Here is a 51,620-nt window from a genome sequence, read left to right as displayed (position 1 = left end):
GCCGAGGCCGAGCGCGTCGACGCGCTCCTGGCCACGGCGACCAGCGCGGTGCGCGACGCCCGCAACGGCGCGGCGGTCATCGCCCGCATCGAGGCCGCTCTGGGGCAACCCCTGCAGGTGCTCGACGGCGAGACCGAAGCGGAGCTGACCTTCCTCGCCGTGCGGCGCTGGTTCGGCTGGTCGGCCGGACAGCTGCTGCTGCTCGACATCGGCGGCGGCTCTCTGGAGATCGCGGCCGGCGCGGAGGAGATGCCCGATGCCGCAGCTTCCGTGCCCCTCGGGGCCGGGCGCATGACGGTGCAATACCTCCCGAACGATCCGCCCGGCGAGGCGGACGTCGAGAGACTGCGCGCGCACGCGGAGGCGACCATCGCGACCGTCCTGCCCCGCTTCGTCGCGCTCCCCCGCCCCGATCACGTGGTCGGCTCCTCGAAGGCGATCCGCTCGCTCGCCCGCTTGGTCGGATACCCGGCGCCGGGATGGTCGGGGAGCGAACGCATGCTGCTGCCGCGGGCGTCGCTCGGCGCGTGGATCCCCCGACTCGCCCGCCTGCCCGCATCGGCCAGACAGGAGTTGCCGGGGATCACCCCCGACCGTACCTTCCAGATCGTGGCCGCAGCCGTGTCCCTGCACGTGGCGATGACCGCGCTCGAACTGGACGAGCTCGAGGTGTCGCCGTGGGCGCTGCGCGAGGGGGTGCTGCTCCGCTACATCGAGCATCTGAACGGGACCCCGATCGAGACTGAGAGCATCGAGGAGCCGCCGCGACTACCATGACGGCATGCCTTCCCCCCGCCTCGCCCCCGTCCCCGGCGGAGTGCTGATCGCACGGGTGGCGCTCGTCGGCTACCTCCTCTTCGTCGGGTTCACCGTCTGGCTGCCGGCGACGGTCTCCGAGAAGGTCACCGGTCTGGTCGGCATCATGGCCCGATGGGTCGCCGACGCGGGCATCGCCCCGTACCGCCCGAGTGCCGTGGTGCTGGAGGTGCTCGCGAACGTCGCACTGTTCGTGCCCGTGGGTCTGCTGCTCGCCTTCGCGCTGCCGCGTCTGCGACTCTGGCAGGTCGTCGTCATCGGCGCACTGATGAGTGCGGTGATCGAGTCGGTGCAGGGCTTCATGCCCTCCCGCTTCCCCACGCTCAGCGACGTGATCGCGAACACCACGGGCACGCTGCTCGGCGGCGTGCTCGCCGTTCTCCTCGTGCGCCTGGGCGCGAGCGCTCGTCGCGGCGCGGATACGAGGACGGCGTCGTGAGCGGGCGAGGCGAGGAGAACCCGCCCACTGCGATGAGTCGCCGGAGCTGGCGCCGGCAGCAGTCCGCCGCCGCTCCCCTCCCCTTCGGTGCCGCCCCTCTCCTCGGCGGCTCACTCGGCGGCGAGGGCGACCAGGAGGGACCGCTCACGATCCTCACGGTGTGCACGGGAAACATCTGCCGGTCCCCGTTGGCCGAAGTGCTGCTGCGCGCCCGCCTCGAGCCTCTGGGAGTGCGCGTGCACAGCGCCGGAACGCACGCCCTCGTCGATCATGCGATGACCGAACCCGCGCAGGCCCTCGCGGTGAAAGCCGGGGCGCGCGCGGAGGACGCCGCAGCTCACCGCGCCCGGTATCTCCGGGAGCCGCTGCTGCGCGACGCCGACCTGGTGCTCACCATGGCCAGGAAGCATTCCGCCCACGCCGTGCGGATGATGCCCAGCCGCGTGCGTCGCACCTTCACCGCGCGGGAGCTCGCCCGATGGAGCAGGATCGTGGACCCGGAGCAGGCCCGGGCGGCCGCGGAGTCCGCCGGCGAGACACCCCGCGCCCGCTTCGCCGCGGTGCTCAGCCTGCTGTCCACGGAGCGCGGACCCCTGACGGCGGGCACGGAGGACGACGATGTGATCGATCCCTATCGCCGCTCCGCCGAGACCTACGCGCGGTCGAGCGCGCAGCTCCTGCCCGGGATCGACGAGGTCGAACGGCTCGTGCGCATCGCGATCGGCTGAGCGTGCCCTCCGCACGGGACCGTGCGGCCCCGTATGCTCTTTCTCATATGTGCATCCCGCCTTCCCCACGGGATGTGTGAGGGGATCAAGAGTTGGAACTGAGCGACTACATCCGGATTCTGCGCGCCCACTGGATCGTGATCCTGATCGCGACCGTCGTCGGAGCCGGAGCGGCCTTCGGCTGGAGTGCCCTGCAACCGAAGGTGTACTCCGCCGACACGACCGGCATCGTCACGTCGGTCGGCGGCGACGGCACCAGCGGCGCGGCGCTCGTGGGCAACCAGCTCGCCCAGAGCAGGGTGAAGTCCTACCTCAACCTGGGTTCCTGGCGGGCCGTCGCGGAGCACGCGATCGATGAGCTCTCGCTCGAAGAGTCGCCGGAAGAGCTCGTGGACCGGGTCTCGGTCACCAACCCGCTCGACACCACGGCACTGATGGTCACCGCGACCGGCCCGACTCCGGAGGAGGCGCAAGCTCTCGCCGAGGCCTGGATGCGCGGCATGGCTGCGGAGATCGAGACGCTCGAGGGTGGGACGGCGTCCACACCGGCAGCGGTCACGCTCATCGTGGGCGACTCGGCGCGCCTGCCCACCGCTCCGTCATCCCCGAACACCCGGCTGACCGTGATCATCGGCGCGTTCGTCGGCCTCGCCGCCGGCCTCATCTACGCCTTCATCCGGCACACGGTCGATCGCCGCGTGCGGCACCCGCGCGACATCGAACGCGAGACCGGGGTGTCGGTGATCGGAACGCTTCCGCTCGAGAAGACGATGTCGGACGAACGTCAGGTGATCGATTTCTCCCTGGACGCCCAGCACGGAGTCTCGCACCACACGATCGAGTCGATGCGCGAGCTGCGCACGAATCTGCAGTTCATCGACGTCGACAACCCCCCGCGGTTGATCGTGGTCACCAGCTCGGTGCCCGGAGACGGCAAGTCGACGGTCGCCGTCAACCTCGCCTCGAGCCTGGCCGCCGCCGGTGAGTGGGCCATCCTCATCGACTGCGACCTCCGCCGGCCCGTCATCGCCGACATCTTCGGGATGTCCCCCGACCTCGGCCTCACCGACATCCTCGCGGGACGCGCGGAGCTGCAGGACGTCGCCCACCGACCGAGCCGCGACATGCCGCTCGCGGTCGTCGGAGCCGGGCGGGTACCCCCGAACCCCAGCGAGCTGCTCGGCTCCCACCGCATGCGCGACTTCCTCGCCGAGATCAGCAAGACCGCGATCGTCATCCTCGACTCCCCGCCGGTGCTCCCGGTGACGGATGCGGCGGTGCTGGCGGCCGGCGCCGATGGTGTGCTGATCGTCGTGTCGTCCGGCAAGACCACCTTCGACATGCTGCAGCGCGCGATCGCCAACATCACCCGCACCACGGGCCGGGTGCTGGGCGTGGTGCTGAACAAGGTGCCGCGCAAGGGAGCGGAGTCCGCGTACTACGGCCGCGAGTACTACGGCGCGTACGAGCGCTACGGTCGCGACGACGACACCATGGCGGAGGCCGTCGCGACCCCCGAACCCGGTGTGCGCCGCCGGGGGTCCGGGGACTGATCCGGCCCCGGAACGGATCCACCCTCAGAGCCGCGGTGCGTCGACCGCTCTGAGCACCCCGTCGGCGAGCAGTCGTCGCACCGCGCGCTCCACGATCGTGTGCGCGTCCTCGCCTGCGGGCTCCCCGTGCGCAGCCACGACGGCCCGCACGATGCCTTCGAGCGGGCGTCCGTCCGCAGCCGCCCAGATGTCCGGTCCGATGCCGTCGAGCACGTGGACCTGCCCCCCGGTCGGCGTTCGTCGCAGCAGCACCGTCCGACCGTCGAGGGCGAGCGCGTCGACGGTCTCCGCACGCACGAGACCGCCGGGCTCCGGGGCGCCGATGACCGGCGATGTCGTTTCCTCGGTGACAGCATCGACGGGCCGCGATGGAGTGCGCATGAGGTCGTCGATGACCGCATCGATGCGGTCGACCTCGCGGTAGCGCACGCGCACGGCACCACCGGTCGCCGCGAGCAGCGCGGCGATCCGTCGGAGCGGCGCCGGGCCGTCGGCGAGATAGCTGGTCTGCGGCCCCAACAGAGCCAGTGCTTCCGAGATGTCGAGCGGGTCCACCTCGGGCTCTTCGGGTCCGTCGTCCGAGCGATCGATGACGACGATCTTCGCCACGCGGAGGTCGTCGGGCAGCGCCCGGCCCCGGTCCGTGCTCGAGAGCGCGATCTGAGCCTTGGGAGCGTCGCGACGCTCGATGATCGACAGCGGCTTCCGGTAGGGGACGACACGGCCGGCATCGTCGATGCCGATGGTCTCGTCACTGACGTACGCATAGCGCCGTGCCAGATGGCGGGCAGCCGTCGTCTTTCCGGTCCCCGATGCTGCGCTGAGCACGACGACCCGACCGTCACGCGCAGCGAGCCCGGCGGCGTGCAGCATCCAGACGTGATCGTGCCGCCGGTGCGCCAGGGCTTTCATCGTCACGTCGGTCGAGAGCGCGGACAGCGCTTCGGCGTCGCCGCTGCCCGCGGGGACGACGGCGGTGGCATCGGGGGCGTCGGGGGCGTCATACCGCGCGTCGACCCAGGCGTCGAAGGCCACGGCACGGAAGTCCGCGGAGCGTCGGGAGACGTCGATCTCGACGACGGCGCCGACCGCAGTGACGAGGAAGCGATCGGGCATGACCGCCAGCCTATCCACGATCTCGCCCGTGAGTCGTCTCGGCACATCCGGTCCCGAAAAAGCACAGAACGCGCAGGAATAACGCGCAGTGCGCGCTTTTGCTCCATTCGCCGAACAAGCTGCGGCGCGGCCTCTACGGTGGCTCGCAAGGTGAGGCTCCTGGGGGATGCAGACGAGCTTCGTGTCGTCTCGCCACACGAATTCGCAGTCCGTGTTGACAGGAGGCCGATGATGATTGAACCTGTATTCAATTCACCACTGTATCGACGCGCTGGAAAGGAATCCGTCGCACGACGAGGTGGTCGGCGGCGTAGGAAAACCACGATCACAGAGGCACTGCTGCCACACGCTGACACCCCGAGGACGGACGTCTCGTGACACGCTCTTCCGCTCAGGTCATCGACGATCGAGCGCTCGCCGCGCACGGGGTGCGGCGGATCGGAGACCGGCCGGGTCTGCGTTCCCGGGAGCGCGCCTCCGGCGAGATCATCCTGCTCAGCACGAACGGCGGGACCTCCGAACTCCACGTCGACACCGTGTCCGCGTACCCCGACCACGCGGTCTTCGCGTTCGTCCAGGCACACGCGCTCTGGTCGCGACTCGACGGCGAACCCTGGGTGGAGACGGCGGGCGGTCTGGTCGTCGCCGCACAGGGCATCACTCGCCGTCTGCGCTGGGCGGGCGCCTGGCGGTTCGTCGCGGCACTCGTGCCCCGGTCGGCGATCGCGTCCTTCGTGCCTTCGCTGCCTCCCGACGCCACCGTGTACACCGAACGTCGGCTGCTGGACACGTCGATGCAGCAGTTCATCGACTGCCTCCTGGACACGGACGACAAGGCATCCGCGATCGAGCAGTACGCCATCGAGCAACTCGTGATGGAGATGAGCGGCGCCGTGCTCCTGGATCGGATCGGCGGTGTGAGCGGCCAAGGTTCGCCGCATGCCGTGCTGCGCGAGAGGGCGATCGCGGTGATCGCTCAGCAGTGCGGTGATCCTGCGCTCAATCCGGCCCAGGTCGCGCACGAGGTGCAGTCGTCACTCCGGCAGCTCCAGCTCGTGTTCTCGGAGTCCGGGAACAGCGTCGCGGCCGAGATCCGCCGGCAGCGCGCCCGTCTCGCGCACTCCTTGCTGGTGGACAGCCGCTACGACGTCCTGAGCATCGATCAGATCGCCCAGCGCGCCGGATTCCACTCGCCGATGAGCATGCGGCGAGCGCTCGACGAGGCGTACCAGGCGACTCCTCGGGCGCTTCGAGCCACGCGCCGGGCATAGCTGCGCGCAATCGAAAAGCACACGTCGCGCAGGTTGCGCGCACGGTGCGCGAAGTTCGCCGAAACCCCCTTCGCTCCGCTCTCCACCGCCCTAGCTTGAGGTCCACGACGGGGCTCCTGGGGGATGCAGACGATCGTGTCGCCTCGTCACGACACCGCGGGAAACCGCATCTGCATCGAACAGGGAGGGCACTCACGTGACCGAGGAAATCCAGAAGAACAAGGGCGTCTCGCGCCGCACGCTCGTCAAGGGCGCGGCATGGTCGGTACCCGTCATCGCGGCCGCCGTCGCCACGCCGCTCGCCGCCGCCTCCGTCGCGGACAACGACCTCGTCCCGGCGCTCAGCGGCCCCATCGCACTGAGCCTCACCGCGGTCGGCATCCCGGTCGCGACCGTCAACACGGTCAACACCCTGACGATCACGAACAACGGCCCGGACGCCTCCACGGCCGGGGCCACAGCCGTGATCCAGTACACGCCGTCGCTGCTCACGCTGAACATCGGTCCGGTCGCCGGCGTGACCGTCGCGGGCGCCGACGGAAACTACACGCTGACGCTCCCGTCGATCCCGTCGGGCGGCAACATCGTCATCAACCTCGGCACGACGCTCGACACGCTGCTCGACCTCAGCCTCCTCACCACGCTCCTGGGCGGCCCGCAGCAGACCATGACCGTCACCGTGTCGGGTGACACGGTGACCGGCAACAACACGACCGCGCAGAACGTCGGCATCACGCTCCTCTGAGCCGCACGCCGCGAGGAAGGGCGCCACGCCGGTCGTGGCGCCCTTTTCGTGCGTCCGGCGGCTGCGGGTCAGGCCGACCGGTCGCGCGCCCGGAGGAGCGGCTTACGGCGACCGGTGAGCCACCCCATGACCCATTCGACCGGGCCGGTGCCGATGAACCTCCACCAGAGCCATCCGGCCAGGATCATCCCGGGCACGATCACCAGCCAGCCCGGCCAGAAGTTGTCGACGGGCCGCCCGTGATCTCCGCTCCACAGGGCGATGAGCCCGACGTGGAGGAGATACAGCGACAGCGCGACCTGACCGCAGGCGATCAGCGGCACGAACAGTCGTGTCCAGAAACGCCGAGCACCGTCGCCACGGACGGTCGCCGCGAGGACCACCACGACGACGGTCACGAACGTAAGAGCGAGATCCCGGAGGGTGTCGAGGTAGTCGCCCGTGCGCACCCCGGTCACGCCCAGCCGTTCCGCGACAGGCCAGGCCAGATACGCGAGGGGCGCCACCGCCGCGAGGACCCAGAGCAGAGGTCCGCGTCGAAGACCGTGCCTGATCAGCAGGGCTCCGATCAGGAACATCGGGAGCAGCGTGATCACGCGGTAGTTCTGCCCGAGAACGGTCCACGTCATCAGGTCGCGGATCGGCGCCGTGTCGAGCCCCTCCATGTTCCGCGCGGCATCGGCGACCGGCTGACTGATCACCAGGAGCACGGCGGTGATCCCGACGAGCACAGGGGTCCGGGCGAGCAGGAGCGGTGCGCCGATGATGAGGAGCACACCCAGGTACCCGAGGATCACATCGACCCACGAGCCCCACGTCGCCATCCAGACGCCGAGGAGGATCAGGAACAGGCCGCGCACGCCCTGCTGGAGCAGCGTCGTCGCGGCCCTCGCCTCGCGCCGACGCAGGAGCTCGGCCGACATCCCCATGACCAGGGCGAACAGCGGCGAGGCCAAGGCGTTCAGCGTGGCCTGGGCGAACAGCGCCGCCCACGGCAGATGGGGAATGAACGGCGCGGCGTGCGCGACGAGCATCGCGATGATCGCGATCCCGCGAAGCACGTCCGGAACGATGAGGCGTTTCGGGCCGGCGCCCGCCGATCCCGACGTGGCGGCTGCGGTCGCGGCGTCTCCCCCGGCGTGTGGAACCATTCCCTGACAGTATTGGGTCAGCCCCCGACCACGCGAGCTGGAGAGCGATGACGACCGTTGAAGCCCCCCGTCGCCGGCGCCGCCTGCGGAGCAGCGTGTGGTTCCACGTCGCGCTCGCGCTCGCGCTCGCCCTGGTCATCGTGGCCTTCGTCGGACAGCCCTCGTCGGGGTCGATGTCGCCCACACTCGAGCCGGGCGACCGCATCCTCGTCAACCGTCTCGCCTACGTCGCGGCCGACCCCGCGGCCGGGGACATCATCGTGTTCCGCCCTGGGGAGGGCTGGGACGCCGCTGCCACCTCCGCACGGGGCTGGTTCTCGGAGTCCCTGCACTGGATCGGCGAGACGACGGGTATCCGTCCCGAGGTCCTCGTCAAACGCGTGATCGCCGAAGCGGGTCAGACGGTCGAGTGCTGCGACGCCGACGGTGCGGTCCTCATCGACGGGCAGCCGCTCGACGAGCCCTACGTGGTCGACGATCTGCCGTTCTCCCCCGGGGAGCTCGACTGCGGGACGACACCGATGTCGACGCGCTGCTTCGCCGAGGTCACCGTCCCCGAGTCCGGATACCTCGTGCTCGGCGACAACCGCGGGAACTCCGCGGACTCCGCGTACCGCTGCCGGGGTGACGCGACCGCCGGCCCGGAGTGCTGGCGATGGGTGGACCGAGCGTCCGTCGTCGGGAAGGCGACGGCCGTGCTCTGGCCGCTGTCCCGCTGGAACGGCCTCTAGGGCTACGAAGCCGCCGCGTCGACCCGCTCGCGTTCCCGCTCGCGCCGGAAGTACCGCAGGAGCGCTCGCCCGCCCCGCGCCCACCGCGATCGCTGGTAGCGCCAGGCCTCGGCACGCGTCGGGAGCACGTTCGGGTCGTTGCGCGGCACGTCCGCGCGCGGCACCCAGAGCGCCCGGGCCAGGAGCCGCGCCCGCTGCGACAGCGGGGCTCCGCGCAGCTGCACCCACCAGCTGACGGCCGAACCGTCTTCCACGTACGCCTGGAAGAGCGTCCACCGGCGCTTCTCGTTGTCGCTGGCATCGGAGACGACCTCGCCGAGCCCCGCTCGGGTGATCACGTCGCGGAGTACCCAGACCGCGCCGCCGCGCCGGGCGATCCGCGAGAACTCCGCCCGGTCCGACGCGGAGAACCGCTCGATGAGCATCGTGGTGAGGAGGTCGCGCTCCTGTCGGTGCCGGGCATCCTGCGTGTTGCGCAGCGCATGCAGCATCCCGATCACGGCGGATCCGGCGAGGGACGGCACGGCCACCGCGGTGTGCGCCACCTCGATCGACGAACGCGTCTCCCAGACCGCGTCGAACGCCACGGAGGCATCGGCGAAGAACCCGGGGAACATCCAGTGCAGATCGATGTCGCAGGGCCAGGAGTCGTGGATGAACGTGCGGGAATGCTGTGGCAGGAGCGCGGGGGTCTCGCGGCCGACACGAAGGTGCCAGCCCCGCGCCTCGAGCCGCTCGCACATCTCCGAGAACCGCGACGGCTCCACCCAGACGTCGGAGTCGGCAGGGACGCGCGGTGCCCGCAGCCCGTAGTGGTCGGCCACGGGGCCCTTGATCGACAGCAGACGGATGCCGGCCTCACGAGCGATGTGCGCCGTCATCGCGTGGGCGAGAGCGGTCGCCTCCGCCGCGCGCAGAGCCACTTCGGTCACCGGTCACCCCCTCGGACGAGGATAGTCAGTCGCACGACGCCGCCCGCCGAGAGCGGAGTTCGGTCAGCAGCGACACGACATCGGGCTGCACCTGTTCTGCGTCGAGCTCGAACTCTTCGGAGATCATCGTGACGAGGTCGTCCTCGCCCACGGGGCCGTGTTCGACCAGCAGCGACCAGATGACACCGGCCGACCCGGCCAGAGCCATCGGCGGGGAATCCGGTGCGGTGAGCGGGAGGACCACGACCCGGCCCTCGGATTCGGTCCACGCGACGTGTTCGTCGACCCTCCACCGCGGTTCTCGTCCGCGCACAGGAGGATCCATCGTCACGGTCCCCACCCTATCGATCACGGTCTTCCGTCCGGCCCGTGTCAGCGGCAGGAGTCGGTCAGCTCGACGGGGGTGTCCCGCGTCATCGGCGTGTGCCAGAGGCTCAGCGGACCGGACTCCGGATCCGTCGACGAGAAGGAGAAGTCGACCACGTGCGTGCTCAGGGTGTCGTTGAGCACCTCGACCTTCACCGCCGGACGGCCGAGGTGGGTGCCCTGGCTCAGGATCGTCGCCGGGACACCGTCGAGGTCGACCGAGTCCAGAGTCCCGCCGACGGGCCCGTAGAGCACGACGTAGGTGCTGATGAGCGGCGGCTCGAAGTAGGGGCCGGTGATGTAGTAGGGCAGGGTGGCGGCGGTCTCGGGGCTGAGCGTCGAAGTCAACCCGACCGACCCCCGGTAGACGGAGCCCGTCTCCCCTGCGTCGCACGACGCGTCGATCGCCATGTCGAGGTAGTAGCTCTTCTTCGACCCGGTGTTGTCGTTCGCGTAGACGCCGAGCACGGTTTCGTCGACGTTGTCGTCCGGCATCGAGCCCGACATGCGCGTCCCGTCGATCACTGCTGCTTCCTCCTCGCTCACGGGGACATAGAGCAGCCGCCCTTCGTCTCCCGCCCGCTGCAGCGCGCCGATCAGGGCCACGGGGTTGCCCTGGCCCGCGGTCAGCGCCTCGAACACCCTGGCCGTCGCGTCGGCGAAGAAGGCGTTCTGCACCATCGGATCCTCGTAGCGGAAGTACACCTCGTTCAACAGCAGCGGCACCGCCTTCTCGGCGTTGAGCATGTCACCGGTCGCGAGCTCGATCGGCCCGGTCGCCGAGAGGATGTAGGAGAGCGCGACGGGATCGACGGACAGCACGCCGTCGACCGGTGTGCCGACCGATTCCGCCCAGAACGCGCGCACGAGTTCCGCGGATGAGGGGAAGTCCGGCGGCATGGTGACATCCGGCGACCAACGCCCGATCTTGTCGCCGAAGATCGCGACCGCTTCGGGGTCGAGATCGATGATCGGCTTCGGTCGGTCGCTGTGGAAGTCCGAGCTGTTCGCGAAGCCGGCGATCGTGATCTTGCCGCCTTCGACGTGCAGCTGCAGGAACACCGCCGGGTTGCCGCCGAGGCTGCGGGCCTCCGAGTTTCCCTGGAACATCAGCAGATAGTCTCTGGGGCCGTCTGCTCCGAGCGCGGCCGGGAGGAGACCGAGAAGCCGCCCGCCGTCCTCGAGGACCGGTGTCACCGTCGCCATCATCGAATCCAGCCCGGCGATTCCGTCCTGCACGGGGCCCAGCAGCGCCGCACGATCGATGTCGGCAAGATCACGGGAATGCTGCTCGACGACCGGACCGGCGGTCTCGACGAGCGCGGTGAGCTGCCGGATCGCCTCGACGTCGAAGGCGCCGTCCGACGGGCGGAGGCCGCTGAGCACGAGAGGCATCGCCGGGCGTGCGAGGTCGGCGATGAGCGAGCGCCCGGTCGACGTGGCCACCCGGATCGCGTCGACGTTCGGGCCCACGCTCGGCACCCAGTCGACCATCGACCAGGTCCAGTCGTCGACCTCGTCCTGGGCGGCGCCGAGTCGGGCTTCCATGGCGGAGAGCTCGGCGTCCGCGGCTGCCGCGTCACCGGCTGTGACGGCAGCGGTCAGCGGCGCCACACGGTCCATCGCCGCTGCGACGTGGTCCCTGGTGGAGAGGGCGCTGGATGCGAGCTTCCCCGCGAGCAGGGCGAGCGCAGCGAGGACGACGAGGATCACGAGGACGATGGTCCAGATGATTCGCCGCCGCCGTGCCCGACGCCCCTCGGCCCGCACACGAACAGACCGGTCGCGCAGTTCACTCACGCTGAAATCCTAGGTGACCGTTCCCGCAGATCATGCCCGTGTGTGCATGCGCGCGCGCAACCATCGCACCATCGGGGTCGGCAGCACCCCGCTCACGACGGACTTGACGATACGCAGGTACTCGGCCGGACGGGCGCCGAGCCTCGGGTAGTAGTGCAACCGGACGCGGATCTCGTCCCCCCGGTTGCGGAGCCGGCGCTTCGCGAAGTCCGCCGCCTCGACCCGGTAGTGGTAGACGACCTCCGGGACGATGTACATGCGCTCACCGGCGAGCAGCATCTCGCACCACAGGGCCAGGTCTTCCGCACGGCGGTACTCGGGGTACCCGCCGACCGCGGCGAGCGCCTCCGTGCGCATCATCGACGCCGCGTGGATGGGCGCGCCCCCGCGCATGAGCGAACGCCGTGTGACCTCCCCCGGTCGCCCGTGCACCAGTGCGGGTCCGTCCGTGGAGAACTCCACGGCCTGCCCCGACACCACCGCGTACTCGGGGTGCTCGGCGAGGAAGGAGTGGATGGTCTCGAGGTAGGTCGGCTCCACCGTGTCATCGGTGTCCATCCGTGCGATGAAAAGACCCCGTGCCTGCGGCCAGCCGGCATTGAGCGCGGCGACGAACCCCCGGTTCTCCCCATAGCCGACGACACGGATCCGATCGTCCGCGAACTCGACGGCGATCGCCGGGACGTCGTTCCGGCCGCCGTCGTCCACGATGAGGAGCTCGAACCGCGTCTCCGTCTGCGCCAGGATCGATGCGATCGCGCCCCGTAAGAGGTCAGGGTCCGTGTTGTATTCGGCCATGAGAACCGTGATGAGAGGGGATTCGGACTCGTGCGGCACAGTGCGAGACTACCCGGGCGCGACGGGGCACACCCCGCGGGATTGGTATCGTGAACGACGCGTAGCGCATCCACGCGCACGACCCGCCTCGACCACGGTCACCGGCGGTCCGATCGGTGCAGGGGGTGGAGATGGCGACGGCCGTCAACGTGCCGCGTGCGGCGACGATCCCGCCACACACCCGCAGGCGTACGGAACCGCGCTTGGGGCTGCTGCCACGCATCCTCGTCTTCCTTCTTCCGCTCGTCGCCGCGATGAACCCGGTGCTGCCGATCGTCGGGCCGGTCTCCCCGTTCCCCCTCGTCGCGGCGATGCTGTTCGTCGTCGGGGTCATGCACGTCCGCCCGGGGATGCCGGTCGGACCGGTGCGCACCGCTGCCTGGTTGTTCTCCGTCCCCCTGCTGCTCGTCAGCCTCCTCACCCTCCTGACCCGGTTCGGGGCCGCGTGGGCCCACAACGAGGCCGTGTCCGTGCTCTCCGGGCTGCTGGCCGTGCTCGGACTGTGCATGATCCGCCTCACCCGCGGAGTGCTCCGGCTCCTGATGAACGGGTGGCTCCTCACGTTCATCGTGACGGGAGCACTCGCCGTGCTGGAGTTCTTCACCGGTTTCCGCCTCGGCGTGAGCTATCTGGATGTGAATCCGCTCGCCTCCGACGTCGGCATCGTCTCGGTGTTCTTCAACCCGAACAACTATGCGGCGTTCCTCGCCCTGTCCCTTCCCATCCTGATCGTCGGACACGCACTCGCCCGCTCAAAGGGGCTGCGATCGGCCTACGTGCTCGCCCTCGTCGGCTCCGTCCCGCTCATGGTGGTGACGAACAGCCGATTCGGCTACGCGGCGATGCTCGTCTTCATCGCGGTGTGGCTGGTGCTGCGCTGGCGGAGGTTCGTCACCCGGGTGGTGGTCGCGCTGCTCGGATTCGGTGCCGTCCTCACGGTCTCGGTGTTCGCGAATCGCGTGGTCAGCGGCTACTGGGGCGACATCCAGTACTCCATCCCGGTCCTCGGGCTCACCATCCCCGTCGACGCCTCGCTCTACGCGCGCTGGAACCTCGCGCTGAACGGTCTGGACACCCTGGCCGTCGACCCGCTCTTCGGGGCCGGACCCGGTGGGTTTGAGATCCACGCGCAGGGGACCCCCGCGGTGCGTCAGACGTTCCGCATCATCAACCCGCACAACGGCGTGATCGAGCTCCTCTCCCAGTACGGCATCCTGATGCTCGTGCTCGCCGTCGTGCTGACGCTCTCACTCTTCGTCGTCGGGTCCCGTCATCTCCGTCGCAGCGAGGCGGGGACGCCGGAGCGCGCGATGTCGTTCGCCCTCGTCTGCGGAGTGTTGATGCTGCCGCTGATCCTGCTGATGAACAGCTCGTACCTCGAGATCCTGCACACCTGGGCGGCCCTGGCCGTGTTCGTCGCGATCGGTGCGTATCTGAGCACCACATCACCGACGGAACGGGATGCCACAGGGTCGCTTCCCGCAGACGCCGACGGGGCGCGCGCGTGACGCGGACGCTCCTGCTGCTCACCCACCAGTTCCCCCATGCCTGGGGCGACACGGCGTTCGTGCGCAATGAGATCGACGCCCTCGCCGCGCACTTCGACGAGGTGCGGATAGTGAGCTTCTGGGGCGACGGCATCCCGCCGACGACGCTCCCCGCCGACACCGCCTACCTGGGGAGCATCGGGCGCATCACTTTCGGTCGCGCGCTACGCGGCGCCCTCAGCCTGCGCCGCCTGGGTCGCCTGGTCACCGTCACCCGACAGGCGATCCGGGCTGACCGATTCCGGGCCAGGGCCGACGTGCGTGCGATGCTCACGGGGATGGCGATCGCCCGACGACTCGACGAGCTCGGTGCACGCACACACCCGTCGGAACCGCTCACCGTGTACGCCTTCTGGGGCGTCGACATCGCGTACGCCCTCCCCTGGTTCACGACGGCGGAAGACACGGTCGCCGTGCGGGTGCACCGCTACGACCTCGATGATACGAGTGAGGGCTACCGCCCGCTGCGACCGGCCGTGCTCGCCGAGGCGGATCTGCTGCTGACGATCTCGGAAGCGGCCCGCGGGTATGCACGCGAGCACTATCGCGGCCTGATGGACCCCGCGCGCATCGAAGTGCGACGGCTGGGCGTCCCCGGCCCTTCGGCGCCTCCCGCCCGGCCCCGCACGCGATCGACGGTGCGGGTCGTGAGCGCTTCCTCCGTCATCCCCCTGAAGCGCGCCGAACTGATCCTCGACTCCGTGGCCGAACTCGCACGGCGGGGCCGGCGGGTGTCCTGGACCCACTTCGGCGACGGTCCGGGGTCGGCGGCGCTGCGCGCACGCGCCACCGACCTGGAGGATGAGCTCCCCGACCTCGAGGTCGTGCTCGCGGGGCGGGTCCCGGTCCAGCGGATCCTCGACCACCATCGCGACGCCGCCCCCGATGTGTTCCTGAACCTGAGCACCATCGAGGGGGTCCCGGTGAGCATCATGGAAGCAGCGGCGTACGGCATCCCCGCTGTGGCGACCGATGTCGGTGCCACGGGCGAGATCGTCGGACGGGAGCGGGGCTCCGGCGTCCTGGTTCCATCGGACGCGACGGCCTCCGACGTCGCCGATGCCGTCGAACAGGTGCTCGCCGATCCGCAGGACTTCGATCCCCACCGGGTGTGGGCGGAACGGTTCGATGCGGAGCGCAACGCCGAGGAGACCGCGACCGCGATCGGCGCTCTCACGCCGGCGGCGCCTCGGAGCGCTTCGCGTCGAAACGCGTCGCCACGCTGAACGACAGTGCGATCAGCACCAGGAGCAGCACGCTCATCGCGCCGCTCATCCACCACACCGCGCTGACCAGGTCGGCGCCGAGGAACCAGAGGATGGTCAGCGGCACCAGCATGTACACGATCCCGAACACGAGCATGGTCCCCTGTCGCCCCGTCACGATGAACAGGTTCGACAGGGGAGCGGTGGCGACGTTGAGATACAGCCACGGCGTCAGCGCCTGCACGATCGCACCCGCCTCCTGCCACTGCGGGCCCAGGAACCACGGGACGATCGTGGGGGCGAGGAGCGCGAGCGCGGCGAACGGGACCGCGCCGATCAGCAGGGCGTTGCGCGTGACCGAGACGACGACACGACGGAGTTCGCCGGGCAGGGCGCTCGCCATCCGCTGGTAGTACACCTGCGACACGGCACCCGCGATGAGTGCCATGGGCGACTGCGTGAGTTTCCAGGCCATCGAGAACTGTCCCAGCGCCGAGACGGAACCGGCTCCGATGATCAGGTTGATGCCGTTGAGGCGTACCGCGTCGATGAGCGCGTTCGGCGCGTTGAGCAGGGGAAGCTTCCGGTAGCGGTGCAGCAGGCTCAGCGTGCGCGCGCGATCGGCCGGGACGTTCCGGCGCCGTGAATCGTCGAACACGAGGAGGATGGTGACGCCCGCGACCTGTCCGGCGAGGAAACCGACGATGAGCCCTTCCGCCCCCGGCAGAACGGTCACCCCGAGGGCGATCTGCACACCGGCGGCGACGACCGCCTGTACCACCCGCGACACGCTCTGCACGCGGTAGCGCCGGGTTCGTGTGAACCAGAAGTAGAGGATGGCGCTCTCTCCCGCCAGGAAGACGCTGCCACCGAGCAGCAGGATCCACCACGGGGCTTCTCCCGATCGCACCAACATCACGGCGATGACCACGGTGATGAGGAAGGTCACCGCGGACAGGGCGAGCGCGATCCGCGTCGAGGCCCGCTTCAGATGCACCGCGTCGTCGTCGCCCTCGGGGAGCACGATCGCGAACTCGTACCGCAGCGCGACGATCAGTCCGACCAGCGAGCTCACCGAGAGGAACAACGCGAGGATGCCGAACGCCTCCGGTGTGAAGATCCGGCTGATCACCGGCATCGTGGCGAGTCCGATCAGCTGGGCGAGGACACTGCCCGTGAGCAGCGTTCCGATGCTGCGGACCGTGCCCGACCGAGTCTGTGCGCTCACGCCCTCCATTGTGGTGTATCCGGTCGTTCCGGACGTGCGCCGCTACGCTGTGAAGGTGACGGAACCCGCGGCGACACCTCCCCGGGTCGTCCTCGTCTACCTGCTCGACCTCCGATCACACCGGCAGATCCTCGAGCGCACCGCCGCCCAGCTGACCGCGTTCCAGGATTCGGGTCTCGATGCCGTCGCCGTCTGCCTCGACCGCGGCCTCCCCGGCGAGTTCCCCTCCGCTGTCGAGGCGCTGCCCTCGCGGGGACCCCGGCTGCTGCGGGCGTTTCTCGACGCCCGCCGGCTGCGCACGCACCTTGAGAAGGAGCACCCCGCCGCCGTCGTCGTGCGCTACGGGTTCGCCTCACACACACTGGTGCGCATCGCCCGCAGATTCCCGATGATCCTCGAGATCCATTCCGACGATACCCGCGAGCTCCCCTCCGGCCGCCTCGTGCGCGCCTACGCCGCCGTGAGCAACCGGCTGTACCGCTCTCGTCTCCTCCACGCGGTGCGAGGAGCGATGTTCGTCACCAGAGCGCTCGTCAGCCTGCCCGTCTTCGCGGAGATCACCGGCCCGCGAGCCGTGATCCCGAACGGCGTCGTGCTTCCGGCCCACGCCCTCCCCGTGCCGCAGAACGATCGCCCGGTCGTCGGGTACTCCGTGGGCTACGCCGCCCCCTGGCAGGGCCTCGACCGTTTGGCCGCCCTCGCCGACGCCCTCCCGGAGTTCACGTTCCGACTCGTGGCTCCGGCGCCGGTGATCGCAGAGGCAGTGCGCGACAGCAGGGTCGAGATCATCATCGCCGGAGACATCGCGAGCTACCGCGCAGCCGTCGCCGGATTCGACGTCGCCCTGGGCGGCCTCGCGCTCGACCGCAAGGGGATCGAGGTGGCATCGGCGCTCAAGGTGCGCGAGAGCGTCTCGCTCGGCATCCCCACGCTGCTCTTCTCCCGCGACGAGGACCTGGAGGGGATCGACTCGGCGACGCTGACGACGGTCGCCCGTGGTTCGTGGACCGCCACGGAGGTCGCCCCGACGGTACGGGAGTTCGTGCGCGGTGCGGTCGGCGCGCGCATCCCGGACACGGTACGGCAGCTGGTCGATGTCCGGACCAAGGCGGAGCGATACGCGGCCCTGGTGCACGAGGTCCTCGCCGACGGTGAGAGGACTCAGCCCGCCCATCGCTGAGAGTGCTGTGCCCACACGGTCTCGGGGGCGAACTCCGCGACGGCGCGATCCCGTGCGGCCGCACCGAGCTGCGTCCGCCGCTCGCCGTCCTGCAGCAGCGTGATCAAGGCGTCGGCGAGCGCGCCCGCATCCCCGACCGGGGTGATCATCCCGGTGACGTCATCGATCACCGCATCCACGCAGCCGGTCGCATCCGAGACGATCGCCGGGACCTCCATCGCCGCCGCTTCGAGCACCACGTTCGGGAACCCCTCGCGTCGGCTCGGCAGCACGAGCACATCCATCGCCCGCAGAAGTGGGCGCACGTCGGCGGCGAAGCCGGTGGTGTGCACCGGGATACGCGTGTCGGCGGCGGCGGCGAGCGCGTCCGGAGCCGCTCCCTCGTCCCCGCCCACGAGGAGCAGCGGAGCCGCCAGGCCCCTGTCCGCACAGACCCGCAACGCGGCGAGCAGTGTGTCGATCCCCTTGTCCGGGTGCAGGCGACCCACGAAGCCGACCACCGGTCCCGGCGAGCTCCCCACCCACTCGGCGACGTCCCGATCGAGCGCGGGGACATCTGCTCGGGGCGAGAAGTGCACGGCGTCGACGCCGTGCGACGACCCCGCTCCGAGGACGGTGACCTCGCGTGCACCGTTCAGTCCCAGTTCGCCCACCCGGTCGGCCAGACTTCGGCTGTTGGCGATCACCTCGGTGGAGAGGCGCATCGTGAGCGATTCGAGCGCTGCGAAGACCCGACGCCCCAGACCGGACGCCGTCTCCATCCGCAGCCCCCACACCTCGTAGACCCGGCGCGGTACCCCCGCGGCGCGGCCGCCGAGCGCTCCGAGGAGCGCGGCCTTCGGCGTCGCGTACACGAGCACGTCTGGACGCAACCGCCGGAGCAGACGCCGCACCTGCCGCAGGGCGCGAAGGTCTGCGAGCGGTGAGGGTTCGCGCGTCATCTCGAGTGGCTCGAACGCGACACCGGCCTCGTGCGCCAGCTCGACCGCACCGGGGCCGTCGCTGCACACGAGCGTCACTTCCCACCCCGCCTCCCGCAGGAACCGGAGGTACCCCCGGAGGAAGGTGGTCGCGGTCAACGAGCTCGTGACCATCACGCACAGGCGCTGAGCTGTCATCGAGCGGGCACACCTTTGACGACCACACCGTCGGCCACGTCGCGGGTGACGCATGCCGCCGCCCCGATCACCGCGTCCGCACCGACGCGAAGCCCCTGAAGCACGACCGCACCGGCGCCGACGAGCGTGCGCTCGGACACCCGTACCTCCCCGGAGAGCACGGCACCGGGATTGACCGAGACGTCGTCCCCGAGCACGGTGTCATGCCCGACGATCGCCCCGGGATTGAGATGCACCCGCCGGCCGAGACGGACGTTCGTGGAGACCTGCACGCCCGCGCACACGACGGATCCGACGCCCACCGTCACCTCCGAGCCCAGGACGGCACGAGGATGCACCAGGGTCGCGGATGTCGCGCCCGTCGCCTCGAGGTGCGCGGCGATGCGGGCGCGCACGGCGGGGGCTCCGATCGCGACGACGACGAAGGCCGTCGACAGCACGCGCTCTGCGGCGTCGACACCGCCGAGGTGGCGATAGCCGCGCGCGGCGAGTCGTTCGAGGTGGATCGCGGCGGGGGCGTCGTCCACCACTCCGAGAACTCGCCAGCGGGGTGCGCCCGCGTCGGCGTTGACGGCTTCGATCACGTCGAGCGTCTCGCGCCCGAATCCTCCTGCGCCGATCACGACGATGTCGTCAGCCACCGTCTTCACCGAACCTCGACATCGTCGCGTGTCCTTCCGCGGAGATCCCGTCCCGCCTGACCACCGATCCGATCGTCGCGATCACGATCCGCAGATCCAGGCCCAGGCTGCGCCGGTCGACGTAGCGGACGTCCAGTGCGAACTTATCGTCCCAGGAGATCGTGTTGCGACCGTTGACCTGGGCGAGGCCCGTGATGCCCGGACGCACCTCGTGCCTTCTGGCCTGCTCGGGGGTGTACCGGTCGAGGTACTCCACCAGGAGCGGGCGCGGACCGACCACGCTCATGTCGCCGCGCAGGACGTTCCACAGGCTCGGAAGCTCGTCCAGGCTCGTCGCACGCAGCCGGACGCCGAACGGAGTGAGCCGGTCGGCGTCGCTGACCCGTCCGCTGCGCGCATCGACCGCGCGCATCGACCGGAACTTGTACAGCGTGAAGACCCTCCCGTCGCGGCCGGGGCGCGGCTGGGCGAAGAGGACCGGACTCCCCAGCCGGAGCACGACGAGGATCGCGATCACGAGGATCACGGGCGACAGCACCACCAGTGCGATCGCGGAGGCGACGATGTCGAGTCCGCGCTTCACCAGGTCGTACGGCCGTCGGCGAGGGCTCATGCGGCGACGAAGCGACGGATCGCGTCCAGCACACGCGTCCGCTGCGCGGAGGTCAGGGCCGAGCCGCTCGGCAGCGTCAGCCCGCGGGCGAAAAGCGACTCCGAGGCTCCCGAGATCGCGCCTCTCGCCCCGGCGAAGACCGGCTGGAGATGCATGGGCTTCCACAGGGGTCGGCTCTCGATGTCGTCGGCCGCGAGTGCCGCGGAGAGCTCCGACGGCTGCCACCCCGTCGAGGCGGGGTCGATGAGGATCGAGGTGAGCCAGACGTTGTCGTCTTCGTCCCCCTCCGCTCCGAAGACCTCGATGCCGTCCACCTCGGCGAAAAGCGACGCATAGAGCGCACGCATCTCACGGCGGCGGGCGATCATCTCGTCCAGTCGTCGCAACTGGGCGCGTCCGAGGGCCGCGAGCAGATTGCTCATGCGGTAGTTGTAGCCGATGTCGGTGTGCTCGTAATGGACGACCGGCTGGCGCGCCTGCGTGGCGAGGTAGCGCGTGTGGGCGGCGATGGCCGGGTCGTCGGTGAGGAGCATGCCTCCGCCCGAGGTGGTCATGATCTTGTTGCCGTTGAACGACACGATCGACGCACGACCGAAGCTCCCCGCCGCACGGCCCCGATGTCGGGCCCCGAGCGACTCGGCCGCATCGGCGAGCACCGGCACGTCGAACTCGTCGGCAGCGTCGAGGATCGCCGTATAGTCGACGGTCTTGCCCAACAGGTCGACGGGAACGATCGCGACGACCCGTTCACCCGCGGCGTGCAGACTCCGCAACGCCTCGCGCAGCAGCGCGACGTCCATGTTCCCGGTGGCCGGGTCCGCGTCGATGAAATACGGCTCCGCGCCCGTGTAGACGATCGCGTTGGTCGTCGCGGCGAAGGTCATGGTCGAGGTCACGACGACGTCACCGGGGCCCGCTCCGAGCGCGAGCAGCCCGAGGTGAAGCGCCGCCGTCCCCGAGCTGAGGGCGACACCGTGCGCGACGCCGACGCGTTCGGCCATCTCGACCTCGAAGGCATCGACATCGGGACCCAGCGGGGCGATCCATCCCGAGCGCAGCGCTGCGAGGACCGCTGCTTCCTCCGCCTCGCCGACGTCGGGCGACGACATGTGGATGCGATCGCTCATGTGTCGAGGACCTTCCCCAGGCTCCCGGGATGCACGGTCACCCTGTCGTCGTCGCGCGGCTGCGCGGACATCCGACTCAGCCAGCCCTCCTTGTCGAGGTCATCGGGAGCGACCGCATCCGCACGCGTGTGGGCGACCTTCTCGTGGAAGGGGCGCTCGAGATCCTCGCGCACGCCCACGAGCTCCTCGTGCAGCTTCTCGCCGCGGCGGAGGCCGGTGAACACGATCTCGATCGCCTTTCCCGACATCGCGATCATCCGCTTGGCGACATCGAGGATCCGGACCGGTTCCCCCATGTCGAGGATGAGGACCTCGCCGGGGCGTCCGATGCCACCCGCTTGGATCACGAGCTGACAGGCCTCAGGGATCGTCATGAAGTAGCGCGTGGCGTCCGGGTGGGTGACCGTGACGGGGCCTCCGGCATCGATCAAGGACCGGAATGTGGGCAGCATCGAGCCACGGCTGCCGATCACATTGCCGAACCGCACCGAGAGGTACCGCATCCCGGTCTGCTCGCCGGCCCACGCGGTGAGCTTCTCGGCCACGCGCTTGGAGTGCCCGAGCACGCTGGTCGGGTTCGCCGCCTTGTCGGTCGAGATGTTGATGAAGGTGCTCACTCCCGCCTCGCGTGCGGCGTCGAGCACGTTGAGCGTGCCGATGACGTTGGTCTTCCAGGCTTCGTCCGGATACTGCTCGAGCATGGGCAGATGCTTGAGCGCGGCGGCGTGGAAGATCACCTCGGGCTGGCGGTCGCGGAAGATCTCGAAGAGGGCCGCGCTGTCGCGGATGTCGGCGAGCACCACGTCTCTGGTGTCGAGCAGGCCGTGGCCCGCCGTTCCGAGCTGCGCCATCTGCAGGCCGGTCTCGTCGCGGTCGAGCATCATCAGCTCGCTCGGTCCGTACTTGGCGAGCTGGCGGCACAGCTCCGAGCCGATCGATCCGCCGGCGCCGGTGACCAGCACACGGCGCCCTGTGATGTACCCGGCGATCAACTCGACATTCGTGTCGACGGGATGGCGCCCGATCAGGTCCTCGATGCTGATGTCGCGCACGTCCCCGGGCGATTCCTCGCCGCTCACCATGCTGCTCAGCGTCGGTGTGACGACGACTCTGAGGCCCGCCGCCTCCGCATCGTCCGTCAGTCGGCGCAGCAGCGCCGCATCCGCGCGTCCGATCGCGATGACGAGGACCTTCGCTCCCGTGCGTGCCGCGATCTCCGCGATCTGATCGGTGCGGCCGAGCACCGGGACCCCCCGTAGCCGGAGGTGCCGTTTGCCCGGATCGTCGTCGAGGATCCCAACCGGCCGGATGGGCGAGGACGGGTCGGTGGTGACGTTGTGCAAAAGTGTGTCCGCGACGTGGCCGGCACCGATGACGACCGCAGGATCCGCGGCGTCGTCCGGCTTGCGCGACCGTTCGATGAACAGGCGGGCCGCGTAACGGACGCCGAACATCAGCAGGAGCACGAAGGGGAAGGCGAGCAGGACGGTCCCCCGAGGGACACCGACGAAGGGCCCCAGGATGATGACCGCCACCGCGAGCACCAGCGCCAGCACGCTCACCGCGGCGGCGAGATTGCGCACCTCCTCGAACGACCCGTAGGTGAATCGCCCGAGGTAGAAACGCAGGGAGAACCCGATGCCCACCTGGATCGCCGCCGCCGTCAACGCGAGGACGACCGTGGATGCCCATCCCGCCAGCGTCGGCTCGAACTCGAATCGCAGCACGACGGCGGCGAGGATGCCCACGATCCAGGCTCCTGCGTCGACCGTCGCGGCCAGTGCACGTCGGCGCCGTGGCGCGAGTGCGATCGTCTTCTCCGACATCCCCCTGTGTCAGCCCTCCCTGAAATAGGTCTCTCGGACGTCGGCCTCCCCGCCTCCGCCCGAGTGATCGTCCTCATCCTGGCATATCGACGACGTCATCGCCGTCGCGCGCACGCCGGCGCCGCGGTCACGGAGTGATCGTCACGGCTTCGGGGACGCCCGGAAAACGATGCCGTGATAAAGCACGAAGCGCAGCAGAACCACGATCACGATGCTCGTCAGGTTCACGAGGTTGACCGCGACAGCGCCCGGCTCTCGTCCGAGAATCGCCTCCACGCCTTCGACCCCCACCCAGACGAGAACAGCGCCCAGGGCGGTGCAGACGGCGTTCGTGGCGAGGAACAACACGACCTCCGCGGTCCTCCCCCGCCGATCACGGTGCCGGAAGGTCCACTCCCGGTTGCCGATGTAGGCGTTGACGAGCGCGACCAGTGAAGCCACGATCTTCGCGGCGACGACATCCCAGCCCCACACGAACACCAGGAGGTTGAAGACCCCCACCTCGATGAGAGTGCTCAGCGCGCCCACGACCAGGAACCGGCTGCCGACGCCGGCGAGCCGACGCAGTCGGGTGGGAAGATCCATAGCTCAACTAGGCTACTTCCTGATCCCCGCGCACCTCGCCACCCCAAGGACCCCGTGACCCTCCGCCACCTCGCCGTCGTCATGCCCGCCTACAACGAGGCCGAAGGCATCCGCGACTTCATCGACGAGATCCGCGACTCCGTGTCTCCGGTGGTCGACCGCGTGACGTTCCATATCGCGGACGACCGCTCGACCGATGGGACCGCCACCGTGTTCGACGACGTCGAGGACGTCGCGGTCGAGGTGCAGCCCCTCAACCGCGGGCACGGTCCGACCGCACTCGCGGCCTATCGCGCCGGGCTTGCAGTGGAGCCCGATGTGCTCGTGCACGTGGACGGCGACGGGCAGTTCCACGGCCGCGATTTCCCCCGGCTGCTCGCCGCGCTCGACGCCGAGAACGCCGATGTCGTCCACGGCGTCCGCGACGGGCGCACGGACCCCTGGTACCGCAAGGTGCTCACGGGAGCCGTCGGTCTTCTGATCGCGCTGGCCGCCGGGCGCCGGATCCCGGATGTGAACACCCCGCTGCGGGCGTACCGCACGCCAGCCCTGCGGGCCCTGGTCGAGGCCACCCCAGCGGATGCATCGGTGCCGCACGTGCACTTCTCTCTGGCCGAGGCCCGCGCGGGGTTCACGGTGCGCTACCTTCGGGTCGACAGCATCCCCCGCCGCGGCGCTTCCGCCACCGGCACGATGTGGGGACGCGGGAGCACCGTCGCCCTCCCCCCGAAGCGCCTGCGCCGTTTCGTCCGCACCGCCCTCGTCGAAGCGTGGGAACTCTCCCTGCGGCCGTCCGCTCCGCTGCGCAGTATTCACCGACCGGAGACCGTCGCGCGATGACCCGCGCACGCACGATCGTGTTCTGGGTGGCCGCGGCCGCCTTGCTGATCGGGCACGTCATCGTCGCCTGGCACAGCCTCGTGGTGTGGCCGTTCTGGGAAGATGAGGCCTTCAACCTCACCGTCCCCCGCAATCTGCTCGACGGACTCGGATACGCGAGCGACGGAGCGCTCTCCGGCTCGACGATCACACCGTTCGACCCGCGCATCTCCACGGGACCCGTCGTGCTCCTCCCGGTCGCCGCGCTGCTCGCGACCGGGATCGATCCGGTGCTGGCCTCCCGGCTCGTCCCACTGGGCTTCTGGATCGCGCTGCTCTTCGGTCTCGTGGCGCTCGGACGACGCATCGGCGGCCGCTGGGCCGCGCTGCTCGCCGTCGCCGTGCCCCTCGCCTTCACCGCCGACGCGGGCATCTCCCCCATCCAGGGCCCGGCCGACCTCCTCGGCGAGATCCCCGCGGCGGCCCTCATCGTTTGGGCACTCCTCGTGCTCCCCCGCCGGGCGTGGCTGGCCGGTCTCTTCATCGGGCTGGCGATCCAGACGAAGCTCATCGCGATCCTCGTCCTCCCGGCCTTCGCCGTCGCCCTGTGGGTGCTCTCGGACGGCGCAGGGTGGGCACGGGTTCGCGAGACGCTGCGGCGATCGTGGCTGCCGCTGCTGCTGGTCGCCGTACCGACACTGCTCGTCGAACTGGCGGCCCTGGTCTCGCTCGGCTTCTCGGGTTACGTGAAGCACCTGCGCGACCTCGCCTACTTCATCCGGAGCGGCGGCCAGGACGACGCGGCGACCACGGTGCTGCAGAAGCTCGACACCCTCGCCGGCTCCTGGTCCCTGCCTCCGGCACTCGCCGTGCTCGGTGCCCTCCTGGCCGTCGCCCTCGCCGTGGTCGGCATCGTGCGGCGGTGGCGCACCGCGACGGAGACCGAGCGGCTGGTGATCGCGTACGCCCTCGCGGCACTCGTCGGCACACTCGCCTTCATCGGCTGGTGGGCGACGGCCTCGCGGCTGCCGCTGTGGGTGCGGCACCCCGCCCCCGCCGTCTATGCGTTCTTCCCGGTCATCGCCGCCGTCGCCGTCTGGTCTGTCGCGCGACTTCCCCGACGCGGTGTCCTGCGCATCATCGGTGTCGTCGCCGCGTCACTCCTCGCCGCCGTCGTCGCCGGAGGCGCTGCCGTGCACGTCGCGTCGTCGTTCGAGCCTCGGGCGCTCACCCTGGAGCGTCAGCGAGCCGCCGTCGTGCCGCTGACCGCCTGGGTCACGGAGAACGACGTCGAGTGGCTCGCCGCGGATCCGTGGGGCGCGGCCGTCCCGCCCATCGTGCTCACCGGCGCGCATGTCGGCCTCTTCGATGCACCGGCGATGGCGGGCATTCCCCGGCTCACGAGTCTCGCGTGCACGACCGAGACGCTCGTCTACAGCGGCCTCTACCGAATCTGCGCGGCCCCCTAGAGAAGGAGTCCTCGCGGTGAACGAAGAACCGGCCGGACGCTGTATCAGCGACCGACCGGTTCCGAAGGACAACGGGCCTCAGAGCGCGAGACGCTCCTGGACGACCTCAGCGAGGCGTCCTGCGTAGGCGTGCACCGACTCGGCGTCGGCCGCCTCCACCATGACGCGGACGAGCGGCTCGGTGCCGGACTTGCGCAGCAGCACGCGACCGGTGTCTCCCAGCTCGGTCTCGATGTCGCGCACGGCCTGCTGCACGACCTCGTCTTCGGAGACGCGATCCTTGTCGACGTCGCGCACGTTGATGAGCACCTGCGGGTAGACGGTCATCACCGAGGCGAGCTCGGCAATCGTCTTCTTCTGCCGCGCCATCTCCGCGACGAGGTGAAGACCCGTGAGGATGCCGTCCCCCGTGGTCGCATACTCGCTCATGATGACATGACCCGACTGCTCGCCACCGAGGGCGTACCCGCCCTCGTTCATGTCCTCGAGCACATACCGGTCGCCGACAGCGGTCTGCCGGATCGTGATCCCGTGCTCGCGCATCGCGACGTGGAGTCCGAGGTTGCTCATCACGGTCGCGACGAGGGTGTCGTCGGTGAGGTGGCCGCGCTCCTTCATCGACACCGCGAGGATCGCCATGATCTGGTCTCCGTCGATGACCTTGCCCTCGGCGTCGACGGCCAGGCATCGGTCGGCGTCGCCGTCGTGGGCGATGCCGATGTCGGCTCCCAGACGCACGACGGCCTCGGCGAGGTTGTCGAGGTGGGTCGAACCGACCCCGTCGTTGATGTTCCAGCCGTCAGGGTCCGCCCCGATGACGGTGACTTCGGCACCCGCATCGCGGAACGTCTCCGGTGAGACACCGGAGGCCGCGCCATGGGCGCAGTCGAGCACGACGTGGATGCCGTTCAGACGGTTCGGCAGTGAGCCGAGAAGGTGCACGACGTAGCGATCCTCGGCATCGGAGAACCGGTCGATTCGACCGACGCCGGCACCGGTGGGACGCAGCATCTCCCCGTGCATGGCCTCTTCGATGCGCTGCTCGACCACGTCGGGGAGCTTGCGACCACCCCTGGCGAAGATCTTGATGCCGTTGTCGGGGGCCGCGTTGTGCGAGGCCGAGATCATGACGCCGAAGTCGGCATCGCGGTCGGCCACCAGGAACGCGAGTGCGGGCGTGGGGATGACCCCGGCCTCGAGCACATCGACGCCCGAGGAGGCGAGACCTGCGGAGACGGCCGCGGTCAGAAAGTGTCCGGAGACCCGGGGGTCCCGCGCGACCACTGCGGTGAGTCGCTTGCCCTCGGCCTTGCGGGCCTCCGCAGTACGGCCCTGGCCCAGGACGACAGCAGTCGCCTGGGCCAGGGTGAGCGCCAGGTCGGCGGTGAGGATGCCATTGGCCAGTCCTCGCACGCCGTCCGTGCCAAAGATCGGCATCGGAGCAGTGGACCTTAACGCTTCGAGTACTGAGGCGCCTTGCGGGCCTTCTTGAGTCCAGCCTTCTTGCGCTCCTTGACGCGAGCGTCACGGGAGAGGAAGCCGGCCTTCTTCAGGGTCGGACGGTTGTTCTCCTCGTCGATGCCGTTCAGCGAACGGGCGATGCCGAGGCGGAGTGCGCCGGCCTGACCCGAGGGGCCACCACCGGAGATACGAGCGATGACGTCGTATGCGCCGGCGAGGTTCAGCACCGTGAACGGGTCGTTGATCAGCTGCTGGTGCAGCTTGTTCGGGAAGTAGTCCTCGATCGTGCGGCCGTTGACCGTGATCGTGCCCGAGCCGGGGACGATGCGCACGCGGGCGATGGCCTGCTTGCGACGGCCGACAGCGGCACCGGGGACACTGAGGACGGGGCGGGGAGCCGCCTCGACCACGTCGGTCTCCGGAGTCGACGTCGAGAAGTTCTGGGGGGTTTCGGTGGTGTCCTGGATGTCAGCCACGAGTATGTCCTTAAGTCTTTACGGCGCTTACTGGGCGACCTGGTCGAGGGTGTACGGCGTCGGCTGCTGCGCGGCGTGCGGGTGCTCTGCACCGACGTACACCTTGAGCTTGGACAGCTGCTGGCGGCCGATGCTGTTCTTCGGGAGCATGCCACGGATGGCCTTCTCCACGGCACGGACCGGGTTCTTCTCGAGGAGCTCGGCGTAGGTGACCGACTTCAGACCACCCGGGTAGCCGGAGTGACGGTAAGCCAGCTTCTTCTGGAGCTTCTGACCGGTGAGCGCGACCTTCTCTGCGTTCACGATGATGACGAAGTCACCCGAGTCGATGTGGTTGGCGAAGGTCGGCTTGTGCTTGCCACGGAGGAGAGTGGCGGCGTGCGAGGCGAGGCGGCCGAGAACGACGTCGGTGGCGTCGATGACGACCCAATCGCGCTGGACTTCGCCAGCCTTGGGAGTGTAAGTGCGCGTCACGATAGTGCTGCTTTCTTGTGTCGAACGGAGAAGTTCGTGAATCCCACTCCGGGGTGGTTCGTCCTCTCAGGCTCATCGAGCGGGGAGAGAGGGGAACACGCCAGTGGAGGGCTCACGTTCGGACGATGCCCTCTCCCGCACGCGGGCAAAGGCACCAAAGGGAAATCATACGCCACGTGGTGCGGTATACCCAAACCGCACTGCTCAGTCGGGCTTGACCGTCACCAGGATCGGCCGGTGGTCGCTCGCACCTTGGGGCAGTGTGGTGATGCGCTCGATCTCGAACCCGGCCGACGTCGCGAAGTCGTAGTGCCCGCGGAACACCCGATAGCGGGTGTAGGTGTGGTCGTCGCTGAGCGACAGGGCATAGCCGTGGTTGCGGACGGCCTGGCCGAGGTTCTCCTTGAAGATCGGGTAGTTGTAGTCGCCGACCATCAGCTGGGGCAGCCCTTCACCGAGCGCCGCGAGCTCGGTGAGCGCGGCACGGATCTGGTGACGACGCAACGAGTTCAACGCGGTCAACGGTGCCGCGTGGAAGGAGGCCACGATGAAATCCCGGCCGTCGTCGATGTCGCGCAGTCGCGCACCGAGCACGCGTTCGTGGGCGGGCTTGGCGATCCGGTCATGCAGCGACTTCTTCAGCCCGAGCGTGCGGATGGACTGCAGGTGGTACGAACTCGACCGATAGAACAGGGCGAGGCCGAGGCGGTTGCCCTGTGTGGCGTCGGCGAGTTCGAGATCACCGATCCGCGCAGGAAGCTCGGGGACATCGCACTCCTGGAGGCAGAGGATGTCGGGGTCGTGCTCGCGGACCAGCGCCGCGAGTTCGCCCGCGGCCCGGTGCTTCTGGAGGTTGTACGAGATGACCTTCATGACCGTCCCACGCTACTCGCCCCTGCTGTGCCCGGGCTCCGGATCGCGGCCGCACCCCCAACGGATGCCGGTCGGTGACGACATATCAGCCGCCCACCCCGTCGCGGCGAGCGCGCGTCTGCTCGGCCCGCGTCGCCAACAGGTCATCGGCGGGGTAGCCGACCTCGGTGAGGATCAGGCCGCGCGCGGCCAGCACCTTGAACTCACTGGTCCGGGTGAGCGCATCGCGCAGCACGACGAGATCATCGACGCCGAGCCGCCCCTCCCCCACGGCGGCACACGCCCCCACGAGCGCGCGCACCATGCTGTGGCAGAACGCATCGGCCTTGACCTCGGCGACGAGCACACCGTCGGCGTCGCGGGCCCAGCGGTAGTCGAGCAGCGTGCGGATGGTCGTCGCCTCCTCGCGAGGCTTGCAGTACGCCGCGAAGTCGTGCAGGCCGATGAGGGTGCGCGCTGCGGCGTCCATGGCCTGTTCGTCGAGCCGACCGCGGACGGTCGTCGTGTCGTGCCGGCGCAGCGGGTCGAACCCGGTCCGGGCATCGGCGAGACGGTAGCGGTACCGGCGCCAGACCGCCGAGAAGCGCGCGTCGAAACCTTCCGGGGCGATCGAGGTGCGGGTGACCGTCACATCCGAGTACGCACCGAGCACGCCCCGCATGCGACCGGCGATGGTCTCGGCGGGCTCCAGCGGCGCGCGGCCCTGTCGGGACTCGATGCGCGACCACTGCGTCTCGTCGAGGTCGACGTGGGCCACCTGACCACTCGCGTGCACGCCGGCGTCGGTGCGTCCGGCGACGACGAACTGCACATCGGAGCCGACGATCCGGGCCAGGGCGGCTTCGAGAGTCCCTTGCACGGTGCGGAGCGTCGGCTGCTTCGCCCACCCGCGGAAGTGGGTGCCGTCGTAGGCGATGTCGAGCCGGATGCGCACGCAGCAAGCCTAGGACAAGCGCCCCGGCACCGATGGGCGCCGCTCAGCGTTCGACCAGGATCCCGTCTTCGTCGCTGTACAGAGGCGATCCCTCTTCGAGTTCGTCGTAGAGGTCGGCGGTGGCGACCGTCATCCTCAGATGCCGCCGTCGATCGATCGGATCGTCACCGCGGGCTCATCGGGCACCATCACCTCGGTGTCGCGGTTCAGGCTCTCCCCGCGGAAGAAGCGCTTGGACCGGGGGAACAGGTACCAGACGAACATCAGCACCAGGCCGAACGCGAGCGAGCCGACGCCGATCACGAACGTGCCGCCGATGCCGAACAGCACGGTGTAGCCGTAGTCCACGTCCCACATGTCGATCGCGGACTGCACGAACGCCCAGGTCAGCATGAGCCCGCCGAGCAAGGGGAACAGCCCCTTGAAGAAGAACTCACGCGCCGAGGCGGTCAGGTCCTTGCGGAAGTACCAGACGCTCGCGAAACCGGTGATGGCGTAGTAGAAGGCGATCGCGAGACCCAGCGACAGGATCGAGTCCTGCAGGATGTTGTCGCTGATCAACGTCATGCCGATGTAGTACACGGATGCGACCACGCCCATGACGATCGTCGAGAACGACGGCGTCTTGTACGTCGGGTGCACCTCCTTGAACTTGGCGGGAAGCGCCCGGTAGACCCCCATCGCGAGCGTGCCACGGGCGGTCGGCAGGATGGTGGTCTGCGTCGACGAGATCGCCGAGATGATCACCGACACGACCAGGACCCAACCGAACGGTCCGAGGAGGCCGTCCTTGATCGCGAGGAAGAAGTCGTCGGCGTTCGCTTCGTTGCCGAGCCCCGTGCCGTCTTCCCCCAGTCCGGCGTACATCATCGCGGCGATCGTGACCGCGACGTACGTGAAGAGGAGGATGACGGTGGTGAGCAGTGCGGCGCGACCGGGGATGCGCTTCGGGTCCTTCGTCTCCTCGTTCAGCGCGAGGCAGGTGTCCCAGCCCCAGTAGATGAACAGCGCGAGGAGGATCGCCTCGGTGAAGCCCGACCAGTCGGTGAAGGCGAACGGGTTCAGCCACTCCCAGTCGAACGGCGTCGGGTTCGGGGCCGTCCCGGCGAAGAACTGCCACAGCGCCGTGGCGACGAAGATGGCCAGCGCCAGGTACTGGATACCGAGCAGGATGTTCTGAATGCGCTCGCCGATCTCGACACCGCGCCAGCTGACCCACGTCATGGCGGCGATGAACGCGACAGCGACGACGACGACGCGCCAGTCGTTGTTCTCCAGGTCCTGTCCGATCAGCGACCAGAAGTAGACCGAGGCGATCTGGGCCAGGTTGGCGAGCACGACCATGCCGGCGACCGCGACGCCCCAGCCGCCCATCCAGCCGACCCACGGCCCGAAGGCCTTGGTTCCCCAGGTGAAGGTGGTGCCGCAATCGGGAACGGCATTGTTGAGCTCGCGATAGGCGAAGGCGATCAGGAGCATCGGGACGAACGCGATGATGAAGGCGATCGGAGCCTGCGCCCCCACCGCGAGCACGACGAATCCGAGCGTCGCGACGAGCGAGTAGACGGGGGCGGTGGAGGCGAGACCGATGACGGTGGATCCCCACAATCCCAGTGTTCCCGCAGCGAGACCCTTGCCATCGGGTCGTTCCAGGTGAATCGGCGTCGTTGCTGCCATGTCAGAACAGTAAGGCCACCGCGGTTATCGCGTCAACGGGTTTCTGAAACCGTCAGAATTCGAAGCAAGAGACCGCCTCCCACGACGGAATCCGCAAGTTCAGTCCCGTCCGAGCATGCCGTCGGCGTGGTCGGCGACCCACTCCATCAGCGGGAGCATCCGCTCCATCAGGTCGCGACCGAGCGGCGTCAGGCTGTATTCGACGTGGGGCGGCACGGTCGGCAGCGACTCCCGGTGCACGAGTCCGTCATCGACGAGGGTGCGCAGCGTCGAGGCGAGCATCTTCTCGCTGATGCCGTCGACCTCACGACGCAGCGCGCCCCAGCGGTGTGTGCCATCGGACAGGCACGACAGGACCAGGACGCCCCACTTGCTCATGATGTGATCGAGGACGACACGTGTGCCGCAGTTCTGATCGAAGGCGAAGGGTGTCGATTCCTTGATCTGCGCGAAACTTACCGTCATGTGGGTACCTTACTTCAAAGTGGGTACCCACAGATCGGAATGCCGAATCGCCACCCCGGGGTTGTCGAGTGTGTCACCTACGAAAGGACCCCCATGACCATCCTCGTCACCGGCGCGACCGGCAACCTCGGCCGCCTCATCATCGACAGCCTCCTCGAGCGCGGCGCGGACCCGCAGTCCATCGTCGCGGGCGCCCGCGACACGACGAAGGTCGCCGATCCGCGCGTGCGCAGTGTTCACCTCGACTACACCGACGCCGGCTCCGTGGCCGCAGCCGTCGACGGCGTCGACACGGTCATCCTGGTCTCCGGATCCGAGGTCGGCCAGCGCGTTCCCCAGCACCGGACGGTCATCGACGCGGCGAAGGCCGCCGGTGTCACCAAGTTCGTCTACACCAGCGCTCCGAAGGCGACCTCGAGCGACCTCGTCCTGGCACCGGAGCACAAGGCGACGGAAGAGCTCATCGCCGCCGCGGGACTGCCCGCGGTCATCCTCCGCAACAACTGGTACACCGAGAACTACGCCGCCGACCTCGCACGTGCCGCCGAGACCGGGGTGCTCACCGCAGGCACCGGAGACGGACGAGTCGCCTCGGCCAGCCGCAGGGACTTCGCGGAGGCCGCCGCCGTCGTGGCACTCGAAGACGGTCACATCGGAGAGGTCTACGAGCTGGGCGGCGACGTCGCCTGGACGTACTCCGATCTCGCTGCGGCCTTCTCCGAGATCACCGGGCGCCCGGTGTCCTTCGTCCCGGTCTCCTCGGATGATCAGGTCGCGGCACTCCGCGACGCCGGGCTCGACGAAGGCACGGCCGGCTTCGTCGCCGCGCTCGACGCCGGGATCAAGGGTGGCGCGCTCGCCGACACCGACGGCACACTCGCCCGCCTGATCGGCCGTCCGACCACTCCGCTCGTCGAGGGCCTGCGCGCGGTCGCCTGAGCCGCACCGCAACCGAGTGCCGCTCCCCGCCGGGAGCGGCACTCGGTTGCCTCATCCGCCGCTACGTCGTCGCGCGGGACTGGACGTGCACCACGGTGAGTGTGATGCTGTCGTGTTCCACACCGCGCGCAGCGAGGAGCGCGGCGACGGCGGCATGGGCGGCGCGCAGGGTCTCGCCCGCAGGGGCGTCCTCATCCACACCGATCGACGCCTCGACGGCGACGCCCTCGCCGGCCGGGGCCACCGCCACGATCGGTTCGTCGTCCTTGCGCACGCCCAGGGCCGCGGCCCCCACGCGCAACAGGTTGGAGATCAGGGACCCCGACCGATAGACGTTCCGGACACCCGGTGTCGTCCGTATCGTCTCCTCGATCGACGCGGCCAGCTCTGCGCAGGCTTCGGGCGTCATCATCGCTCGTCGGTCCATGACGACACCTCCCGGATGTCTCGGATCGCGATGTCGATCGCGACGATGTTGAGCTCGGTGTGTGCGCGGAGGCTGCGGTCGACCTCGGTCCTCAGCCGCTCGGCGACCACCGGCATCGACTGCCCGTGCATCGCGCTCGCGTCGATCTCGACACGGATCGGGGCGTTCGCGGTCGTGACGTCGCCGTCGAGTCGGCACCGTCCGACCAGCAGTCCGGGCACCACCTTCTCCGCGGCGCGGATGAGGCCACGCACCGCGCCCTCGGTGATCCCGAGGTCCACGTCCGGGTCGGTGGAAGCGAAGGGAATGCGACGGCCGGCACGGGCGTCGATCGCGATGCCGCTGAGGATGCGGTCCACCCAGCTCTCGTCGACCTCCGGCTCAGCCGCGGTCTCCGCCGCGATCAGTTCAGCGCCGAGTCCGTGCAGGCGCTCCAGCGCGTCGAGCGCCAGCTGACAGCCGGGCGACTCGTCGATCGAACGATCGGCGGGCTGCCTTCCTGCCTCCAGGTAGTCGGTGAGCTCGTCGAGTGTGTGCCCGTCGAGATCGGTCGGCGCCAGGCTGAGCCGGCGGGCCTTCGGCGTCTCTTTGTCGTCGGTCATCGCCACTCCTCCATCCGTACGATCATGAATCTTCGGGCTCGGGCGAGCAGCCCCCTTGACGTCGAGACCGGAATGCCGAGCTCTTCGGAGATCTCCTCGTACGAGTAGCCGCCGATCTCCCGCAGGATCCAGCACTCCCGCTGCGCGTCGGGCAGTTCTCGAAGCGCTGCGCCGAGCGCCGCGACCCCCGCTCGCACCTCGACCACTGCGGACGGTGACGCGTGCAGCGGTGCCGGCCTGTCGATCGAATCGATGTCGACGGCGGGCCGGGTCGCGCGAATGCGGTCGACCGCTTTCCTGCTCACGATCCTCATCAGCCAGCTCTTCACCTTGGCCGGATCGTCGAGCTCGCCGAATCGCTGCCAGGCGGTCACGAACGTCTCCTGCACGATGTCGTCCACATCGGCTGAGGCGTTCAGCATCCGCTGCGTGTATGCGCGCATCATCGGCGAGTACCGACGCACGAGGACCGCGAACGCCTCGACGTCCCCATCCATCGCACGACCGGCGACGATGGCGTCGTCCGCGTGCTCGAGCGCCCTGCGAAAGCGTTCGTCTTCCATCCACCCCACCCCTCGATCCGCCCCTCTAGGCAATTCGGAACGGACGCCCGATCAGATCGGATCATTTCCCGCCTATCCGCGCGAGAGCGGGGAGAGGCTCGCACGAGCCTCTCCCCGTACCCGTCACTTCTTGAACGCGTCCTTGACGTCCTCTGCCGCGTCACGGACACCGCCCTTGGCCTGCTCGGCCTTGCCCTCGGCGACGAGCTTGTCGTCGTCGATCACCTTGCCGACGGTCTCCTTCGCCTTTCCGGCGATCTTCTCCGCAGCGGCCTTGATCTTGTCTTCTGCGCCCATGGCGTCTCCTTTCCTCAGCGACCCCGGGTTTCGAGGTCGGATCCTCACGCGGTATCTCCGCGTGTTGGTCTCTTCCGGCGGTCCCACACCGCTTACTGCACCCTCGTGGGCGACCGGAACGCATCGCGCCACCGGCGATCCGACAGGTGCACCATGATCGGGATGCGGGCCCCCAGGAGCTCGTCCCACTCCCGAACGGCCTTCTCGGTCGCGGCGACGATCACGCCGAGGGGCGCGCCGGGTCGCACGGTGATCGCCAGGGCGACGGCATGCTTCCTTCCGACGCGGTATGCAGCCGCACGGGCGGAGAGCACGTCGGGTCGGCGGATCAACGGCTCCGTCAGCACTTCCTCGGCCACGTTCCGATCAACCGTCGTCCGTCCGCCTGCGACATCGACCTCGAGCACGGCCTTCGCCCTGCCGCGTCTCCGCGTGGCGAGGAAAGCGGTGAGGGTGATGACGAGGAGCACGGCCGCTGCCGCTATGAGCAGCGCGACAGTGGATACCGGGCCGACGCCCGGGATCTGCCACGTCCACGTCGCAGCGGTCTCCACCGCGGCCGACATCACAGATGCCGGGCGCCGAAGCCACGGGGCCGCGTCCCCGCCGGCGAGAACCCCCTCGGCGAGGGCGAGACCGCCCGCCGCCAACAGGATCGCGCCGGCGACGAAGAGGAGCAGTCGATTCACCAGGCGATTCGTGGCATTCATGCGATCACTCCGTGCGCATCCACGCTGACGCGAGCGACCGCGACGAATCCGATCCCCGAGAGCACGTCCTTCACAGCCGTCTCGGCTCCGAACCGATCGACGGGGACACCACTGGTGGGGGTGATCATGACCGCGACGTCACGCCTGCCGACGGTCACGGCCACGCGTCCACGATCGACGCCCACGCGTCGGGCCACGGCCTCGGCGACCGAGTCGGCGATCACCCCGTCGTCCACGAGCAGAGCGGTGCGCTCGGTCGTTCGCGCACGACGGTGGCGACGTCCCGGCAGGACCGCGAGCGCGAGGAGCACGAGAGCGAGAAGCACGACGAGTACGCCCACCCCGAAGGGCACGGCCTGTGCCGTTGCTCCTGCGGCGAGCGCATCGAACTCTCGAGCGACCCTGTCACGGAAGCCCGCGTCGACGACCCACCACACTCCTCCCGCGAGGAGAGCGAGGCCCGACACTATGCCGATCGATGCGACCACCGCAGCCGGGATGGTGCGGGGCGCGTGCGTCTCCCGACGGAGCACGCGCCGGTATATCGCCTGTTCGTTCGTCATCTCACCCTCTTCTCCGTGCTGCGGCGGACGCCCGAGTATCGGATGTCCACGGTGCTGACCTCACGACCGGCCAGCGTCTGCATCTTCTCGATCAGGTCCCGCCGAAGCTCTTCGCCGCTGTCGACCAGGTTCAGTCCGTGCTCCGGGGCCACCGGGACGGTGACCGAGATCCGCACGGCACCTCGCCGGTCGGACAGCTGCACCCCGACGTCACGGGTCGACACCCGAGCGACGTCGTGCACGATGCCGACGGCGAGTCGTTGCAGCGCACGGGCCGTGATGGTCGTCGTCCCCACGACGACGTCCTCCGGCGCCGGAGCCGCCTCCTCGTCGGTCATGACGAGGAGCGCCGGCCTCGGAAGACCTCGGCGAGTGCGCGGACGTCGAGCCGGCCGTCGATGATGCGGCCGGCGACCGCTCCGAGCAGCATCGCCAACGCCACGAGCAGGAACGCCCAGAACCCCAGGGCCACCCAGGTGAGCGCCAGCACTGCGGCGGCCGCCGCGCCGATCACCGATGCATTCACTGGACTCGCGCCTCCTGCGTGCCCTCGTCCTCGTCATCGGAGGGGATGTGCACGTCGTTCACGGTCACGTTGACCTCGGCGACCTCCATGCCGACCAGCTCCACCATCGCGCGGTGGATGGCCGCGCGAACCTCGTCCGCGACCTTCTGGAGCGAGACCGGGTATTCCGCGACGATCGTCACGTCGACCGCGACCTGCGTCTCGCCGACCTCGACGCTGATCCCCTGAGAGAGATCGGTCGTGTTGAGGGCGTCACGGATCGCACCGACCATTCGGGCGGCTCCCCCGCCGAGTGCATACACGCCCGCAACTTCGCGTGCGGCGATGCCGGCGATCTTCGCCACCACCGCGTCCTCGATCGTCGTCTTGCCCGCAGCAGTCCCCGACTGCGGTGCGACGACCTGAGCCTTGGGCTGGGCGCCACCAGTCACGTTCGCCATCTTGAGCTCCTTCATCCATGTCTCCGCCTCCGTTGAGGAGTGCGGGCCGCAGGTCAGCGACACCCCTAAGACGGATGCCGACCGAGAAACGTCACAAAATGATCCGAAGAAGCCTCGGGCATCTGTCAAGGGGCTCCCCCTCCGGGCGCCGATCGCGCAAGCTTCACCGTGGGGACAGCTAGGAGAATGATGGAGCACGATCCGGACCGAAGGTTCAGCCTGGTGCAGGTCACGGCGACCGACTGGGCGATCCACGATCTGCACTACCCGACGGACGACCACCGCCGCGTCGTCTGCACGATCTTCGAAGATGCCCCGACCGAGGTCGAGGTCCTCTGGCGGCGCGACCTCCCGCTCGCGTTGCGCTACTCGTCCGCGGAAGAGGTCCTGCACGCGGTGCGACGGTTCCAGGACGCCTCACGTGCGACGCGTCCGATCCAGATCCCGCATCACCCGCCGCCACGGCGATCGGATCCCGGTCGGAACCCCTTCCGCTGACACGCGACCGCCCGGTGTGCTCAGCTGCCGGTGGCGCGCTGCGCCGCGAGTGCCCAGACCTGTTCGATGGGCGTGAACCCCGCTTCACCGTCCGGACCGTGGAACCCCTCGACGAAGCGCCCGATGTCGGCCTGCCAGGAATCGTTCGCCGGGGAGGCCTCGACGATGCGCATCGTCGCCTCGAAGTCGTCGCACTCGACGAGGTGGAAGAGGTTGCGCCCCGAACGCCAGATGGTCCAGTCGTGGATGCCCGCGACGTCGAACAAGTCGCGCAGAGAATCCGGGATCCGGGCGTGATGGGACCGATAGTCCTCGATCGCCCCCTCGGCGATCACTGAATGCAGGGCGATGCGCATGCTTCTCCTCGTGACGACGTCCACAGGACATGATGTCCGCGCGCCGAGACCCTGTCAAGGGAAAGGTCGGATGTCTGTGGTTCTCGTCGGCCGGGGCTGCTCGGCGGCCGCATACGACAAAACCCCCGGAAATCCGGGGGTTTGAATCTGTAGCAGGAGCGGGGCTTGAACCCGCGACCTCACGATTATGAGTCGTGCGCTCTCACCAACTGAGCTACCCTGCCGCACGGCATCCATCCGTGTGAGAAGAATGCTGCGAGCCCCGAGTCAGGATTGAACTGACGACCCCTTCCTTACCATGGAAGTGCTCTGCCACTGAGCTATCGGGGCGTGCTGCCCTCGCGGGGCAACCGTACGAGAATACCATCACTGTGGCGTCCCCATGAAATCGAGGCGGGTCAATACGAGGTTCGACCAGCGTTCGCCTTGAGCCACGGCATCGGATCGATGGTCGATCCGTTGACGATGAGTTCGAAGTGCAGATGGGCACCGTACGAGCGGCCGGTGTTGCCGGTCTTGCCGACGATGTCGCCGACCTTCACGGTGTCGCCCGCCTTGACCTGCAGAGACCCGTACTGCATGTGCGAATAGTGGCTGGTGATGACCTGGCCGTCGATGACGTGGTCGATGTAGACCGTGACGCCGAAGGCGCCGCCCTGCTCCGTCGCGATGCGGACGGTGCCGTCGGCGATCGCCTGGATGGGCGCACCGTCACCGGGGACGAAGTCGATGCCCTCGTGCAGACGCCCGCTGCGCATGCCGTATCCGTAGCTCATGCCGACCCCGACGAGGAACGGCCACTGGATGGCGGCGTCGGGGTCGTTCGTGAAGACCTCACCCGAGTAGTTGATGCCCTGCTCGGCGGCGACCTCGACCAGCGAAACCGTGCTGAAGTCATCCGAACGAGCGAGAGACTCGTTCTCGACCGCACCCGGTGCGACGAACGCCTGGATCTCTGCGGCGGCAGAATCCTTCGCGTCGGAACCTGCGGACGAGACCAGCGAGGTCGCTGACATCGCGGTGCGGCCCTGCACCGCCGCCACTGCCTCCGCAGGAAGCGTCATGGAGACGGCGAGGAGTCCGGCGAGACTCATCACACCGACGGTCGCCCCCACGGTCACAAGCTTGCGGATGCTGCGTGGACGGCGCGGCGCGACGTGCGCGGACTCGGGCTCGGAGGACTCGCTCGCCTCCGCGGGCGCGGGCGCGTGCGTGGCCGATGTCCGGACGGACGCCGGAACGACAGGAACCGAGCCCGTGCGGAAGGCGCGGGATGCGCGCTCGAACTCGTCGACATCATCTTTGGGCGCGGCCGCCGCGACGGGTGCCGCCGGTGCCGGCGACTCGACGGAAGGCGCGACCGTGTCAGGGTCTGCGGCGTCGCCGGAGTCGGCTGCGGTGTCGACGACGACCGGTGATGCCGGGACGTCGGCGATGATCGGCGCGGGAGTCGTGGCGATGAACGGCTCGGCCGGAACCTCGGCGGCGTCCGCGCCGGCTGCCTGGCGCTGGCGAGCAGCGCGACGAGAAAGAGGAGCGACGGCGGCGAGGGCGACGGCAGTGGAATCAGCCGTGGAGAGGGGTCCCGTCGTTCCCGCCGCAGAGGCCTCGGAGGCCGCGATGCGGAGTCGGCTGGACCGGCGCGTGGGCGCAGAGGCAGCCTCGGGATTCTCGAAGGGCAAAGCGTTTCTCTCGGGTCGTGCGTCAGCTTGGGGGCGCAAACTCAAACTCTCACCTTCGGGTGGTGAGAGTAACGATCGGGTAAAACACTACCCTGGCCACCCTGGGAAAGCCATGGATCGTTCACTTTTCCGTTCCCAGGATCGCGAGCAGTCGGTCGTGCACGGCGCGTCCCGCCGCGACGAGCATGGGCCGCGGGGAATCGACGTCGGTGCGTGACACGACTCCACCGGCCTCCGACACCAGGAGCCCACCGGCGGCATGGTCCCACGGACGCAATCCGCGTTCGAAGTAGCCGTCGAGGCGACCCGCAGCGACATACGCGAGGTCGAGAGCGGCCGCTCCCATCCGACGGACATCACGCGCCATCGGCATCACCCGCGCCACCGTGGCGAGGTCGCCTTCATGGGTCGCAGAGTCGTAGCCGAAGCCGGTAGCCAGGAGCGCTCCGGCGGGCGTCTCCGCCGTGACCGAGAGCCGGGCGCCGTCTGACCACGCACCGTGACCGAGGGCTGCGGTGAACATCTCACCGAGCGCGGGCGCGTTGACCGCGGCGGCGAGAGCTTCCCAGGATTCGGGGTCGGGCTCGCCTCGGACGGCGGCGATGCTGACGTTGTAGGCCGGGATGCCGTACGCATAGTTCACGGTGCCGTCGATCGGGTCGACGACCCAGGTGATCCCGCTCGTTCCGACCTCGGCCCCGGACTCCTCACCGAGAAAACCGTCCTCCGCGCGGGCAGCGCGTAGGCGATCGCGGATGAGCGCCTCGACCTCGCGGTCCGCTTCCGTGACGATGTCAGCGAGCGTGGACTTGGTCGCCGCCAGACGCACACCCTCTTGTCGGCGTCTGAGCGCGAGGTCTCCCGCTTCGCGCGCGATCTCCGTCGCGAGTTCGCCGAGCTCTCCGGCGAGGGTCACGGCGCGGGCTGCTGCGGCGCGGGCGGTTGCGGCGCGGGCGGAGGAGGCGGGAACGCGGAGGGCTCTTGCCTCGGCGCCGGGGGCTGCTCCACGGCACCGGGCGTCGGCGGCATCGTGTGCACACCGGGGGCCTGCGGCGGCGCGGGTTGTGCGTACGCCTGCTCCACCGGCTGCGGCACGACGGGGAAGCTCGCGGCCGGGGCCGCCGGGAGCGACTGCTGTGCCGTGACCGTCGGGTACCCGGTGTAGTACGCCGTCCAATCGGGCGACGAGTCGGGAAGCACCGGCAGCGGGGTGATGCCGTCGGCATAGGTCGGCCAGGACGGCGCGGATCCGACGCCCGGCGTGGCCGGTTTCTTCTTGGGCGCGAAGAGCGCGTTCAGGAGCGGGATGAGCGTGGTGCCGACGGCGACGAGGATCGTGAGGGCGACGACGATCCGCCAGTACAGCGCGCCGTACTCGAACGTGTTCGGGAAGGCGAGGAAGAACACGAGCATGCCGACGAGGCCACCGAGGAACGTGATCGTGACGATGTAGATGACTCGTGTGAACGTGGTGACGTAGCGCTGGGCAGCCGGTGTGAACAGCCGCACGTGGACGAGCGCGAGCTGGAGGATGCCGATGACCAGCAGCAGTTGGAAGAAGCGCTCGGCTCCGAAGTACATGCCGTCTTCGGGGAGCCAGATCTTGACGGCGCCGACGAGGAGCGCGACGATCCAGCTCACCATGCTGGCCAGCTGCAGCCAGTCGGGACGGTTCGGGGCGAGCCCCGCCTCGGCGATCGCGATCCCCGCGAAGGCCGCCAGGAGGAGGATCGTGAGGAAGGCTCGGCCGATCAGTCCGTCCTGATCCCCGATGAGCACCCAGACGACGCAGACGAGTGCAGCGGCGATCAGAGCGCCGATGGCGATCCAGAGAGAGCCTCGGATCAGCAGCGACATGTTCTTCTTCTCACCCTGCGGCTGCGGTGTGGTGATGTCCGGCTGGGACATGGCGATCCTCTCGTCGAGCGGCGATGCCTTCATCCTGCCACGCCCACCGCCGGATACCGCGGCCACCGCACGGGTTGGGGAAAGTCACCATCCGCACGGGGCGGAGCAGAAGAAGTCAGCCGCCCCTCTTGGCGGCCGAGGCGGCGAATGCCGACACCCGCGCCTGCGCGTCCGGAGTCTCCAGCGCTGCGCCGATCGAGCGGGCCTCCTCGCTCAACTGCTCGGCGAAGGAGCGTTCGGGCTGGGAACGGACCAATCGTTTCGCCTGTCCGTACGCGTCGGCGGCCCCCGCCAGCCAGAAACGGGCGATCTCCTCGCCACGCGCCCGCACCAGGGCGGCCTCGGCCACGGAATCCTCCCCCTCGACGACCTCGGCCACGAGTCCCCAGTCGAGCGCCTCCGAGGCCGACAGCAGACGATCCTGCAGCACCAGCTGCAGTGCGCGCCTCTGACCGACGGCGCGCGCGAGCTGGGCCGACACCGAGAGGTCGGGCGTCAGGCCGATGTTCGCGTACAGGCTCCCGAGCTTCGACCGCGAGCCGACGACCGCATAGTCGCTCGAGAGCAGGATGCCGAGACCCCCGCCCGCCGTCGTGCCGTGCGCGGCGGCGACCACGGGAACCGTCGATTCCGTCAGGGAACGGATACCGGTGTTGATGACCTCGGCGAGCGCGGTGATCTCCGCGCCGGATGCTCCCATGGTCGTCGCCATGTCGATCACATCGCCCCCCGCGCAGAAGGCGGGGCCGGACGCATCGATCAAGATCGCCTTCACGTCGGCGCGCGATGTCGCCTCCGCGGTCGCGTCCTTCCACGCATGTGCGAGGTCGGCGTTGAAGGCGTTGAGGCGGGCGGGGCGGTTCAGCGTGAGCCGGGCCATCCCCTCTTCGACGGCGAACAGGATGGCATCACTCATGGCGTCTCCTTCGAGCACAGGACGTGTGGGTCCAGCGTAGCCGCGATCAGCTGCGCTCCCAGACCTGCGAGACGAAGCGCTCCATCCGGCGGTGTGTCCCGTCCAGGCGCAGGTCGGCCTGCCCCGGCGCCCTGACCTCGTTCGGTGCCAACGGGTGCGCGAGACGTACGTTCTCGTGGCAGGAGAGGTCGGCGCACATGTAGGCGCCGACCGAATCGCCGCGCCGCCCGGCCTGGCCCGAGCGGCGTGCGGAGAACAGGGAGATCTGGTTGCCGGGCTGCATCGTGTGGCAGATGTCGCACATCCCCGATCGTCCGCGCCCGGGCTCGGTGGCCCGGAGCACGATCCCGACGACCGTCTCCTCCAGCGGGATCAAGACGTAGCCGCGGCGGCTCGCATTCGGATCCGACCAGGCGAAGAAGTCGAGGTAGTCCCAATCGACGAGCAGGAAGTCGTGCGGCATCTCCATGATCCGCAACTCCTCCGCGTCCGCGTTGACGAACGATGCCCGGACGTCGGCTTCGGTGAGCGGTCGCATCGCTCCAGTCTACGAACGCCTGCCAGCCAGGGCTTCACGCACGGCAAGACGCCCCTCGACCCATTCGACCGGCATCGGGTCGGTGATCCCCCCGACGAAGTGCCCGTCGTCGCCACGGTTGCGGAAGGCGAACAGCAACCATCGCCCATCGTCGCGGCGGCGCAGGAGCCTGCCCACGTAGAGGTCATCACCGGTCAAGGGTTCGGCGCGAGAGATGTCGAAGGGTCCGAGCACACTGTCCGCGGCCACCGCCCAGGTGCCTCCCGCAGCCGGCCGCCGCGATGGCATCGAGTGCTCCGCCAGGCACGAGAACAGGAGGACGGGGCGACCGTCGACGACCTCGACCTGAACGACCTCCAACTGCCCGAACCCGTCGTCGGAGGGCACGCTCAACGGCTCACGCAACTCCCACTCGCGAAGATCGGCCGACCACGCGTGGCCGATCACTCCCCTGCCCTCGACGGGTCCGTGAGGTGCACGCGCCGTGATGTACATGTGCCACCCGTCGCCCTCGGGGTCGGGGAAGACCCACGGGTCGCGGAAGGCCTCGTCGTGCCACGCGCCACTGTCGACCGTCTCGTACCAGGGGGCCTGCGCGTTCAGCACCGGATGCGGCGCCTTGTGCCACTCGACGAGGTCCGACGAGGTGGCATACCCGATCGACTGGATGTTCTTGCCCCCGTCGCTCAGGCTCGCGCCCGTGTAGAAGAGGAACCACGTCCCGTCCGGGTGCCGCACCGTCGAGCCCGTCCAGGTCGCGAGGTCGTCGAACGCAGGAGCGTCACCGCGCACGAGCGCATCCGGTCCCCGTGTCCACTCGACGAGGTCGAGCGAGGTCGCGTGACCGATCGAGGCGCGGTAGTGGCGCCGTTCCGGGTCGTGCAGCGCGCGCGAGGCGTAGAGGAAGAAGAGGTGGTACTGCTCGCCGTCGTCGGCGAACCAGAAGTCCCATACCCACGAGTCGGGAAGATCGAACACGGTGTTTCCTTTCACCCCTTCACTCCGCTCGCGGCGATCGAGCTGACGAAGGCGCGCTGGAAGATCAGGAAGACGATGAGCACGGGGATCGTGATCATCGACGTGTACGCCATGACCTCACCCCAGGCGGTGTTGAGTTGGAAGAAGTACTGCATGCCGACCATGACGGGCCGGAGGTTCTCTCGCTGCACGACCATGAGCGGCCACAGGTACTGGTTCCATGCAGGCAGGAAGGTCAGGATCGCGACCGTCGCGAATGCCGGGCCCGACAGCGGCACGATGATGCGGCGGTAGATCCTGAACCAGCTCGCCCCGTCGATCCGCGCAGCCTCGTCGAGCGACTTCGGGATCGTGGAGAAGTACTGCGTGAACAGGAAGATGGAGAACGCATTCGCGATGAACGGCACGATCTGCACCTCGTAGGTGTTCAACCAGCCGAAGTCGTACTTGAGCACGCCGCCTTCGAAGACGAGTGTGGGCAGTTGGGCGACCCAGTAGACCATCGGCACCGCGATTGTTTCGAACGGCACGATGAGGGTCGCGATGATGACGGCGAGCACGACGAGCCGGCCGCGCCATGCGAGCCGCGAAAGGGCGAAACCGGCCATCGAGTTGACGACGAGCCCGAGCCCGACGGTCAGCACCGTCACGAGCACCGAGTTGAACATGAACTGCGCGACCGGCACCCGGTCGAAGACCCCGAAGTAGTTGTCGAGGCTGATGTCGCCGACGGGGAGGAAGGCGAGCGGCGAATCGAGGTCCTGCAGGATCTGCGCGTCGGGCTTGAGGCTCGACACGAACATGAACACGAGCGGGAACAGGAAGATCACGGCGAGCACCGACATGGCGATATAGGTCGCCGCCGTGCCCCATCGGCGGCCCGCAGCAGCCGTGCGCGGGGCGCGAGCGGAGCGCGACGCCGGCCGCCCCGTCTCGGTGTGGTTGTCGACGGTGGCGGTCATCAGTCCTTCTCCCGGGTGATGCGACGCTGGATGAGCGCGATGATGAGCACGGCCACGAAGAAGATGAGCGAGATCGCGGCCGCGTAGCCGATCTCCTGCTGACCGAAGCCCTTGCGCACCGCGTGGTAGACGACCGTCGAGGTGGCGCCCTGCGGACCGCCCTGGGTCATGACGTCGATCTGGACGAACAACCCGAGGGCGGCGATCGTGATGGTGACGAGCACGAAGACCATCGTCGGGCGCAGCCCCGGCCACGTGACGTTGGTGAACTGGCGCCACGGGCTGGCGCCATCCATGCGGGCCGCCTCGTAGAGCTCTTCGGGGATCGTCTGCAGCCCCGACAGCCAGATGATCATGTGGAACCCGACGGCCTGCCAGATCGACATGACGATGATCGCGCCGAGCGCCGTCGAGGGGTCGTTGAGCCAATCGTTCCCTCTCCACAACCCGAACGTCACGGCGTCGATCATCGAGTTGATGAGCCCGTCATCCTGATAGAGGAACTTCCACAGGATCGAGACGACGACGATCGAGGTCACGACGGGGATGAAGAACACGACGCGGAAGAACGTCGTGCCGCGGAGCTTTCGATTCACGAGCACCGCGAGCGCGAGGCCGAGGCCGGCCTGCACGGGCACGACGATGAGCGCGAAGATCGCCGTGTTGCCTATCGACTGCACGAAGAGCGGGTCAGCGGTGAAGGCGCGAATGAAGTTGTCGACCCCGACGAAGCGAGGCGGGTTCGGCGAGATGAGCCTCGCATTCGTGAAGGAGAGAGTGAACGCGAGGACCACCGGGACGATGAGGAACAGTGTGAGCAGGAGGGCGGCCGGTGCGACCATGCCCAGCCCTGCCCACGTCTCGCGTCCACGGCTGGAGCGGAAGGAGCGGAGGGAGCGCCGAGGAGTCTCGGCCCCCGCCGTCGGAGGTGTGACGGTCATCGATGCGTCTTTCAGGAGCGGGTGGAGCAGCGCGGCGGGGTGGGCACGCGGTCGCCCGCGCCCCCACCTCCGCCGTCACCGTCTACTGGAATCCGTACCCGTCGTTGGACGCGATGTTGGCATCGATGTCCGCGACGGCCTGGTCGAGGGTCGCCGTGACGTCGGCGCCGCTCATGATGTTCTTCGCCGCCGTCTCGAACGTGGTCGAGATCACGGCGTAGGCGGGAGTCTCCGGCCGCAGCACGGCGTACTTCTGCGACAGCTCCACGAACGGGCGCAGCACACCGTCATCGCCGAAGTACTCCGACGCCTGCGCAGCGGCTTCCGTCGCCGGGATGACGATCTGGTTGTCGGCGAACTCGGTGATGTACTCGTCGTTGAAGCTGAACTCGAGGTACTGCCGGGCGCCATCGGCGTCGTTGCAGCCCGAAGAGATCGCCCACTGCCACGACCCGCCACCGATCTTCGGGCCGTTGCCGAAGTCGGGCGGCGGCAGGATCAGGAGATCATCGCCGATCGCTTCGACGGATGCCAGCGCGTTCCACACTCCGGTGTAACTGAGCGCCACCTCATCGTCGACGAACTCCTGGTTGCCGATCGTGCCCGCGTTGCTCGCGTAGCCCTCGGCGAAGAGGTTCTGGAACCAGGTGCCCCACTCCACGGCGGCGTCGCCGTTCAGCGCGCCGTCCGCGGTGAGCATCGTGTCGCGGTCGATCAGATCGCCGCCGAAGCTCTGCAGCAGCGGGGAGTATGCGTACGGCCACCACTCGCCGGTGTCTTCCGCACCGATGTCGATGGGGGTGTCGTAGCCGGCGTCCTGCAGCGTCGACAGCGCGGCATCGAACTCGGAGGCTGTCCACGGCTGGTCCGTCGAGGGGATGCGGATGCCGTTGGCATCGAGCACCGACTTGCGCGCGAAGATCGACAGCGCCGCATCCCAGTAGCCGGCCGAGTAGATCTCGCCGTCCCACACGCCCACCGCCGTCGGGAGGAGCTTGTCGGTGATCTCGGTCGAGATCTCCAACGGCTGGAGGTACTCCGCCCACGCCCAGTTGGGCATGATCGGCCCATCGAGGTCAAGCAGGCAGGGAAGGTCTCCCGAGGCCGCCGCAGCGACGATCGCGTCGTTGTAGGCACCTTGCGGGAAGGACTCGTGCACGACTTCGTACTCGTCCTGTGAGGCGTTGAAATCGGTGATGATCTTCTCGTAGACGGCGAGCTCCGCGGCGTTCCCCGCCGAGTGCGTCCACATCGTGAGCTGCGTTCGACCGTCTTCTCCGGTCGTGTTGCCTTGACCTGCTTGTCCACATCCTGTGAGGGCGAGGGCTGTCACCAACCCAGCCGCCACGAAGATCGGCGACGTTCTGCGCGTCATTGTGGTTTCCTATTCTTGGTGCCTGACGCCCACGTCGGGCACCTGATCGGGAGCCGCCGAGCGCGGCCCTTCGGTTGTGTGTGAAGCCCGTCGTCGGTTCTGTTTGGCGACATGCGCCGGCGGCGGGCCCACGGAATCCCGTCGGATGACGGGACAGTCCATTCGGTGCGAGGCGTCCTCATCCCCCTCCGCGCGGACGCCGAGCGCGACCTCCATCGCCCAGCGACCCATCTCGTAGTGGGGCAGAGCGATGGTGGTGAGAGGTGGATCCATTTCTGCGGCGACCAACTGCTGATCGTCGTAGCCGACGACCGAGAGGTCGCGCGGGATTTCGAGGCCGCGATGGTGTGCCGCGGCGTAGACGCCGATCGCCATCCGGTCGTTGAAGCAGAAGATGCCGGTCGGACGCTGGTCCTCGGGCAGATCGAGCAACCGCTCGGCTGCCGCACGCCCGCCCTGCGCGGACGTCTCCCCCGTCACATGGAGCGCGGGATCGGCCTCGATGCCCGCCTCGGCCAGCGCTTCGAGGTAGCCCTCGTGACGCAGTCGCGAGGCGATGGGCTCGGGGTCGTCGGTGTCGAGGTACGCGATGCGGCGGTGTCCGGCGGCGAGCAGCTCTCGCACCGCAGCGGCACCGCCCACGCGGTCATCGGGCACGACGCTGCGGAAGCCGCCTCCCTCGGGGTAGCAGTCGAGCAGCACCGAGCCTCGAGGGAGCCCGGCGGGAACATCGACCGCGCGGTGCCACATGCAGGCGTAGATCATGCCGTCGACCTGCTGTGCCGCCAGGGCGCGGAGGGCATCCGCTTCGATGTCTGCGTCGCCGCCGGTGTCGATGAAGAGCAGGAGGTGATCATGCTCGCGCGCGGCGTCCTGTGCGCCGGCGAGCATGCGGCCCGCGAACGGGGTCGTCGCGATCTGGTCGGACAGGAGTCCCACGATGCGGGTGCGTTGCGTGCGGAGCCCCCGGGCAACGGCGCTGGGGGCGTAGCCGACGGCCTCTGCAGCCGCACGGACACGGATGCGGGTCTGCTCGGAGATGCGCGACTCGGCATCGTTCAGCACGAGCGACACAGTGGTGACCGACACGCCGGCTGCAGCGGCGACATCAGAGATCCGCGCTCTGCCCATCGCGTTCACCTCACTCCGTCGTGTGGCGACCAGATCACCTCGGGCCGCTGTTAAATCGATTTATCAGATGCTAAACCAGGCGTGCGTTCGAGGTCAAGCCCTCTCAGGGCGAGGGCGCCACCGGGGCGGGGACCGCGTGACGGTCTCGGATCAGGAACCCGAAGCCGAACGCGATGAAGAACATCAGCACTCCGTACACCGCGGCGGGGAGGCTCAGCTCCACCGATCCGAGCACCGACTGAGCGATCACGATCGCCAGCGTGGCGTTGTGGATGCCGATCTCGAACGACGTCGCGATCGCCTGGCGCTTCCCGACGCGGAGCATCCGCGGGACGAGGAAGCCGACCGTGAGGCTGATCAGGCAGAACAGCACGGTGATCAGGGCGAGCTGGGTGAAGTTCGAGACGAGGAGGGTCCAGTTCGATGCCACGGCGCCCGCGATCACGACGACCAGGATCACGACGGAGGCGATGCGCACCGGCTTGTCCATGCCGGCGGCGAACTTCGGCCAGAAGCGTCGCACGATCATGCCGAGAGCAACGGGCAAGAGCACGATCGCGAACACTTCGAGCGCCTTCGACCACTGCAGCCCCAGTCGGTCGTCGAACGGCTGGAAGTACGCGATCGCGAAGTTCGTGATGATGGGGAGGGTGATCACGGCGATCACGGAGTTCACGGCGGTCAGCGAGATGTTCAGGGCGATGTCACCGCGGAACAGATGACTGTAGAGGTTCGCCGTGGTCCCGCCCGGCGACGCCGCCAGCATCATCATGCCGACAGCGAGGATCGGTGGCAGCTGGAACGCGAGGACGAGGCCGAAGCAGATGGCCGGCAGCAGCACCAGCTGACACAGCAGGGCGATGATCACCGCCTTCGGCTGCTTCAACACCCGCGCGAAGTCGGCGAGGGTGAGGCTGAGCCCGAGCCCCAGCATGATGATGCCGAGGGCGACGGGCAGTCCGATGGTGGTCAACGCTGATCCCATGGAACTCAGTGTGGCCGAGAAAGGGCTCCGGTGTCACGCGTATCCGTGAGGATCCCCTTCTCGGCCCGGACGGTCAGGAGCAGACCGTGGAGAGCTCGGTGATGCTGTCGGTGAGCGCCTGCACGTGCTCGCTCATCTTCGAGACGTCCACGTTCGCCGGGTCCGAGCTCGCCTGGTCGAGGAAGTCGACGTACCCCTTCAGGGCGGCTGCGGAATCATCGGCGGAGGGCTTGACCTCGTCGTTCGACACCTGCTTCGCCGCGTCGTCGATCTTGCCCTGAGCCTCCTTGAAGGCGGCCAGTGCAGCGTTCGGGTCCGACGTGTCGACCGACGACAGCGACTGCAGGTCCGAGAGGCTCGTGACCATGATGTCGCAGGCCTCTTCCTTGGTCTGCGTCGCGGCCGGCTTGTCCGCCGACTCCGGCTTCGAGTCACTGCCCGAGTCGGAGGCGCCGGCGGCACAGCCGGTGAACAGGAGCGCGAGCAGCGCGATGGAAGCGGCGGTGACGGAGCGAGATGCGTTCATTGTGTATGTATCCTCTGGGCTGTGTACCGGGACCCCGGCTTGTCTCAAGCACACCACGTTACTGGTGCCGCGCCGAGGCACCCGACATTGGCGGCAGTGTCTGTTCGTGAGGAGTTCAGTGGCGCTTCACCCCTCGACCGAGAGAGGGGCTCCGCGGGCGTGAAATGCGAAATGCCTCCGGGTCCGGAGGCATTTCTGTTCGCGATCGATAGCGCGGAGGTGGTGGTGGCGAGTGAGGGATTCGAACCCCCGAATGCAGAGCAGTCTGATTTACAGTCAGATCCCTTTGGCCGCTTGGGTAACTCGCCAGAGCGCACCCGTCCGACTTGAACAGCCAACCGGGGGCACGAGAGACAAGCATACCCGCCCGAGGCGGGTGCAAGAAATCGAACGGTCAGCTGCCGTTCACACCGCGTCCGGCATCTGCGAGCGACTCGGGCGTCCGCAGCAGACCGCCCTCGGCGCGACAGGTCGCGGCAGCGACATCCATGGCGCGCCGCAGCAACGAACCCCACTCCCCCACGTCTGACGGAGAGGCCGCGACCAGGCCCTCTGACACCGCGGCGAGAGTCGCGTCTCCCGCACCGACGGTGTCGATCACGGCACCGGGAAGCTGCGCGATCGGCGCGGACACGATGCCGGCATCTGCATCGATCGTCGCGCCGTCGGCACCCGCGGTCGCAAGGACGGCAGCAGCGCCGAGCCCCCGCAAACGCGCGCGCAACGCGTCGAGGTCACCGTCGTAGAGGATCGCCGCGTCATCTGCTCCGACCTTGACGATGGCCGCCGAAGCAGCGAGGCGCTCGAACCCGCGGACGAACTCCTCCCGGTCGCTGAGCATGCCCGTTCGCGGGTTGGGATCGACCGCCACGCGTGCGTCACCCAGGGCGTCGACGAGCGCATCGACCTCGGTCGGCACGTCGAAGGGGAAACAGCTGATCGCGACGAGACCGGCGTCGGCAATCGCCTGACGCGCCTCGTCGGAGTAGCGGACACTGCGCCTCTGCGCGGCCTCATTGAAGACGTACTGCGGCTCGCCGTTCGCCGCCCGCTGCACGATCGCCCGGGACGAGCCGAGCGGAGCCTCACTCGCGATCAGACGCACACCGTGGTCGGACAAGTACTCACGGATGTGCCCACCGGCCTCGTCGTCGCCCACCATCGCGATCAGCGTCGTCAGCACGCCGAGACGTCGGAGACCGACAGCGACATTGAGTGCCGCACCGCCGACGAGCTCTCGCACCCCGGCGTCATCCCGGATCTCGTCGATCAAAGCGTCGCCGATCACGACCACGGAAACGGCAGAAGTAGTGTCGTTGCTCACCCGCCGACACTATCGCGCCGCGGGTCGCACGGGGAACGCCGTATCCCTCCCCTTTCTCCGCCGTCCCTCCCCCTCCCTCCGCGCGCACGGAGAGCTTGTTCGACTGATCGCATCGCCCGATCCGAAGGAGTTCTTCCGAAAAGAAGGAGCCTCTCACCCATGCTCTCCTTCAGAACGCGAGAACTCCTTCAGAATGCGCGCACTTCAGCACGTGCGAACTCCTTCAGAAC

General features: G+C 68.8%; 57 protein-coding genes and 3 tRNA genes. 14 read left to right on the top strand and 46 right to left on the bottom strand.

The features are described from left to right. The 4 genes from L978_RS04935 to L978_RS04920 all read left to right on the top strand — a co-directional run. On the top strand, nucleotides 1–777 hold a 777-nt coding region (locus tag L978_RS04935), incomplete at its 5' end, for a Ppx/GppA phosphatase family protein (protein WP_052193339.1). Nucleotides 778–781: 4 nt separating this feature from the next. Then, nucleotides 782–1,255: a VanZ family protein gene (locus L978_RS18275; protein WP_052193338.1), complete on the top strand. Its 474-nt coding sequence runs from the start codon at nucleotides 782–784 to the stop codon at nucleotides 1,253–1,255. Beyond that, nucleotides 1,252–1,983, top strand: coding sequence for an arsenate reductase/protein-tyrosine-phosphatase family protein (locus L978_RS04925; RefSeq protein ID WP_231554971.1), 732 nt, complete (start codon nucleotides 1,252–1,254; stop codon nucleotides 1,981–1,983). Before L978_RS18275 ends, L978_RS04925 begins: the two co-directional genes overlap by 4 nt. A gap of 92 nt (nucleotides 1,984–2,075) precedes the next feature. Further along, a complete protein-coding gene (locus tag L978_RS04920; RefSeq protein WP_052193337.1) occupies nucleotides 2,076–3,536 on the top strand; it encodes a polysaccharide biosynthesis tyrosine autokinase in 1,461 nt (486 codons plus the stop codon). A gap of 24 nt (nucleotides 3,537–3,560) precedes the next feature. Here the strand turns inward: L978_RS04920 and L978_RS04915 are convergent, their stop codons facing one another. Next, nucleotides 3,561–4,652, bottom strand: coding sequence for a hypothetical protein (locus L978_RS04915; RefSeq protein ID WP_052193336.1), 1,092 nt, complete (start codon nucleotides 4,650–4,652; stop codon nucleotides 3,561–3,563). Between the two features lie 374 nt (nucleotides 4,653–5,026). Here L978_RS04915 and L978_RS18270 point away from each other — a divergent pair, with 374 nt between their 5' ends. Then, nucleotides 5,027–5,923: an AraC family transcriptional regulator gene (locus L978_RS18270; protein WP_052193335.1), complete on the top strand. Its 897-nt coding sequence runs from the start codon at nucleotides 5,027–5,029 to the stop codon at nucleotides 5,921–5,923. Between the two features lie 196 nt (nucleotides 5,924–6,119). Beyond that, nucleotides 6,120–6,668: a hypothetical protein gene (locus tag L978_RS04905; RefSeq protein ID WP_047520866.1), complete on the top strand. Its 549-nt coding sequence runs from the start codon at nucleotides 6,120–6,122 to the stop codon at nucleotides 6,666–6,668. Nucleotides 6,669–6,736: 68 nt separating this feature from the next. Here the strand turns inward: L978_RS04905 and L978_RS04900 are convergent, their stop codons facing one another. Beyond that, the gene (locus L978_RS04900) at nucleotides 6,737–7,819 is read right to left on the bottom strand and encodes an acyltransferase family protein (protein ID WP_047520864.1); all 1,083 of its coding nucleotides are present in this window, start codon (nucleotides 7,817–7,819) and stop codon (nucleotides 6,737–6,739) included. Between the two features lie 47 nt (nucleotides 7,820–7,866). On the opposite strand from L978_RS04900, the gene lepB reads away from it, so the two are divergent. Continuing rightward, complete coding sequence (gene lepB / locus L978_RS04895; RefSeq protein ID WP_047520863.1) at nucleotides 7,867–8,550, top strand: signal peptidase I; 684 nt, start codon at nucleotides 7,867–7,869, stop codon at nucleotides 8,548–8,550. A 2-nt stretch (nucleotides 8,551–8,552) separates the two neighbouring features. Here the strand turns inward: lepB and L978_RS18265 are convergent, their stop codons facing one another. The 4 genes from L978_RS18265 to L978_RS18260 are packed head-to-tail and all read right to left on the bottom strand — an operon-like array spanning nucleotide 8,553 to nucleotide 12,485. Further along, on the bottom strand, nucleotides 8,553–9,482 hold the full coding sequence (locus L978_RS18265; RefSeq protein ID WP_052193333.1) for a nucleotidyltransferase family protein: 930 nt from the start codon (nucleotides 9,480–9,482) through the stop codon (nucleotides 8,553–8,555). A 25-nt stretch (nucleotides 9,483–9,507) separates the two neighbouring features. Then, entirely contained in the window at nucleotides 9,508–9,807 is a 300-nt protein-coding gene (locus L978_RS04885; RefSeq protein ID WP_231554973.1) for a PqqD family protein, read from the bottom strand. Nucleotides 9,808–9,854: 47 nt separating this feature from the next. Beyond that, nucleotides 9,855–11,648, bottom strand: coding sequence for a DUF4012 domain-containing protein (locus L978_RS04880; RefSeq protein WP_052193332.1), 1,794 nt, complete (start codon nucleotides 11,646–11,648; stop codon nucleotides 9,855–9,857). A 30-nt stretch (nucleotides 11,649–11,678) separates the two neighbouring features. After that, the gene (locus L978_RS18260; RefSeq protein WP_156118227.1) at nucleotides 11,679–12,485 is read right to left on the bottom strand and encodes a glycosyltransferase; all 807 of its coding nucleotides are present in this window, start codon (nucleotides 12,483–12,485) and stop codon (nucleotides 11,679–11,681) included. Nucleotides 12,486–12,616: 131 nt separating this feature from the next. Between L978_RS18260 and L978_RS04870 the strand changes: the two genes are divergently transcribed. After that, complete coding sequence (locus tag L978_RS04870; RefSeq protein WP_047520859.1) at nucleotides 12,617–13,993, top strand: O-antigen ligase family protein; 1,377 nt, start codon at nucleotides 12,617–12,619, stop codon at nucleotides 13,991–13,993. Beyond that, entirely contained in the window at nucleotides 13,990–15,258 is a 1,269-nt protein-coding gene (locus tag L978_RS04865; RefSeq protein ID WP_047520857.1) for a glycosyltransferase, read from the top strand. The genes L978_RS04870 and L978_RS04865 overlap by 4 nt, the downstream gene beginning before the upstream one ends. On the opposite strand, the gene L978_RS04860 is transcribed toward L978_RS04865, so the two are convergent. After that, nucleotides 15,206–16,465 carry a lipopolysaccharide biosynthesis protein gene (locus L978_RS04860; RefSeq protein ID WP_197055615.1) on the bottom strand — a complete coding sequence of 420 codons (1,260 nt, stop codon included), beginning with the start codon at nucleotides 16,463–16,465 and terminating at the stop codon, nucleotides 15,206–15,208. The genes L978_RS04865 and L978_RS04860 overlap by 53 nt on opposite strands. A 55-nt stretch (nucleotides 16,466–16,520) precedes the next feature. Here L978_RS04860 and L978_RS04855 point away from each other — a divergent pair, with 55 nt between their 5' ends. Then, on the top strand, nucleotides 16,521–17,645 hold the full coding sequence (locus tag L978_RS04855) for a glycosyltransferase (protein ID WP_156118226.1): 1,125 nt from the start codon (nucleotides 16,521–16,523) through the stop codon (nucleotides 17,643–17,645). On the opposite strand, the gene L978_RS18255 is transcribed toward L978_RS04855, so the two are convergent. The 6 genes from L978_RS18255 to L978_RS04825 form a co-directional block, all read right to left on the bottom strand. After that, complete coding sequence (locus L978_RS18255; protein WP_197055614.1) at nucleotides 17,627–18,763, bottom strand: glycosyltransferase family 4 protein; 1,137 nt, start codon at nucleotides 18,761–18,763, stop codon at nucleotides 17,627–17,629. The two genes, L978_RS04855 and L978_RS18255, sit on opposite strands and share 19 nt — an antisense overlap. Then, complete coding sequence (locus L978_RS04845; RefSeq protein ID WP_156118225.1) at nucleotides 18,760–19,413, bottom strand: acetyltransferase; 654 nt, start codon at nucleotides 19,411–19,413, stop codon at nucleotides 18,760–18,762. Before L978_RS04845 ends, L978_RS18255 begins: the two co-directional genes overlap by 4 nt. Beyond that, entirely contained in the window at nucleotides 19,397–20,017 is a 621-nt protein-coding gene (locus tag L978_RS04840; protein ID WP_081996918.1) for a sugar transferase, read from the bottom strand. Before L978_RS04840 ends, L978_RS04845 begins: the two co-directional genes overlap by 17 nt. Continuing rightward, entirely contained in the window at nucleotides 20,014–21,144 is a 1,131-nt protein-coding gene (locus L978_RS04835) for a DegT/DnrJ/EryC1/StrS family aminotransferase (protein WP_047520850.1), read from the bottom strand. Before L978_RS04835 ends, L978_RS04840 begins: the two co-directional genes overlap by 4 nt. Beyond that, entirely contained in the window at nucleotides 21,141–22,970 is a 1,830-nt protein-coding gene (locus L978_RS04830; protein ID WP_081996917.1) for a polysaccharide biosynthesis protein, read from the bottom strand. Before L978_RS04830 ends, L978_RS04835 begins: the two co-directional genes overlap by 4 nt. A gap of 141 nt (nucleotides 22,971–23,111) precedes the next feature. Next, complete coding sequence (locus L978_RS04825; RefSeq protein ID WP_052193329.1) at nucleotides 23,112–23,555, bottom strand: GtrA family protein; 444 nt, start codon at nucleotides 23,553–23,555, stop codon at nucleotides 23,112–23,114. A 54-nt stretch (nucleotides 23,556–23,609) separates the two neighbouring features. On the opposite strand from L978_RS04825, the gene L978_RS18250 reads away from it, so the two are divergent. Together L978_RS18250 and L978_RS04815 are read left to right on the top strand one after the other, a co-directional pair. Next, nucleotides 23,610–24,395 carry a glycosyltransferase family 2 protein gene (locus tag L978_RS18250; RefSeq protein WP_052193328.1) on the top strand — a complete coding sequence of 262 codons (786 nt, stop codon included), beginning with the start codon at nucleotides 23,610–23,612 and terminating at the stop codon, nucleotides 24,393–24,395. Next, the gene (locus L978_RS04815; protein WP_047520848.1) at nucleotides 24,392–25,843 is read left to right on the top strand and encodes a hypothetical protein; all 1,452 of its coding nucleotides are present in this window, start codon (nucleotides 24,392–24,394) and stop codon (nucleotides 25,841–25,843) included. Before L978_RS18250 ends, L978_RS04815 begins: the two co-directional genes overlap by 4 nt. Before the next feature lie 78 nt (nucleotides 25,844–25,921). Here the strand turns inward: L978_RS04815 and glmM are convergent, their stop codons facing one another. From glmM to L978_RS04780, 7 genes are all read right to left on the bottom strand, one after another. Next, a complete protein-coding gene (gene glmM, locus L978_RS04810; RefSeq protein WP_047520846.1) occupies nucleotides 25,922–27,280 on the bottom strand; it encodes a phosphoglucosamine mutase in 1,359 nt (452 codons plus the stop codon). 14 nt (nucleotides 27,281–27,294) lie between these two features. Beyond that, nucleotides 27,295–27,780 carry a 30S ribosomal protein S9 gene (gene rpsI, locus L978_RS04805; RefSeq protein ID WP_017828210.1) on the bottom strand — a complete coding sequence of 162 codons (486 nt, stop codon included), beginning with the start codon at nucleotides 27,778–27,780 and terminating at the stop codon, nucleotides 27,295–27,297. Nucleotides 27,781–27,807: 27 nt separating this feature from the next. Further along, nucleotides 27,808–28,254, bottom strand: coding sequence for a 50S ribosomal protein L13 (gene rplM, locus L978_RS04800; RefSeq protein ID WP_047520838.1), 447 nt, complete (start codon nucleotides 28,252–28,254; stop codon nucleotides 27,808–27,810). Nucleotides 28,255–28,458: 204 nt separating this feature from the next. Then, entirely contained in the window at nucleotides 28,459–29,127 is a 669-nt protein-coding gene (locus tag L978_RS04795) for an endonuclease/exonuclease/phosphatase family protein (protein WP_047520836.1), read from the bottom strand. A gap of 85 nt (nucleotides 29,128–29,212) precedes the next feature. Beyond that, nucleotides 29,213–30,061 carry a tRNA pseudouridine(38-40) synthase TruA gene (truA, locus tag L978_RS04790; RefSeq protein ID WP_047520833.1) on the bottom strand — a complete coding sequence of 283 codons (849 nt, stop codon included), beginning with the start codon at nucleotides 30,059–30,061 and terminating at the stop codon, nucleotides 29,213–29,215. Nucleotides 30,062–30,196: 135 nt separating this feature from the next. After that, entirely contained in the window at nucleotides 30,197–31,738 is a 1,542-nt protein-coding gene (locus tag L978_RS04785; protein ID WP_047520831.1) for an APC family permease, read from the bottom strand. A gap of 99 nt (nucleotides 31,739–31,837) precedes the next feature. Next, entirely contained in the window at nucleotides 31,838–32,203 is a 366-nt protein-coding gene (locus L978_RS04780; protein WP_047520829.1) for a winged helix-turn-helix transcriptional regulator, read from the bottom strand. Nucleotides 32,204–32,296: 93 nt separating this feature from the next. Here L978_RS04780 and L978_RS04775 point away from each other — a divergent pair, with 93 nt between their 5' ends. After that, entirely contained in the window at nucleotides 32,297–33,142 is an 846-nt protein-coding gene (locus tag L978_RS04775; protein ID WP_047520827.1) for an SDR family oxidoreductase, read from the top strand. 61 nt (nucleotides 33,143–33,203) lie between these two features. On the opposite strand, the gene L978_RS04770 is transcribed toward L978_RS04775, so the two are convergent. The 9 genes from L978_RS04770 to L978_RS04730 all read right to left on the bottom strand — a co-directional run bounded on the left by L978_RS04770 (nucleotide 33,204) and on the right by L978_RS04730 (nucleotide 37,270). Further along, on the bottom strand, nucleotides 33,204–33,569 hold the full coding sequence (locus tag L978_RS04770; protein WP_231554970.1) for a hypothetical protein: 366 nt from the start codon (nucleotides 33,567–33,569) through the stop codon (nucleotides 33,204–33,206). Continuing rightward, nucleotides 33,551–34,171 (bottom strand): Asp23/Gls24 family envelope stress response protein, encoded by a 621-nt coding sequence (locus tag L978_RS04765; protein WP_052193341.1) that lies wholly within the window; start codon nucleotides 34,169–34,171, stop codon nucleotides 33,551–33,553. Before L978_RS04765 ends, L978_RS04770 begins: the two co-directional genes overlap by 19 nt. Beyond that, a complete protein-coding gene (locus tag L978_RS04760; protein ID WP_047520823.1) occupies nucleotides 34,168–34,734 on the bottom strand; it encodes an RNA polymerase sigma factor in 567 nt (188 codons plus the stop codon). The genes L978_RS04765 and L978_RS04760 overlap by 4 nt, the downstream gene beginning before the upstream one ends. 123 nt (nucleotides 34,735–34,857) lie before the next feature. Further along, nucleotides 34,858–35,031 carry a CsbD family protein gene (locus L978_RS04755; RefSeq protein ID WP_047520821.1) on the bottom strand — a complete coding sequence of 58 codons (174 nt, stop codon included), beginning with the start codon at nucleotides 35,029–35,031 and terminating at the stop codon, nucleotides 34,858–34,860. A gap of 92 nt (nucleotides 35,032–35,123) precedes the next feature. Then, nucleotides 35,124–35,741: a hypothetical protein gene (locus L978_RS04750; RefSeq protein ID WP_047520819.1), complete on the bottom strand. Its 618-nt coding sequence runs from the start codon at nucleotides 35,739–35,741 to the stop codon at nucleotides 35,124–35,126. Further along, complete coding sequence (locus tag L978_RS04745) at nucleotides 35,738–36,304, bottom strand: hypothetical protein (protein ID WP_047520817.1); 567 nt, start codon at nucleotides 36,302–36,304, stop codon at nucleotides 35,738–35,740. Before L978_RS04745 ends, L978_RS04750 begins: the two co-directional genes overlap by 4 nt. Further along, nucleotides 36,301–36,642 (bottom strand): hypothetical protein, encoded by a 342-nt coding sequence (locus L978_RS04740; RefSeq protein ID WP_047520815.1) that lies wholly within the window; start codon nucleotides 36,640–36,642, stop codon nucleotides 36,301–36,303. The genes L978_RS04745 and L978_RS04740 overlap by 4 nt, the downstream gene beginning before the upstream one ends. Beyond that, nucleotides 36,639–36,830, bottom strand: coding sequence for a DUF2273 domain-containing protein (locus L978_RS04735; protein ID WP_047520813.1), 192 nt, complete (start codon nucleotides 36,828–36,830; stop codon nucleotides 36,639–36,641). The genes L978_RS04740 and L978_RS04735 overlap by 4 nt, the downstream gene beginning before the upstream one ends. Then, nucleotides 36,827–37,270, bottom strand: a complete 444-nt coding sequence (locus tag L978_RS04730) for an Asp23/Gls24 family envelope stress response protein (protein ID WP_047520882.1) — start codon at nucleotides 37,268–37,270, stop codon at nucleotides 36,827–36,829. Before L978_RS04730 ends, L978_RS04735 begins: the two co-directional genes overlap by 4 nt. A 186-nt stretch (nucleotides 37,271–37,456) precedes the next feature. On the opposite strand from L978_RS04730, the gene L978_RS04725 reads away from it, so the two are divergent. Next, nucleotides 37,457–37,768 (top strand): hypothetical protein, encoded by a 312-nt coding sequence (locus tag L978_RS04725; protein ID WP_227992007.1) that lies wholly within the window; start codon nucleotides 37,457–37,459, stop codon nucleotides 37,766–37,768. A gap of 20 nt (nucleotides 37,769–37,788) precedes the next feature. Here L978_RS04725 and L978_RS04720 read toward each other — a convergent pair whose 3' ends face one another. The 17 genes from L978_RS04720 to L978_RS04640 form a co-directional block, all read right to left on the bottom strand. Then, nucleotides 37,789–38,124 (bottom strand): L-rhamnose mutarotase, encoded by a 336-nt coding sequence (locus L978_RS04720; RefSeq protein WP_047520809.1) that lies wholly within the window; start codon nucleotides 38,122–38,124, stop codon nucleotides 37,789–37,791. Between the two features lie 150 nt (nucleotides 38,125–38,274). Next, nucleotides 38,275–38,348: transfer RNA gene (locus tag L978_RS04715), tRNA-Met, on the bottom strand. A 34-nt stretch (nucleotides 38,349–38,382) separates the two neighbouring features. Then, nucleotides 38,383–38,454 (bottom strand) — tRNA-Thr (locus tag L978_RS04710). Nucleotides 38,455–38,522: 68 nt separating this feature from the next. Further along, the gene (locus L978_RS04705; RefSeq protein ID WP_047520807.1) at nucleotides 38,523–39,806 is read right to left on the bottom strand and encodes a M23 family metallopeptidase; all 1,284 of its coding nucleotides are present in this window, start codon (nucleotides 39,804–39,806) and stop codon (nucleotides 38,523–38,525) included. 121 nt (nucleotides 39,807–39,927) lie between these two features. After that, nucleotides 39,928–40,722, bottom strand: coding sequence for an inositol monophosphatase family protein (locus tag L978_RS04700; RefSeq protein WP_047520806.1), 795 nt, complete (start codon nucleotides 40,720–40,722; stop codon nucleotides 39,928–39,930). Next, a complete protein-coding gene (locus L978_RS04695) occupies nucleotides 40,719–41,714 on the bottom strand; it encodes a hypothetical protein (protein ID WP_052193326.1) in 996 nt (331 codons plus the stop codon). The genes L978_RS04700 and L978_RS04695 overlap by 4 nt, the downstream gene beginning before the upstream one ends. A gap of 115 nt (nucleotides 41,715–41,829) precedes the next feature. Further along, nucleotides 41,830–42,630 carry an enoyl-CoA hydratase/isomerase family protein gene (locus L978_RS04690; RefSeq protein WP_047520803.1) on the bottom strand — a complete coding sequence of 267 codons (801 nt, stop codon included), beginning with the start codon at nucleotides 42,628–42,630 and terminating at the stop codon, nucleotides 41,830–41,832. A 46-nt stretch (nucleotides 42,631–42,676) separates the two neighbouring features. Beyond that, complete coding sequence (locus tag L978_RS04685; RefSeq protein WP_047520802.1) at nucleotides 42,677–43,168, bottom strand: FBP domain-containing protein; 492 nt, start codon at nucleotides 43,166–43,168, stop codon at nucleotides 42,677–42,679. 9 nt (nucleotides 43,169–43,177) lie between these two features. After that, the gene (locus L978_RS04680) at nucleotides 43,178–44,146 is read right to left on the bottom strand and encodes a glycosyl hydrolase family 32 (RefSeq protein WP_047520800.1); all 969 of its coding nucleotides are present in this window, start codon (nucleotides 44,144–44,146) and stop codon (nucleotides 43,178–43,180) included. Nucleotides 44,147–44,157: 11 nt separating this feature from the next. Then, entirely contained in the window at nucleotides 44,158–45,108 is a 951-nt protein-coding gene (locus L978_RS04675) for a carbohydrate ABC transporter permease (protein ID WP_047520798.1), read from the bottom strand. Further along, nucleotides 45,108–46,049: a carbohydrate ABC transporter permease gene (locus tag L978_RS04670; protein WP_081996916.1), complete on the bottom strand. Its 942-nt coding sequence runs from the start codon at nucleotides 46,047–46,049 to the stop codon at nucleotides 45,108–45,110. The genes L978_RS04675 and L978_RS04670 overlap by 1 nt, the downstream gene beginning before the upstream one ends. 82 nt (nucleotides 46,050–46,131) lie before the next feature. Next, nucleotides 46,132–47,424, bottom strand: a complete 1,293-nt coding sequence (locus tag L978_RS04665) for a sugar ABC transporter substrate-binding protein (RefSeq protein WP_047520795.1) — start codon at nucleotides 47,422–47,424, stop codon at nucleotides 46,132–46,134. 9 nt (nucleotides 47,425–47,433) lie between these two features. After that, a complete protein-coding gene (locus L978_RS04660) occupies nucleotides 47,434–48,555 on the bottom strand; it encodes a LacI family DNA-binding transcriptional regulator (protein ID WP_081996922.1) in 1,122 nt (373 codons plus the stop codon). A 103-nt stretch (nucleotides 48,556–48,658) separates the two neighbouring features. Beyond that, a complete protein-coding gene (locus L978_RS04655; protein WP_047520793.1) occupies nucleotides 48,659–49,540 on the bottom strand; it encodes a bile acid:sodium symporter family protein in 882 nt (293 codons plus the stop codon). Between the two features lie 73 nt (nucleotides 49,541–49,613). After that, on the bottom strand, nucleotides 49,614–50,066 hold the full coding sequence (locus tag L978_RS04650) for a hypothetical protein (protein ID WP_047520791.1): 453 nt from the start codon (nucleotides 50,064–50,066) through the stop codon (nucleotides 49,614–49,616). 223 nt (nucleotides 50,067–50,289) lie between these two features. Further along, a tRNA-Tyr gene (locus L978_RS04645) sits at nucleotides 50,290–50,374 on the bottom strand. Between the two features lie 86 nt (nucleotides 50,375–50,460). Then, nucleotides 50,461–51,390, bottom strand: a complete 930-nt coding sequence (locus L978_RS04640) for a PfkB family carbohydrate kinase (protein WP_047520789.1) — start codon at nucleotides 51,388–51,390, stop codon at nucleotides 50,461–50,463. Nucleotides 51,391–51,620: the final 230 nt, after the last annotated feature.

It is taken from the genome of Microbacterium sp. ZOR0019, from assembly GCF_000800925.1.
Lineage (GTDB): Bacteria > Actinomycetota > Actinomycetes > Actinomycetales > Microbacteriaceae > Microbacterium > Microbacterium aurugineum.
Note: the sequence above shows the minus strand (reverse complement) of the source record. Positions and strands in the feature narration are given on the sequence as shown.

What these genes read in the sequence shown, in the direction of transcription:
- L978_RS04760 (WP_047520823.1), bottom strand. Translation starts at nt 34,734, where the DNA reads ATGGAAGACGAACGCTTTCGCAGGGCGCTCGAGCACGCGGACGACGCC.
- L978_RS04840 (WP_081996918.1), bottom strand. Translation starts at nt 20,017, where the DNA reads ATGAGCCCTCGCCGACGGCCGTACGACCTGGTGAAGCGCGGACTCGAC.
- L978_RS04690 (WP_047520803.1), bottom strand. Translation starts at nt 42,630, where the DNA reads ATGAGTGATGCCATCCTGTTCGCCGTCGAAGAGGGGATGGCCCGGCTC.
- L978_RS04695 (WP_052193326.1), bottom strand. Translation starts at nt 41,714, where the DNA reads ATGTCCCAGCCGGACATCACCACACCGCAGCCGCAGGGTGAGAAGAAG.
- L978_RS04660 (WP_081996922.1), bottom strand. Translation starts at nt 48,555, where the DNA reads ATGGGCAGAGCGCGGATCTCTGATGTCGCCGCTGCAGCCGGCGTGTCG.
- L978_RS04670 (WP_081996916.1), bottom strand. Translation starts at nt 46,049, where the DNA reads ATGACCGTCACACCTCCGACGGCGGGGGCCGAGACTCCTCGGCGCTCC.
- L978_RS04830 (WP_081996917.1), bottom strand. Translation starts at nt 22,970, where the DNA reads ATGTCGGAGAAGACGATCGCACTCGCGCCACGGCGCCGACGTGCACTG.
- L978_RS04650 (WP_047520791.1), bottom strand. Translation starts at nt 50,066, where the DNA reads ATGAACGCATCTCGCTCCGTCACCGCCGCTTCCATCGCGCTGCTCGCG.
- L978_RS04675 (WP_047520798.1), bottom strand. Translation starts at nt 45,108, where the DNA reads ATGACCGCCACCGTCGACAACCACACCGAGACGGGGCGGCCGGCGTCG.
- L978_RS04870 (WP_047520859.1), top strand. Translation starts at nt 12,617, where the DNA reads ATGGCGACGGCCGTCAACGTGCCGCGTGCGGCGACGATCCCGCCACAC.
- L978_RS04780 (WP_047520829.1), bottom strand. Translation starts at nt 32,203, where the DNA reads ATGACGGTAAGTTTCGCGCAGATCAAGGAATCGACACCCTTCGCCTTC.
- L978_RS04915 (WP_052193336.1), bottom strand. Translation starts at nt 4,652, where the DNA reads ATGCCCGATCGCTTCCTCGTCACTGCGGTCGGCGCCGTCGTCGAGATC.
- L978_RS04745 (WP_047520817.1), bottom strand. Translation starts at nt 36,304, where the DNA reads ATGACGAACGAACAGGCGATATACCGGCGCGTGCTCCGTCGGGAGACG.
- L978_RS04885 (WP_231554973.1), bottom strand. Translation starts at nt 9,807, where the DNA reads ATGGATCCTCCTGTGCGCGGACGAGAACCGCGGTGGAGGGTCGACGAA.
- L978_RS04825 (WP_052193329.1), bottom strand. Translation starts at nt 23,555, where the DNA reads ATGGATCTTCCCACCCGACTGCGTCGGCTCGCCGGCGTCGGCAGCCGG.
- L978_RS04795 (WP_047520836.1), bottom strand. Translation starts at nt 29,127, where the DNA reads ATGAAGGTCATCTCGTACAACCTCCAGAAGCACCGGGCCGCGGGCGAA.
- L978_RS18275 (WP_052193338.1), top strand. Translation starts at nt 782, where the DNA reads ATGCCTTCCCCCCGCCTCGCCCCCGTCCCCGGCGGAGTGCTGATCGCA.
- L978_RS04815 (WP_047520848.1), top strand. Translation starts at nt 24,392, where the DNA reads ATGACCCGCGCACGCACGATCGTGTTCTGGGTGGCCGCGGCCGCCTTG.
- L978_RS04835 (WP_047520850.1), bottom strand. Translation starts at nt 21,144, where the DNA reads ATGAGCGATCGCATCCACATGTCGTCGCCCGACGTCGGCGAGGCGGAG.
- L978_RS04655 (WP_047520793.1), bottom strand. Translation starts at nt 49,540, where the DNA reads ATGGGATCAGCGTTGACCACCATCGGACTGCCCGTCGCCCTCGGCATC.
- L978_RS04730 (WP_047520882.1), bottom strand. Translation starts at nt 37,270, where the DNA reads ATGGCGAACGTGACTGGTGGCGCCCAGCCCAAGGCTCAGGTCGTCGCA.
- L978_RS04740 (WP_047520815.1), bottom strand. Translation starts at nt 36,642, where the DNA reads ATGACCGACGAGGAGGCGGCTCCGGCGCCGGAGGACGTCGTCGTGGGG.
- L978_RS04775 (WP_047520827.1), top strand. Translation starts at nt 32,297, where the DNA reads ATGACCATCCTCGTCACCGGCGCGACCGGCAACCTCGGCCGCCTCATC.
- L978_RS04665 (WP_047520795.1), bottom strand. Translation starts at nt 47,424, where the DNA reads ATGACGCGCAGAACGTCGCCGATCTTCGTGGCGGCTGGGTTGGTGACA.
- lepB (WP_047520863.1), top strand. Translation starts at nt 7,867, where the DNA reads ATGACGACCGTTGAAGCCCCCCGTCGCCGGCGCCGCCTGCGGAGCAGC.
- L978_RS04765 (WP_052193341.1), bottom strand. Translation starts at nt 34,171, where the DNA reads ATGACCGACGACAAAGAGACGCCGAAGGCCCGCCGGCTCAGCCTGGCG.
- glmM (WP_047520846.1), bottom strand. Translation starts at nt 27,280, where the DNA reads ATGCCGATCTTTGGCACGGACGGCGTGCGAGGACTGGCCAATGGCATC.
- L978_RS18255 (WP_197055614.1), bottom strand. Translation starts at nt 18,763, where the DNA reads ATGACAGCTCAGCGCCTGTGCGTGATGGTCACGAGCTCGTTGACCGCG.
- L978_RS04720 (WP_047520809.1), bottom strand. Translation starts at nt 38,124, where the DNA reads ATGCGCATCGCCCTGCATTCAGTGATCGCCGAGGGGGCGATCGAGGAC.
- L978_RS04785 (WP_047520831.1), bottom strand. Translation starts at nt 31,738, where the DNA reads ATGGCAGCAACGACGCCGATTCACCTGGAACGACCCGATGGCAAGGGT.
- L978_RS04770 (WP_231554970.1), bottom strand. Translation starts at nt 33,569, where the DNA reads ATGGACCGACGAGCGATGATGACGCCCGAAGCCTGCGCAGAGCTGGCC.
- L978_RS04750 (WP_047520819.1), bottom strand. Translation starts at nt 35,741, where the DNA reads ATGAATGCCACGAATCGCCTGGTGAATCGACTGCTCCTCTTCGTCGCC.
- L978_RS04900 (WP_047520864.1), bottom strand. Translation starts at nt 7,819, where the DNA reads ATGGTTCCACACGCCGGGGGAGACGCCGCGACCGCAGCCGCCACGTCG.
- L978_RS04755 (WP_047520821.1), bottom strand. Translation starts at nt 35,031, where the DNA reads ATGGGCGCAGAAGACAAGATCAAGGCCGCTGCGGAGAAGATCGCCGGA.
- L978_RS04685 (WP_047520802.1), bottom strand. Translation starts at nt 43,168, where the DNA reads ATGCGACCGCTCACCGAAGCCGACGTCCGGGCATCGTTCGTCAACGCG.
- L978_RS04725 (WP_227992007.1), top strand. Translation starts at nt 37,457, where the DNA reads ATGATGGAGCACGATCCGGACCGAAGGTTCAGCCTGGTGCAGGTCACG.